The following is a 55,520-nucleotide window of genomic DNA, read 5'->3' as shown; positions in this document are numbered from 1 at the left end:
GGTCTATTGCTCTGTCGGCACCCATCCGCACAATGCGGCGGAAGAGCTCGACGTCACCACTGACGAGCTGGTGCGGCTTTCCGGCCATTCCAAGGTGGTGGCGATCGGCGAAGCCGGGCTCGACTATTACTATGACAAGGCGCCGCGCGATGCGCAGGCACAAGGTTTTCGCACCCATATCGCGGCCGCGCGCCGGACCGGCCTGCCGCTGGTCATCCATTCGCGCGATGCCGACGACGACATGGCGGCGATCCTCGAGGACGAAACAGGGAAGGGCGCCTTCCCCTTCATCCTGCACTGTTTTTCGTCCGGACGCAGGCTGGCTGAAGTCGGCGTGGCGCTGGGCGGCTATGTCTCCTTCTCCGGCATCCTGACCTTCAAGAACTCTGCCGAGCTGCGCGCCATCGCCGCCGATGTCCCGCGCGACCGGCTGCTGGTCGAAACCGACGCGCCCTACCTTGCGCCGGTCCCGCATCGCGGCAAACGCAACGAACCGGCCTATGTGGCGAACACGGCCAGGGTGCTCGCCGAGACCATCGGCGTCAGCGAGGCCGAGATCGCGGATATCACCACCGGGAACTTCTTCAGGCTGTTCACCAAGATGCCGCGTCCCGAAACGGCTTCGGGCTGAGGCATGAGCGACCGGCTGCGCTTTACCGTTCTTGGCTGCGGCTCATCGCCCGGCACGCCGCGCATCACCGGCGATTGGGGCAATTGCGACCCCAAGAACCCGAAGAACCGGCGCATGCGCACGGCCGCGCTGGTCGAGCGGATTGCCGCCAACGGCGCGCGTACCACGGTCGTCATCGACACCGGGCCGGATTTCCGCGAGCAGATGCTGCTGGCCTCCGTCAAGCGCATCGATGCGGTCGTCTACACGCATCCGCATGCCGACCACATCCACGGCATCGACGATCTGCGCGGCTATGTGCTCGAGCAACGCCATCGCATCGACATCCATGCCGACGAACCGACCATGCTGCGGCTGCGCCAGGCGTTCGGTTACTGTTTCGAGACGCCGCCAGGCAGTTCCTATCCGCCGATCGTCGAGTCGCATCTTATCGACCACGCCAGGCCGGTCGTGATCGAAGGCGAGGGGGGCACCCTCACCCTCGAGCCGCTGCCGCAGTTCCATGGCGACATCATCTCGCTCGGCTTCCGCATCGGCGGGCTTGGCTATTGCCCTGATATCAGCGGCTTCCCGGACGCCACCGTTGAGCGTTTGCGCGGCCTCGACACGCTGGTCATCGATGCGCTGCAGTACAACACCCATCCCAGTCATCTGTCGCTTGGCCAAGCGCTGGAGTGGATCGAAAAGCTGACGCCGAGGAACGCCGTGCTGACCCATATGCATGTGCCGCTCGACTACGCCGTCGTGATGGCCGAGACGCCGGAGCACGTGGTGCCGGCCTATGACGGTATGGTGATCGAAATTCCTTACGAGTCAGAGCGGTAGCTACAGCTGTTCACTTCGGTGTTCACTCGTTCGGGCTGAACGGAGGGCTAGTTTGTGGTTCAGAATGTTTTTGTTTTGCTCCTCGGCTTCCCTGGTGTCGGTAAGCTGACGATAGCCCGAGAACTTGGCGCGGCGCTTCCAGCCCGTGTGATCGATAATCACTGGATCAACAATCCAATATTGGCACTGTTGGCCGATGACGGGCTCGGCAAATTGCCTGATGCCGTCTGGGAGCAGACGGCAAAGGTTCGCCAGGCGATCCTGGACACGATCGCAACCCTTTGCGCGCCCGCTGCCAACTTCATCTTCACGAACTCCGGGATCCAAGAGGACGCGAGAAGCTTGGCGTCCTATGAGCAGTTGAAAGATGCCTCAGACCGGCGACGCGCGCTCTTCGTGCCTGTGCGCCTGCTCTGCGACGAGGATGAGTTGGTTCGTCGCGTGACATCACCAACTCGACGTGACCGTCTCAAATCGATCGACCCGGAAGCCGCGCGCCGGCGCAGCCGCATGGCGAGTGTCCTTGATCCCAAGCACCCGAACAGTCTGACGGTCGATGTGACGGCGATCAGCGTAGAGGAGGCCACCAAGAAGATCCACGAACATGTCAAAGGCCTCGTTGCCCTTTCCGTGTCGGATACGATAGTTCCATAATCTATCTTATGCGACTTTCTGATGTGGCAGCAGAGGGGTGATTCAAGCCGTCTTCCGACTGATGAACAGTCCGCTTTCTTTGCCAACCTCAAGGACGTCATTTCCGGACGCAAGCGATCGATCTGATCGCAGGCCTCGGCAAGCGGGCGAGGATTGCTGGATTCGACCTTGTCGAGCTTTATCCTCCCGCCGACATCGACGGGCTGTCGGCCATCACCGCGTCGCGGCTTCTCGTCAATGCGATTGGCGCCATTATCCGGCAGACCGGCTGAGATGTGATCGGATGGTCTAGAAAAAGCTGTCTAGAAACGCCGACGCCTCGTCTGAAACACCAACGATCTTGTTGGTCGCCTGGCGGTAGAATTTGAAGTTGAGCTCGGTCTCGGGCCGGCCGTCCTTCCAATCCTTGAAGCGCTTGAGCTCATCGCGGCCCAAACGCCTCGTCGCCAAGGCGGTGCGGCGGACGGCAATGCTGACGCGCGGCGTCTGCCGTTCGAGATCGAGGCGTCTGGCGGTGGGCTCCGATGAAGTCACGACGCCGCGCGCGACAAGCCCCTGCCCGCCTTCGTTCTCGCTGGCGAAGAGGAAGATGACGTCGCCTTGGGCGATGGCCTTGCCGCCATACATGGTTTTCTGGGCGGCGAACACGAAGGTTTCCGCCTGAGGATCGGTTATCTCGACCTTGATGGCATATGCCATGCCTTACGAATCCCGGCTGAGGTCGATCCGGTAGCTCAGCGTGCGCCGGGCGCCGGGCTCGATCAGCATGAGGCCCGGTTTGTCGGTGAGCTCGCCGTCGAAATCGACGGGACTGGCGATGCCGTGCCAGGGCTCGATGCACAGGAAGGGCGCGCCGCCAGGCTTGGACCAGATGCCCAGCGCGTTCATTCCCTGCCATGACATCTCGATCGCCGGCCCGTGCCCGGCGGCGTAGCGCACGCTCTGGCTCACCGGCTTGTCGAGGATGACGGCATCGTCGTCGAACAGTCTTTCGGAAAGCGGCAGCGTCCTGCCCTCGACGGGCGTCGGTTGCGGCTCCGGCAGCAGCAGGCCGTCCTTCAGGCGGCGGATCGGCGCCGGCTCGTTGTCGGCGAAGGTCAGCCGATAGGCTTCCTTCGGCAGCTCCGGCAACAGCGGCCAGTTGAACGCCGGATGCGCGCCGATCGAGGCCGGCAGCGGTTGGTCGCCGGTGTTGGCGATCTCGAAGGTCACGCCGAGTTGCCGTGGTTTCAGCTCGTAGCTGATGGCGAGGCGAAAGGCGAAGGGATAGTGCGTCCGGGTCTCGGCGTCATCCGTTAGGACCAATGTGCAGGAGGTCGGCCCCTGCTCCGCCCAGGCAAAGCGCCGGTCGCGAGCAAAGCCGTGCTGCGTCATCGGGTAGGTTTGGCCGCTATGCCGCAGCTGATCGCCTTTAAGCCGGCCGACGATTGGGAACAGGACGGGCGAATGACGACGCCAGGCGGGACCGGCCTGCCACAGAAGCTCGGTGCCGTCGCCATCGCGCAGCGACACCAGTTCGGCCCCCTGCCCGACGATGGTCGCCGAAATACCGTCAGCGTGAAGCGTCAGCTGGTCCATTGTGTCCTCGCGGCTGGCTGGTTTGGCCGGCAGGCTAGCAAAAGGCCGCGCGTGAACTCAAGCGCGGCAGGCAGATCGCCCCTTGGTCGCGGACGCTTGGTGCGCAGTCGACAGAAAAGTGGCCGGAGGTTTCCCTCCGGCCATGGCGAGGTCGGTCGTGTTGCCTGCTGCGGTCCGGCTTATTCGCGCTCGCCGGTGAAATTCAGCAGCAGCTGGAAGATGTTGATGAAGTTCAGATAGAGCGAGAAGGCGCCGAAGACGGCAAGCTTCTGCTGCGATTCCGCATCGAAGTTCTCGGCATACTGCTCCTTGATCGTCTGCGTGTCCCAGGCGGTGAGACCGATGAAGACGGCGATGCCGATCACCGAGATGGCGAACTGCAGCGCGGTCGAGCCGAGGAACAGGTTGACGAGGCTGGCGATGACCACGCCGATCAGGCCCATGATCAGGAAGGACGAGAACTGCGTCAGGTCGCGCCTGGTGGTGTAGCCGTAAAGGCTGGTGGCGCCGAACATCGTGGCGGCGATGAAGAAGGTGCGTGCGATGCTGGTCGAGGTGAAGACCAGGAACACCGAGGCGAGCGACAGGCCCATGACCGCGCAGAAGGCCCAGAACATCGCCTGCGCGCTCGCGGCCGACATGGTCTGCATCCTGAACGAGAACAGCATGACGAATGCGAGCGGCGCCAGCATCACCACCCATTTCAGCGGGCTGGAAAAGATTGGCACATAGAGCGCCGGAGTCGAGGCCACGAAGAAGGCAACGAGGCCGGTGACGACGAGACCGAGGCCCATATAGTTGTAGACGCGCAGCATGTGCGTGCGCAGGCCCTCGTCATAGACGGCTCCGGCCTGGACGCCGGTTCCCATTCGGTATCCCAGATTGGGGCTGTTCATTCGGTTTCTCCTTGGTTCTCGGTAGAGGGTTTGTTTTCAGTAGAGAGTTCTGGCGAGTTTCTCGGCGGCACGGTCGAGGCTGCCGGCGTCGCCGCGTCCGACCACCGCATAGGCAACCTCGCCGATCTGGAAATACGCGGTTGAAATGTCGTCGGAGGGCGCGATCGTCGGCTTCACCACATCGAAGCTGCCCGGCCTGATGGCGAACAACGAGACAAAACCGAGGTCCTTGGTCTCGACCGCTACCTCGACGCTCGGCCCGAATTGCGAGGGATAGACCTGGACATCGCGGATCTTCCAGTCGTCGGGCAGCGACGGCATGACGATCGCGGTCGCCGCGCGAATCTCGTCGGGATCGTAGCCCGGCGCCTCTTGCTGCGAAGGCATCATCTCGCGCACCAAGGTCGTCCTGTGCGCCCGGACCGCATCCTCGACATAGGCCGGCGGCTGCGTCGAGGCGACCACCTTGGTCACGGCGATCGGCCCGAAGGCGCCGTTGGCGAACCAGCCCGCCGCGACCAGCACGGCCGCGGCCGCCGCACGCTGCAGCACGGCAAGGATGCGTCCCCTGGCAAGGCCTCTTTCCAGCCGGCGCGCCGCTTCTGTCGTGGCCGGACGCGCTCTGCCGACGGGGCCGGCAAGCGCGACGCGCAGTTCGTCGCGGGTCCTCAGATCGGACATCACGCGCGCCGCCACTTCCGGGCGCGCGGCGAGGTGCGCCTCGACCTCGATGCGGCGGGCGACATCCAGTTGATCGTCGACATAGGCGTCGAGGTCGGCATCGGTCACGGGGTCGACAATAGCGGTCATTGATCGTCTCCCACGACCCTGAGATGAGGCCTGGCCTTCGGCGCCGCGCCCTCTTCCATCTCGCGCAGCGCGGCGCGCGCGCGGCCGATGCGCGACATCAGCGTTCCGAGCGGCACGCCGATGACTTCGGTGGCCTGCTGGTAGGAAAGCCCCTCGATAGCAACGAGATGGAGCGCGGAGCGCTGTTCCTCCGGCAGCGAAAGAAACGCTTCCCGGACCTGCGAGAGGCGCACCGAATGGTCCTGCGGTGCCGGCATGCTCTGGTCGGCAACGAGGCCCGCCTGTTCGATGCGCGCCGCCTCGGAGCGGCGCGAGCGCACGCGGTCAATGAAGACGTTGTGCACGATCGCCAGCAGCCAGGCGCGCAGATTGCCGCTTGATCGAAAGGTCGCGCGCCGCTCATAGGCGCGCACCAGCGCGTCATGGACGAGATCCTCGGCGTCGGCGCCGTCGCGCGTCAGCGAGCGCGCATAGCGCCGCAGCGAGCCCAACTGCCCGATGATATCGAAGCGTGCCATCGACCGTTTCATGCCCTGTTTACGGAGCATGTAGGGGTTTTAATCCCCTGCCCGGCATTTCTTTTCGCGTCGCCGCCACAGCGGAAACCGCTGGCGCGACAGGATCGATTTGCGTATCACTCCGCCGCCATTGGAGTCACTTTTCGATGTTCGAGAGCCTGCAGCCCGCGCCCGCCGACAAGATCCTTGCCTTGATCGGCCTCTATCGCAACGACCCACGGCCCGGCAAAGTCGACCTCGGCGTCGGCGTCTACAAGGACATCGACGGCAGGACGCCGGTGATGCGCGCCGTGCGCGAGGCCGAGAAGCGGCTGCTGGCGAGCCAGGACACCAAGACCTATCTCGGCCTTGCCGGCGACACCGGCTTCAACGCCGCCATGATCAAGCTCGCCTTCGGCGAGAAGGCCGACCATGCGCGCATTCGCGCGGCACAGGCGCCGGGTGGATCGGGCGCGCTCAGGCTGGTGGCCGAACTCGTGCAGCGCACGCGCCCCGGCGCGACGGTTTGGCTGTCCGATCCGACCTGGCCGAACCATCTGCCGGTGATGCGCGCCGCCGGTCTGCAGGTTCGCGACTATCCCTATTTCGATGCCGCATCGGGCGCAGTCCGCTTCGACGAGATGCTGGCGGCGCTGAAAATTGCCAACAGTGGCGATGTCGTGCTGCTGCATGGCTGCTGCCACAACCCGACCGGCGCCAACCTCGATGTCGCGCAGTGGGCCAAGGTCGCCGATGTCCTGCTGGATCGCGGCTTGCTGCCTTTCGTCGACATCGCCTATCAGGGTTTTGGCGAGGGCCTCGATGCCGACGCCGCCGGTCTGCGGCTGCTTGCCGGCAAGGTGCCGGAAATGGTCGTCGCCTCGAGCTGCTCGAAGAATTTCGCCGTCTACCGCGACCGCGTGGGCGCGGCGATGATCATGGCCAAGGACGGCGGGCAGGCGGATGTGGCGATGAGCCAGATGCTGGCGGCAGCGCGCGCGCTTTATTCGATGCCGCCGGATCACGGCGCGGCGGCGGTGCGCATGGTGCTTGAAGATGCCGGGTTGAGGAAGGACTGGGAGACGGAGCTCGAAGAGATGCGGCTGCGTATGCTTCGGCTGCGCGTCGCTTTTGCCGAGGCGTTGCGCCGGCAGTCCAACTCCGACCGCTTCGATTTCGTCGCCAGCCATCGCGGCATGTTTTCGAGGCTTGGGTTGACCGAGGCGCAGGTCGAACGCCTGCGTGCCGAGCACGCCGTCTATATGGTCGGCGACAGCCGCATCAACGTGGCCGGCCTACCGGAGGACGGGATGGACGATCTCGCCAAGGCGATCGTCTCGGTGCTCGACTGAGGCTGTGGACAACTCGTTTCGGTGTCCGGCCAGGATTGGTCGGACGCTGGCCGCGGGATAGGGTCAATTCATGAAGCCCTCCAAGGACATTTCCCGGCTGATCGAGATCATGGCGGCGCTGCGGGCGCCGAAGACCGGCTGCCCTTGGGATATCGAGCAGAATTTCGCAACCATCGCGCCCTACACGATCGAGGAAGCCTATGAAGTGGCCGATGCGATCGCGCGCGGCGATCTCGGCGATCTGCGCGATGAGCTCGGCGACCTGCTGCTGCAGGTCGTCTATCACGCGCAGATGGCTGAGGAGATCGGCGAGTTCGCTTTCGGCGATGTCGTCGAGGCCATCACCACCAAGATGATCCGCCGCCATCCGCACGTCTTCGGCGACGAGAGGGCGCGCAGCGCCGGCATGGCCAAGGGCATGTGGGAGAAGATCAAGGCGGTTGAAAAAGCCGAGAAGCGCGATGCCCGCATCGCCCGTGGTCTCGATCCGGAAGATCACGGCAAGGGCTTTCTCGACAGCGTTCCGGTCGCGCTCCCTGCCCTGACGCGTGCACTCAAGCTGCAGGAGAAGGCGGCGCGCGTCGGCTTCGACTGGAGCGAGGCAGCTCCCATCCTCGACAAGATAGAGGAAGAGATCGGGGAATTGCGCGAGGCGCTCGCCACCGGTGACGCGGCTCCCATCAAGGACGAGTTCGGCGACATGCTGTTTGCCGTTGTCAATCTCGGCCGCCACCTCAAGCTCGATTCGGAAGCTGCGCTCAGCGGCACCAACGAAAAGTTCCGTTCGCGATTCCACTATGTCGAGCAGGCTCTGGAGGCCTCGGGCAAGTCGTTGGAGAAGGCAACGCTCGACGAGATGGAAGCGCTCTGGCAGCAGGCCAAAAGCACCAAATAAACAGCCGGTTAGCTGCCGCTCTTGCGATGCAGGCGGTTCTCTATCTCTTGTCTGGCGCTGTGCGTGGCTGTCAGCGAGAGCGTGACGCTGCCGTCTTCATTGTCGGTGCGCGAAACGACATCGCCGTTGCGGTAGAGCCAGTCGACCTGGCCCAACTGGGCAGGGCTCAACGTCACCGTCATCGTTTCCAGCTCGCCCGACACGCGCGTCTCGATGAGCGCTTTCAGCGCGTCGATCCCTTCGCCGGTGACCGCCGATATCGCGATCGGCGGCGCCTTGCCGCTGGCGCTCTCGGCAAGCAGGCGCTCGCGATTGCCTTCGTCAAGCAGGTCGATCTTGTTCCAGACCTCGATCACGCGGTTCGCATCGGCGGCATCGACGCCGAGATCGCCGAGGATGCGTTCGACGTCCTCGGCCTGGGCGGCGGTGTCCGGATCGGAGATATCGCGCAGATGCAGCACCAGATCCGCCTCGACGACTTCTTCCAGCGTCGCCCGGAAGGCGGCCACCAGATGCGTCGGCAGGTCGGAAATGAAGCCCACCGTGTCCGACAGGATAACCGGCGTGCCGTGCGGCAGCCGCACGCGCCGAAGCGTCGGATCGAGCGTCGCGAACAGCATATCCTCGGCCAGCACCCCGGCCCCGGTCAGCCGGTTGAACAGCGTCGACTTGCCGGCATTGGTGTAGCCGACGATCGCCACGACCGGGAACGGCACCTTCTTGCGCTTGGCGCGGTGCAGGTCGCGCGTGCGCCGAACCGTCTCCAGCTCGTGTTTCAGCTTGGTGATCTTGTCCTGCAGGATGCGCCTGTCGGATTCGATCTGGGTTTCGCCCGGACCGCCGAGGAAGCCGGCGCCGCCGCGCTGCCGCTCGAGGTGGGTCCAGCTCCGCACCAGACGACCCTTCTGGTAGTTGAGATGCGCAAGCTCGACCTGCAGCGTGCCTTCCTTGGTGCGCGCCCGTTCGCCGAATATCTCGAGGATGAGCCCGGTGCGGTCGAGCACCTTGGCATTCAGTTCCTTTTCGAGATTGCGCTGCTGCACCGGCGTCAGCGGATGGTCGACGATGACCAGCTCCGCCTTGCGCTCCTTCACGATTTCAGCAAATTCAGCAACCTTGCCGCTGCCGAGCAGTGTGGCCGGCCGCGGATCGGCAACCGTCACCACCGCAGTGTGAACCGGGTTGAGATCGATGGCGCTGGCAAGTCCGACCGCTTCGTCGTGGCGTGCATCTGCCGAACGGCTCAGGCGCGGACGGCTCGACTCGTCGTCGCCGCGGGGCTGGCGGGTAAGCACCGGCACAATGACAACTGCGCGGGTCGGATCCTTGGATTCCGGCCCGAGTTGATGTCCTTGTTTTCCGCGAACGCTGCGGTCCGCGTCCTTATCACGTGCCAATCAGGCGCCCTGGCTTTCCTCGCCATCGAACATCTGAACCGGCTGGCTCGGCATGATCGTGGAAATAGCGTGCTTGTAGACGAGCTGGGAGTGCCCGTCGCGCCGCAACAACACACAAAAATTGTCGAACGAAGTGACGACGCCGGTCAGCTTCACGCCGTTGATGAGGAAGATGGTAAGTGGATTTTTGCTCTTGCGAACTGAATTCAGGAACAGGTCCTGAAGGTTTTGCGATCGTTCCGCCATTTTTCTTGTCTTTCGCCGATCCCCTTCGGTTTACGGGCCAATGCGCCAAATTACGAGGCACCTGTCAAGCGCGCAAACCCCCTCTTGCCGACACAATGGCAAGCAGAATGAGATAGTTGAGGTTACTTCCAGTTGTGCGGTTATCAGGCTGGACTTTTTTCCGCAACGTGAAAAAAGGCCTGCCGCAACGAAAGTGTCATGGAACCGGGATGGCCATTTGCGATCGGCGCCCCGTCGATTTCGACCACCGGCATGGCGATTGTGGTCGCCGAACTGATGAATGCTTCCCTTGCCGCCTTGGCTTCGGCGACCGAAAACCCGCGTTCCTCGATCTTGAGGCCAAGCTTGGCGGCGACATCGAAAAGCGTCGTGCGGGTGATGCCGCGCAGGATGCCGTGCTCGGCCGGCCGGGTCACGAGGACGCCGTCCCGGGTGACGATCCAGGCGTTGGACGAGCCGCCTTCCTTGACGTTGCCGTCGGTGTCGACGAACCACGCTTCCTGGGCGCCGGCTTCCTTGGCCTTCTGCTTGGCGAGCACATTGGGCAAGAGGCCGGTGCTCTTGATGTCGACGCGGTCCCAGCGATTCTCCGGGACGGTGATGACCTTGATACCGGTCTCCACCCGCTTCGCGCTCGCGGCCGGATCGGCTTTCCTGGCGGTTATGACCAGGGAAGGCCTTGTGCCCGCGGGCGGAAACACGAACTCGCGGCTGGCGACGCCGCGCGTCACCTGCACATAGACAAGGCCGTCGACCACGCCGTTGCGATTGACCACCTCGCGCAACAGCATCGGCATGACGCCTTCCGAGACCGGCCAGGCGATCGACAGTTCCTTCAGCGAGCGCTTGAGCCTGGCAAGATGGCGCGGCATGTCGACGATATGGCCGCGGGCCACCTCGCAAACCTCATAGACGCCGTCCGCGAACTGGTAGCCGCGATCCTCGATATGGATGCTGGCTTGAGCATGGACGACATAGCGCCCGTTGACATAGGCAATGCGCGGCATGGGCATCCTCAGGGAAATGTCCGGCTTTCTTAGGCGATTCCGCCCCTGCCGTAATGAACAATCGCGTGGGCCAAGCGCTCGCTACACACCCAGCGACTTCAGCTTGCGGTGGAGTGCCGATCGTTCCATGCCGATGAACTCGGCGGTCTTCGAGATGTTGCCGCCGAAGCGGTTGATCTGGGCGATCAGGTAGTCCTTCTCGAATTGCTCGCGGGCCTCGCGCAGCGGCAGGGCCATGATGTGCTGGTCCGACTGGTTGGGCGTGCGCGGCATGACGTCGCCGATCTCGGACGGCAGAAGGTCGGCGGTGATCGGCGCATCGGCCTCTTCGCCGCGCGCCAGGATCATCAGCCGCTCGACATTGTTGCGCAATTGGCGAACATTGCCCGGCCAGTTGTGCGCCTGCAGCACGGCCAGCGCATCGTCGCCGATGCGGCGCGGCCTTATGCCGGCCTGGCGCGCAATCTGCTTCATGAAGTTGTCGACGAGGTAGGGAATGTCCTCGCGCCGCTCAGCGAGCCCCGGCACCATGACCGGTACAACGGCCAGGCGATGGTAAAGGTCCTCGCGGAAGCGGCCGTCGGCGATCATCGCTTCGAGGTTCTGCGAAGTCGAGGAAATGATGCGGACATCGACCTTGACGCGCTTGGTGCCGCCTACCCGCTCGAATTGCTGCTCGACCAGCACGCGCAGGATCTTGTTTTGCGTTTCGCGCGGCATATCGGCGACTTCGTCGATGTAGAGGATGCCGCGATGCGCCTCCTCCAGCGCGCCGACCTTGCGCTCGGTGCCGTTCGATTCGGTGCCGAACAGCTCGATCTCCATGCGCTCGGGCGTGATGGTGGCCGCGCTCAGCGTGACGAACGGACCGGACTTGCGCGACGACAGCGTGTGGATGGCCCGCGCCGTCAGTTCCTTGCCTGAGCCGGAGGGGCCGATGATCATGACGCGGCTGTTGGTCGGCGCGACGCGCTCGATGGTCTGCCGCAGCTGGCTCATCGCCGACGACATGCCGATCAGGTCGAAGGTCTCGCCGCTGCGCTGCTTGAGGTCGGAGACCTCGCGCCGCAGCTTGGATGTCTCCAGCGCGCGCTCGGCGATCAGGATGAGGCGATCGGCCTTGAACGGCTTCTCGATGAAATCATACGCGCCGCGCCGGATGGCTGACACCGCCGTTTCGATGTTGCCGTGGCCGGAGATCATGACCACCGGCATGTTCGGATGCATGGTCTTGATCTCGTCGAGCAGCGCCAGGCCATCGAGGCGCGAGCCCTGCAGCCAGATATCGAGGAAAATCAGCCGCGGCGCGCGATCGGCAATCGACGCAAGCGCGCTGTCGGCATCATAGGCCGTGCGGGTTTCGTGACCCTCGTCGCTCAATATACCGGCGACAAGTTCGCGGATGTCTTCCTCGTCATCGACGATGAGAATGTCAGACGCCATTACCGACCTTTTCAGTTTCTCGTTCGTGTTCGCTTCGACCTTCACCGCGTGGCGGCGCGGCTACGATCGTGGCCGGGGGCAGGATGATCGAGATCATCGCGCCCCGGCCGCCATGGAAATCCGCTGGCGCGTCGTGCAATTCGAGACGGCCGCCATGGTCCTCCACGATCTTTTTGACGATAGCGAGGCCAAGCCCGGTGCCCTTCTCGCGCGTCGTCATATAGGGCTCGAGAAGCCTTTGGCGATTCTCGCGCGGCAGCCCCTTGCCGTTATCGATAACGTCGATTCGTATGGCGCCATCTTGCCGTCCCGCCTGAATCCGGATTGTGCCGCCCGAACGGTCCTGCGCATCAAGTCCGTCGATCGCCTCGGCCGCGTTCTTGATGACGTTGCCGAAGGCCTGGGCCATCAGGCGGCTGTCGAAAGTGCCTTTCAACGGCTCACTGCCGAAATCGCGCTGGAAGGCAATGTCCGAGCGGCTGACCTCGACCAGGAAAGACGCCTCGCGCAACGACTCGCGAAGGTCGATCGCCTTCATCTCCGGCTTCGGCATGCGGGCGAAGGCCGAGAATTCGTCGACCATGCGGCCGATGTCCTCGACCTGGCGGATGATGGTATCGGTGCACTGGTCGAAGACCTCGCGGTCCTCGGTGATGACCTTGCCGTAGCGGCGCCTGATGCGCTCGGCCGAAAGCTGGATCGGCGTCAGCGGGTTCTTGATCTCATGCGCGATGCGCCGCGCCACATCGGCCCAGGCCGACGAACGCTGCGCCTGGACGAGATCGGTGATGTCGTCGACCGTCACCACATAGGATTTCTCTTCCTCGCCGTCGTCGCCGGACTCGACCGTCACCTGGACATTGAAGGTGCGCTCCAGACCGGTGCGGAAGAAGGTCACCTGCTCGCGATAGACCGGCTTGCCGGACTGGCGCCCGATCTCGAACACGCGACCGACAAGCGGCAGGACCGTCGAAAGGTTCTGGCCGAGCGTCGCATTCGCCGAAATCGTCAGCATGGTCTCGGCCGAGCGATTGACGATGGTGATGATGCCGTAGGGGTCGACGCCGATGACGCCGGCGGTGACGCCGGCAAGCACCGCCTCGGAGAAACGCCGGCGCTCGTCGATCAGATCCTTGGCCGAGAGCAGCTCGTTGCGTTGCGACTTGAGCTCCAGGATCATATTGTTGAAGGTCTCGCCGAGCGAGGCGACGTCGCCATCGGACTGGCGTACTGGAACGGCAACGTCGAGATTGCCGGTCGCCACCTCGTCGGCGGCGCCGATCAGCTGGCGGATCGGCCGCACGATCCGGTCGGCGACCGCGATGCCGGTCCAGATCGCCGAGAGCGTGATGATCAGCGTGAGCGACAGATAAGGCAACGCGAAGGCGACCTGCGAGGTCCGGCGATTGTCCTGCAGATTGCGGTATTCGTCGGTGTTGCCCCTGACGATCTGCCGCGCCTTGATCACGTCGGGATCGACCAGCCGGATCGTGTACAGATAAAGCCCTTCGATCTCGCGCAGCTTGATGATGGCGCCCATGATGTTGCGGGTGCGCGGTTCTATCAGCACCGGCTTGCCGTCGGCCGCGGTGTCGACGGCGCCCGAGGGCGGCTCGGGCATGGGGAAATCGGCGTCGGTCTTGGCGTTCATGACGAACGAGCCGTCCGGCTTGATCAGGGCCGCGTGCGCCAGTCCGCGCCCGACGGCTTCCTTGTTCAACAGATCGAGGAAACCACCCTTGTCGAGACCGTAAAGCGTGCGCGAGGCATCGAGATCGTATGCCATCGACAATGTCGTGCCCTGCAGGTTGCGCGCGTTCTCCTGCACATAGGCGTCAGCGATCGACAGCGACGAGTTGACGATCGTCTTGGTGCGGATTTCGAACCAGCGGTCGAGGCCGATGTCGAGCGTGATCGAGGCGATGATCGCAACCATGATGGCCGGGATGGCGGCGACCAGAGCGAACATGGCGACGATGCGCACATGCAGCCGCGAGGCAGCCCTGCCGTGGCGCCGCGCCAGCACGATGCGTCGCACCTCGCGCGCGATTAACGCGATGAGGAACAGCACAAAGACGGCATTGGCCGCGATCAGTGCCCAAGTCGCGTCGGCGGTCGGCGCGATCGGCGTTGCGCCGACCAGGATCGCAAACGAGATGGCCGCCGTGATCACCGCGCCGGCAATGGCGACCACGCCGGGCAACGCCAGCAACCGTCGCCCGTCACGCGTGCCGGTTTGGTTGAAAAGCGGTTGGGTCAGGGTCGGAGCCTCAGCTGCCATGTCGCGGTACAGAGTCGGTCATCGCGTCGGATGTATGCAACGCATTGTGGCGATTATGCAACAAGTGTGGCCGGGAAGATAATCTTTCCCAGACAAAATTCACCGACGGGACGAGGTGACGTTACGGCTGCCTGGCCGATTTGTAGACGTTGACGCCGAGCTCGCGGATCTTCTTGCGCAGCGTGTTGCGGTTGAGCCCCAAAAGCTCCGCCGCCTTGATCTGGTTGCCGCGCGTCGCCGTCATCGAAGCCAGCACCAGCGGATACTCGACCTCGGCAAGGATGCGCTGGTAGAGCCCGGCCGGCGGCAATTCGCCGGCGAAGGAGGCGAAGTAGCGCTGCAGGAAATGCTCGACAGCCTGGCCGATCGACAGATCGTCGGGGATGAGCGCGCCGCCATCGGGCACGACCGGCCTTTCACCGGTTTTCAGCTCCGATTCAATGATTTCCGACGAAATCTCGTCCTGCGAGTAGAGGGCGGCCAGCCGGCGCACCAGGTTTTCAAGCTCGCGCACATTGCCCGGCCAGGGATAGCGTTTCATAAGCTCGATGCCGCCCGACGATATGCGCTTGGTCTGCAGGCCCTCGCTGGCGCCTTGCTTGAAGAAATGCCGCACCAGGTCGGGAATGTCCTCGGAACGCTCGCGCAGCGCCGGCAGCCTGAGCGGCACGACATTGAGGCGATAGAACAGGTCCTCGCGGAACAGGCCCTGGTTGATCAGCGTGCGCAGGTCCTTGTTGGTGGCCGCGACAATACGGACGTCAGTCTTGATCGGCGTGCGGCCGCCGACCGTGGTGTATTCGCCCTGCTGCAGGACGCGCAGCAGCCGGGTCTGCGCTTCCATCGGCATGTCGCCGATCTCGTCGAGGAACAGCGTGCCGCCCTCGGCCTGTTCGAACCGGCCGCTGGAGCGGTTCTGTGCCCCGGTGAAGGCGCCCTTCTCGTGGCCGAACAGTTCCGATTCGATCAGGTCGCGCGGGATCGCCGCCATGTTGATGGCCACGAACGGGCCGCCGCGACGGCGGCCATATTCGTGCAGCGCGCGCGCCACCAGCTCCTTGCCGGTGCCGGACTCGCCGCTGATCATGACCGTGAGGTCGGTCTGCATCATGCGCGCCAGCATGCGGTAGATGTCCTGCATGGCGGCGGATCGGCCGACCAGCGGCATTGTCTCCGGCTGGTCTTCCGCGCGGGCATCGAGCTTCGGCCGCTTCGGCTCGGCCAACGCCCGGCTGACGATGTTGAGCAACTCCGTCAGGTCGAACGGCTTCGGCAGATATTCGTAGGCGCCGGTCTCGGAGGCGCGGATAGCGGTCATGAACGTGTTCTGGGCGCTCATGACGATGACCGGCAGCTCGGGCCGTGCCTTTTTGATGCGCGGCAGCATGTCGAAGGCGTTTTCGTCGGGCATCACCACATCGGTGATGACGAGATCGCCCTCGCCCGCAGCCACCCAACGCCACAGCGTCGAGGCATTGGAGGTCACACGCACCTCGTGGCCGACCCGCGACAGCGCCTGGTTGAGCACGGTGCGGATGGCCGCATCGTCATCGGCGACGAGAATATTGCCGCGAGCGGTCATGTGCGGTCTCCTTCAGCTTCATCGCCGGCGCTTGGTGCGGCCTCCTTCCAGGCTGGAAGCAGGATGCGAAATGTCGTCCCGCGCGGCGTCGAATCGCATTCGATGATGCCGCCATGCTCGCCGACGATCTTGGCGACCAGCGCAAGACCAAGTCCGGAGCCGTTCGGCTTGGTGGTGATGAACGGATCGAACAGGATCGGCAGGATGTCCTCGGAAACGCCGGGACCATTGTCATGCACGCAGAATTCCAGCGGCAACGAGACCCGGTCCTGCGTTCCGGGCACCGAGACGCGGATGCCTGGACGGAAGGCCGTCGAGAGCGCGATCTCACCTTGCGGATCGGCGCCGATCGCCTCGGCGGCATTCTTGACCAGGTTGAGGAAGACCTGGATCAGCTGGTCGCGGTTGGCGAAGACCGGAGGCAACGAAGGATCATATTCCTCCAAGATCTTGATCCGTCTTGCGAAACCATTCTTGGCAATCGCCTTCACATGGTCGAGCACGACATGGATGTTGACCGGATAGCGTTCGATCGGCCGCTCGTCGGAGAACACTTCCATGCGGTCGACCAGCGAGACGATGCGGTCGGTCTCGTCGGTGATCAGGCGGGTCAGCGCGCGATCTTCATCGGAGGCGGAAAGCTCGAGCAACTGGGCGGCGCCGCGGATGCCGGAGAGCGGGTTCTTGATCTCATGCGCCAGCATCGCGGCAAGACCGGTGACGGAGCGCGCCGCACCGCGATGCGTCATCTGGCGGTCGATCTTGTCGGCCATCGACCGTTCCTGGAACATGACGACGACCGAGCCCGGAAATTCCGGCACCGGCGCGACATAGAGATCGACCATCTTTTCGATGCCGAGGCGCGGCGACGAGACGTCGACGCGGTATTCGTTGACCGGCGCGCGGCGTTCGCGCACTTGGTCGACCAGCGTCAGCAGCGGGCTGCCGAAAGGCACCAGCTTGGACAGCGTGTTGCGCGCGAGCATATTCGCGCTGGAGCGGAAGAAGTCCTCGGCATCGGCGTTGGCAAATGTGATGAAGCCGTCCGGATCGACCATGATCACCGGGCGGCGGATGGTGTTGAGCACGATGTTGGCGGCATCCGCCATATCGGGCTGCTGTGGCACGTCCGCCTTCATGCCGCGCTCCGCAGGCTGGTCGGTTGCGCGCCATCGGCGAAGACACGGCACAATTCGGCCACGACTTCACTCGGCTCGGATGACGTGAGAATGGCTCTGCGCCGCTCGGCTGAGACATCGGGAGCATGGCGGTCGAGATACCAGCCGAGATGCTTGCGCGCCTGGCGCAGGCCGCTTTCTATGCCGTAGAGCGAGAGCATGTCCTCGTAATGCGACACGACATAGTCGGCGAGCGCCTGCGGCGTGTGCGGAATGCCTTGAGCGGATGCGCCAGTTGCGGCAGCCGCAATGCTGCCCGCGACCCAGGGGGCGCCGTAATGCGCGCGGCCGATCATCACCGCGTCGGCGCCGGACTGTTCGAGGATTGTCGCCGCCTCTTCCGGCGAGCCGACATCGCCATTGGCCACCACCGGGATCGAGACGGCTTGCTTGACGCGGGCGATGGCGCGCCAGTCTGCCTTGCCCTGATAGAACTGGCAGCGCGTGCGGCCATGCACGGTCACCATGCTGACGCCGGCCTGCTCGGCGCGGCGCGCCAGCATCGGCGCGTTGAGCGCGCTTTCGTCCCAGCCGAGGCGCATCTTGACGGTCACCGGCACCGAAACGGCGCCGACCACCGCCTCGATCAGCGACAGCGCATGGTCGAGGTCGCGCATCAGCGCCGAGCCGGCATAGCCGCCGGTCACCTTCTTCGCTGGGCAGCCCATATTGATGTCGATGATATCGGCGCCCTCGCCCGCCGCGATTCGCGCGCCCTCGGCCATGTGCACGGCCTCGCGGCCGGCAAGCTGCACCATGTGCACCGGCAGGCCGGAATGACGGATGCGAAGATCGCAGCCTGCCCTGCCCTTGGCCAGTTCGCCGCTCGCCACCATTTCCGAAACGACCAACCCCGCGCCATGCGCGTGCGCGCGCTGCCGGAACGGCTCGTCGGTGATGCCCGACATCGGTGCCAGGAAAACCCGATTACGGATTTTCACGCCGCCGACATCAAGAGGCGATGCCAATGTGGTCAGTTCAGCCATGCACAAAAACCAAGCATGTTCGATCGTTGCACATTCTCTAGCCAGAAGTGTGGCATTGCGCAACGCGCAATGACGTCGCATTAAGGCGCATTTTGGAAAAAGCTGGCCTTCGGCCGTCACCCCGACTAGAGCATGATGCCGAAAAGTGTGAGCGGTTTTCGGCCGACATCATGCTCTACTTCTTTGATTTAGAGACGGATTCAGATTTCAGGTCGAATCGACCTGAAATCATCCGGCTCTAGGACCGATCGGAATGAGCGAGGCAAGCGAAAAGCAAGCGGCAGGCCTGAACGGCGGGATCGGGGTGGTGATCGTTGCCGCCGGCCGCGGCGCGCGCGCCGGACAGGCCGACGGTCCGAAGCAATATCAGCGTATCGGCGGCCGTGCCGTCATCGCGCATACCTTGGATATCTTCCTCTCCCATCCGATGATCGGTCCCGTGGTCGTGGCCATCCATGCCGACGACGCCGACCTTTTCCAACGCGCGGCCGAAGCGCATGGCAATCGTCTTGTCGCCGTTATCGGCGGCCCTTCGCGCCAGGCGTCCGTCCGGCTCGGCCTCCTGGCGCTGAGGGACCAGGCACCGGCAAAAGTGCTGGTGCATGACGCCGTGCGACCCTTCGTCGACGCCGGGCTGATCGACCGCACCATCGAAGCCATCGGCGAGGGCCAGGGCGCGTTGCCGGCGCTCCCTGTCGCCGACACGCTGAAGCGAGAATCGGCCGCCGGCATGATCGACGAGACGGTGTCGAGAGCCGGCCTTCATGCCGCGCAGACGCCGCAGGGCTTTCCGTTCTGGCCGCTGCTTGCCGCGCACGAGAAGGCACATCATCTGGGCAAGACGGAATTCACCGACGACGCGGCGATCGCCGAATGGGCACAGATACCGGTCAAGATCGTTCCCGGATCGCCGGACAACGTCAAACTCACCTGGGCAAGGGACATTGCATTGGCCGACCAGCGGCTTTCGAGCGCGCAGCAGCGCTTCCCGGATATTCGTACCGGCAACGGCTATGACGTGCACGCGTTCGAGCCCGGCGACCATGTAACGCTCTGCGGCGTCGCCATTCCATATGATCGCAAACTCTCCGGCCATTCGGACGCCGATGTCGGGCTTCACGCGCTGACGGACGCGCTGCTCGCCACCTGCGGCGCCGGCGACATCGGCACGCATTTCCCACCGTCCGATCCGCAATGGAAGGGTGCTGCCTCGAAGATCTTCGTCGAGCACGCGGCAAGGCTGGTGCGCGAGCGCGGCGGCCGTATCGCCAATGCCGATATCACGCTGATCTGCGAGGCGCCGCGCGTCGGGCCGCATCGCGCGGCAATGACGCAAGCGCTCGCAGCCATGCTCGGCATCGCGCCCGAGCGGATTTCGATCAAGGCGACAACCAACGAGAAGCTCGGCTTTGTCGGGCGCGGCGAAGGTATCGCCGCGATCGCCACCGCCAGCGTCGTCTATCCGGGCGAGGTGCCGGCATGAGCAACGCCGAACTCGCAAATGCCCTGCTCCAGGCCTGCCAGCAGCGCGGCATCATGCTGGCCACGGCCGAAAGCTGCACCGGCGGCCTGATCATCGCGGCGCTCACCGATATCGCCGGGTCTTCCGCCGTGGTCGATCGCGGCTTCGTCACCTATTCCAACGAAGCCAAGATGGAGATGCTCGGCGTCTCCGCCGCCACGCTCGATGCGCACGGCGCGGTCTCGCGCGAGACGGTGCTGGAAATGGCGGCGGGGGCGCTGACGCACTCGCAAGCGGGCCTGTCGCTCGCCGTCACCGGCATTGCCGGCCCTAGCGGCGGCTCGGCCGACAAGCCGGTCGGTCTTGTCTGGTTCGGGATAGCGCTTGCCGGACAACCGGTAACCGCTGAGCGGCAGCTGTTCGGTCACAAAGGCCGCGAATTCATCCGGCACGAGACGGTGCGGCACGCGCTGCAACTCGGCTTGCGGGCGCTGGGCGAACGTTAGGCGGGCTTTACACCGTAAATCACGTTTGCCCGTTTCTCGAAGGCTTCCGAGAACATGCGGAAGGCACGGTCGAACATCGTGCCCATCACGGCGCCGAGGATGCGGCTCTTGAACTCGTAGTCGATGAAGAAATGCACCTCGCAGCCGCTGGTTGCGGGATCGAAGCGCCAGATGTTGCTGAGATATTTGAACGGGCCGTCTATGTATTTGACGTCGATCGCTTTCTCGTCGGGCTTCAACAGCACCTGGGTCGTGAAGGTCTCGCGGATGGCCTTGTAGCCGATGCTCATATCGGCAACCAGGATGGTGCGGCCGTCACGCTCCTTGCGCGAGCGCACGGTGAGCGATTCGCAGAGCGGCAGGAATTGCGGGTAGGCCTCGATGTCCGCCACCAGCGCGAACATCTCGTCGGGCGTATGCGCGACGCGGCGTGTCGCCTCGAATTTCGGCATTGAAGGTCAGCTGGCCTTCGCGAGCTGCGCCTCGCGCGCCGCGCGCAGCCTGGCGAAATCCTCGCCGGCATGGTGCGAGGAGCGCGTCAGCGGGCTCGACGCCATCAGCAGGAAACCCTTGGTCTTGCCGATCGTCTCGTAGGATTTGAACTCGTCCGGCGGGATAAAGCGGATCACCGGATGATGCTTTTTGGAAGGCTGCAGATACTGGCCGATGGTCATGAAATCGACATTGGCCGAACGCAGATCGTCCATCAACTGCAGCACTTCGTTGCGCTCCTCGCCGAGGCCGACCATGATGCCGGATTTGGTGAAGATCGACGGGTCGAGTTCCTTGACCCGCTGCAAAAGCCGGATCGAATGGAAATAACGCGCGCCGGGGCGAACCGTCAGGTAGTTCGACGGCACGGTTTCGAGATTGTGGTTGAAGACATCGGGCTTGGCGGCGACGACGATCTCCAGCGCGCCGTCCTTGCGCAGGAAGTCGGGCGTCAGGATCTCGATCGTCGTCGATGGCGTTGCCGAGCGAATGGCGCGGATGACTTCGGCGAAATGCTGCGCGCCGCCATCGTCAAGATCGTCGCGGTCGACGGATGTGATGACGACATGGCTCAACCCCATCTGCTTGACGGCGTGCGCCACGCGCGCCGGCTCATCCTGGTCGAGCGCGGTCGGGATGCCGGTCGCGACATTGCAGAAGGCGCAGGCGCGCGTGCAGATCTCGCCCATGATCATGAAGGTGGCGTGCTTCTTGTCCCAGCATTCGCCGATGTTGGGGCAACCGGCCTCCTCGCACACCGTCACCAGCTTGTGCGACTTCACGATCTCGCGCGTTTCGGCATAGCCCTTGGAAACCGGCGCTTTGACGCGGATCCAGTCGGGCTTGCGCAGCACCTCCTGGTCGGGCCGGTGCGCCTTTTCGGGATGCCGCGGGCGCGGCCGGTTGGCGATCGTGTCCACGACTGTGACCATTTCAAACCCTTCGCGGCCGCGATTTCGCCAGCCGCCTGTCTTGCGTCATCTAGGACTTTTCGGGACAAAGAAAAAGGCCGCGGCAGCGCATGCCGCCACGGCCATTTTCGCATAACGGCGGCTTCGGGTCAGCGACGCACGAGCCGTCCGACGAAGATCAGCAGGCAGGCGCCGATGAAGCCGGTGATCAGATAGGCGACCCAGCCGACGCCGAACGACTGGATGTTGAGAGCCTGCAGGATCGCGTTCAGCACTATCGCACCGACGATCCCCATGATGATGTTCATGAAGATACCGGTGTTGCTCTTCATGACCATCTCGGCCAGCCAGCCCGCCAAGCCGCCGATGATGATGGCTGCGATCCAGCCGACACCATTCATATGCATGTGCCAATTCCTCCTCGATCAGGTGAAAATGCATCCGGATACGAACCGCCTTGCCGTCAGCTTTCTCCGGCTGCCGCGTGTGAGTCTCGCCCGACAACGTTAGCACGGATTGGCCATCGATCACCGATTGGTGACTTATCACCGATTGGTGACTCATCATGCGTTCAAAACGCGGCCATAGGCGTCGAGCACGCTCTCCTTCATCATCTCCGACAGTGTCGGATGCGGGAAGATCGTATGCATCAGCTCTTCCTCGGTGGTCTCCAGGTTCATCGCCACGACAAAACCCTGGATGAGCTCGGTCACCTCGGCGCCGACCATGTGCGCGCCGAGAAGCTGGCCGGTCTTCTTGTCGAAGATGGTCTTGACGAAGCCCTGGTCCTCGCCGAGCGCGATGGCCTTGCCGTTGGCGCTGAACGGGAAGCGGCCGACGCGGATATCCTTGCCTTCGGCCTTGGCCTTCGCCTCGGTCAGGCCGACGGAAGCGACCTGCGGGCTGCAATAGGTGCAGCCGGGGATCTTCAACTTGTCGATGGGGTGCACGCCGGGGAAATTGGCTATCTTCTCGACGCAGACAACGCCTTCATGCTCGGCCTTGTGGGCGAGCATAGGCGGGCCGGCGACGTCGCCGATCGCGTAGATGCCGGGCACATTGGTCTTGCCGTAGCCGTCGACGACCACGCAGCCGCGGTCCGTCTTCACGCCAAGCGCTTCGAGGCCGAGATTCTCGATGTTGCCCTGCACGCCGACGGCCGAGATCATGCGGTCGGCGGTGATCTTCTCGACCTTGCCGTCCTTCATCTCGACATGCGCGGTGACCGAATTGGCGCCCTTTTCAACCTTGGTCACCTTGGCCTCGAGGAGTATCTTCATGCCTTGCTTCTCGAATTGTTTTTGCGCGAATTTCGAGACCTCGGCGTCCTCGACCGGCATCACCGCCGGCAGCAGCTCGACCACCGTCACATCGGCGCCCATGGTGCGATAGAAGGAGGCGAATTCGATGCCGATGGCGCCCGAGCCCATCACCAGCAGCGATTTCGGCATTTCCTTCGGCACCATGGCCTCGAAATAGGTCCAGATCAGCTTGCCGTCCGGCTCGATGCCGGGCAGTGCGCGCGGCCTGGCGCCCGTCGCCAGGATGATGTGCTTGGCCGTGTAGGTGCCCTCGCCCTTGACGCCTTTCGGCACCGGCGGCTGCGGCTCCATCGCCTTCTTCGCGGTCTTCGAAACGACGACCTCGCCCGGTTTGTCACCGGCAGGAGCCTTGGAAAGCTTCGCCTCGCCCCAGATGACGTCGACCTTGTTCTTCTTCATCAGGAAGCCGACGCCGGTGTTCAGCCGTAGCGAGACTTTTCGCGAGCGGTCGACCACGGCAGCGGTGTCGGGGATGATTTTACCCGACTCAAGCTTCAGCCCATAATCCTTCAGACGATCCGAATAATGCATGATCTCGGCCGAGCGCAGCAGCGCCTTGGTCGGAATGCAGCCCCAATTCAGGCAGATGCCGCCAAGATGCTCGCGCTCGACGATCGCCGTCTTGAAGCCGAGCTGGGCGGAACGCACCGCCGTGACATAGCCGCCGGGGCCTGAGCCGATGATGATGACGTCGTAGGATTCAGCCACGGGTTTTCTCCCTGATCTTTCTGAGGGTTAGAGCGAGAGCATGACGCGCACGAGCGGCGCCAGAGCCTTGCCGATGTTTCGCGTGTTCTCGGCATCGAGATGGACGCCGTCGAGCGGCGTGGTGGTAGCGATAGTGCCGGCGTCGAAGAAGCCGCAGCCGGCCTCGTCGGCCAGCGCCGAATATTGGACCGCAAGTCGCTTGGAGGCGTCGTCACCGCCAGCGAACATTTCCTTGAACTCGGCATTGTCAGTGCGTGTCACGACAGGCGGCGCGACGATGAGGATCTGCGGCGCCGGCCATTCGAACGGATAGTCATGGCCGCGCACGATATCGATCAGCCGCTGCACGCCTTGCTTGGCTGCGACCGGATTGCCGTGAATCCAGGGCTTCATGTCGTTGGAGCCGAGCATGATGATGACGAGATCGAGCGGCGCATGACTGGTCAGGATCGTCGGCAGGACGCGGGCACCATTGCGATCGGCACCAGCCAGATGGTCGTCGAATGCCGTGGTGCGGCCGTTGAGGCCTTCGGCGATGACTTCGACGTCGCCCCCGAGCTCGCCCCCGAGAACGCTCGGCCAGCGGTCCTCGAGCGCATGGCGGCCGAGACTGGCGGCGTCATAGCCCCAGGTCAGCGAGTCGCCATAGCAGAGAATTGTCTTCATGCGGTTGCCCCACCCTTGCCGAAAGCTGGCTGCGAGCGCCTGCCGCGCAGGAGTGCGAAGAGCTCGCCGTCAGGATTGAAAATGATCAGGGCGAAAAGGCTGGTGAAGAATTTCCGCACCGCCTTTTCCCTTCTTACACCAGCATGCCCATCGGGTTTTCGATCAGGCGCTTGAAGGCGCCGAGCAGTTCCGCGCCGAGCGCGCCGTCGACGGCGCGGTGATCGGTCGACAAGGTCACCGACATCACGGTGGCTATTCCGATCTCGCCCTTCTTGACCACCGCCCGCTCCTCGCCGGCGCCGACAGCCAGGATCGTCGCATGCGGCGGGTTGATGACGGCGGCAAAGTCCTTGACGCCGAACATACCCAGATTGGATATCGCCGTCGTGCCGCCCTGATATTCTTCCGGCTTCAGCTTGCGGCTCCTGGCGCGGCTTGCCAGATCCTTCATCTCGTTGGAGATGACCGACAGCGTCTTTTCATCGGCATGGCGGATGATCGGCGTGATCAGGCCGCCGGGGATCGAGACGGCGACGCCGACATCGGCGTGCTTGTGCTTGACCATGGCGCTCTCGGTCCAGGAGGCGTTGGCGTCCGGCACCGCCATCAGCGCCATGGCCATCGCCTTGATGACCATGTCGTTGACCGAGAGCTTGTAGGCCGGCGCCTCGCCCTTGTCGGTCTTCCGCATCGGGGCTGCGGCATTGAGCTGCGTGCGCAGCGCAAGCAGCGCGTCGAGCTCGCAGTCCAGCGTCAAATAGAAATGCGGGATGGTGGACTTCGCCTCGACCAGGCGACGCGCGATGGTCTTGCGCATGTTGTCGTGCGGCACCAGCTCGTAGGAGCCTTCGGCGAACAGCTTCAGCACCTGGTCGTCCGACACCGGCTTGGCTGCGGCCGGAGCGGACGGGGCGGCCGCGGGCGCCTTCGCAGCCGGAGCGCCGCCGGAAGCGATCGCCGCCTCGACATCGACCTTCACAACGCGGCCATGCGGGCCGGAACCGGTCAGCGCCGTCACGTCGACGCCGGCATCCTTGGCGATGCGGCGGGCCAGCGGCGATGCGAAGACGCGATCGCCTGCGGCGTGGCCGTTGGCGACGGGAGCAGGCTCGGCCTTCGCCGGCGCGGACGCCGCTGCGGCTGCTGCCGGCTTGGGGGCTTCCTTGGGCGGCTCGGCCTTCGGGGCATCCGCTTTCGGCGCTTCGGCCTTGGGCGCGGCGCCGCCGCCGCTCTTGGCAGCGGCCGCGGCATCCTCGCCTTCACCGGCCAGGATGGCGATCAGCGCGTTGACCTTGACGCCCTCGGTGCCGGCCGGAACCACCAGCTTGGCGACCGTGCCTTCATCGACCGCCTCGACTTCCATCGTCGCCTTGTCGGTCTCGATCTCGGCGATCACGTCACCCGGCGAAACCTTATCGCCTTCCTTGACCAGCCATTTTGATAGATTGCCCTCTTCCATGGTCGGGGAGAGCGCCGGCATGGTGATGTTGATTGGCATGATGTCCTCCCGACCGGCTCAGCGATAAGTGACGGCTTTGACGGCCTCGACGACTTCGCCGACGTTGGGCAGCGCCAGCTTCTCGAGGTTCGCCGCATAAGGCATGGGCACGTCCTTGCCGGCAATGGTGATCACCGGCGCATCGAGGTAATCGAAGGCGCGCTGCGAGACCTGGTTGGCGATGTGATCGCCGACCGAGTTCTGCGGAAAACCTTCTTCCACCACCACGAGACGGTTGGTCTTCTTCACAGAGGCGATGATCGTGTCGAAGTCGAGCGGACGGATGGTTCTGAGATCGATGATCTCGGCGTCGATGCCCATGCCGCGCAACTCGGCTTCCGCCTTGAGCGCATAGGTCATGCCGATGCCGAAGGAGACCAGGGTGACGTCCTTGCCCTGCTTGTGGATACGCGCCTTGCCGATCGGCAGCACGAAGTCGTCGAGCTTCGGCACATCGAAGGAATGGCCGTAGAGGATCTCGTTCTCCAGGAAGATGACCGGGTTCGGATCGCGGATCGCGGCCTTGAGCAGGCCCTTGGCGTCGGCAGCCGTATAGGGCATCACCACCTTCAGGCCGGGGATATGGCTGTACCAGGCGGCATAGCACTGCGAGTGCTGGGCGGCGACGCGGGCAGCCGCACCGTTGGGCCCGCGGAACACGATCGGCGCGCCCATCTGGCCGCCGGACATATAGAGCGTCTTGGCGGCCGAGTTGATGATCTGGTCGATCGCCTGCATGGCGAAGTTGAAGGTCATGAACTCGACGATCGGCTTCAGCCCCGCCATCGCGGCGCCGACGCCGACGCCGGCAAAGCCATGCTCGGTGATCGGCGTGTCGACGACGCGCCTCGGCCCGAATTCCTGCAGCAGGCCCTGCGTGATCTTGTAGGCGCCTTGGTACTCGGCAACTTCCTCGCCCATGACGAAGACATCGCCGTCGCGGCGCATCTCCTCGGCCATGGCGTCACGGAGCGCTTCGCGCACCGTGGTGGAAACCATCTCGGTGCCGGCGGGTATATCCGGATCGGCGGCGATTTCCGCCTTCGGCGCGGCGGCGACAGGAGCGGCAGCGTCGCCCTTGGCCGCAGCGGGGGCTGGCGCCGGCGTGGCTTTTTCAGCCTTGGCGGGTTCTTCACCGACACCTTCGCCGGCCTTGTCGACGTCCTCGCCGTCGACGGCAAGCACGGCAATCACCGCGTTGACCTTGACGCCTTCACTGCCGGCGGGAACCACGATCTTGGCCAGCGTGCCTTCGTCGACGGCTTCGACCTCCATCGTCGCCTTGTCGGTCTCGATCTCGGCGATGACGTCACCGGCGACGACCTTGTCGCCTTCGTTCTTCAGCCATTTGGAAAGATTGCCCTCTTCCATCGTCGGCGACAGCGCGGGCATGAGAATTTCGATCGGCATGTCCTTGCCCTCTCCTTAGAGTACGATGTCGGTCCAGAGCTCGGACGGATCCGGCTCGGCGTCGTTCTGGGCGAATTCGGCGGCGTCGGCGACGATGTCGCGGACTTCTTTGTCGATGGCCTTGAGCTCGTCCTCGCTTGCCCACTTCTTGTCGAGCAGCCGCACCCGGACCTGCTCGATCGGGTCACGCTCGGAGCGCATCTTCTGCACTTCCTCCTTGGAGCGGTATTTCGCCGGATCGGACATCGAATGGCCGCGATAGCGATAGGTCTGCATCTCGAGGATGAGCGGACCGTTGCCGGCACGGCACCATTCTGTGGCCAGATCGGCCGCCGACTTCACCGCGCGGACGTCCATGCCGTCGACCTGGATGCCGGGGATCTTGAAGGAAGCGCCGCGATGCGAGAAGTCGGTCTCGGCCGACGAGCGCGACACGGACGTGCCCATGGCGTAGCGGTTGTTCTCGATGATGTAGATCACCGGCAGCTTCCACAGCGAGGCCATGTTGAAGCTTTCATAGACCTGGCCCTGGTTGGCGGCGCCGTCGCCGAAATAGGTCAGCGAGACATTCTTGTTGTCGCGGTAGCGGTTGGCGAAGGCAAGACCGGTGCCGAGCGACACCTGCGCGCCGACAATGCCGTGGCCGCCATAGAAATGCTTCTCCTTGGAGAACATGTGCATCGAGCCGCCCTTGCCCTTCGACAGGCCGCCACGGCGGCCAGTCAACTCGGCCATGACGCCGCGCGGCGACAGCTCCATCGCCAGCATGTGGCCATGGTCGCGATAGGCGGTGATCATCTGGTCGCCTTCGACCAGCGCCATCTTCATGCCGGTGACCACGGCCTCCTGGCCGATATAGAGGTGGCAGAAGCCGCCGATGAAGCCCATGCCGTAAAGCTGGCCCGCCTTCTCCTCGAAGCGGCGGATCAAAAGCATGTGCCGGTAGGCGGAAAGCTCTTCTTCTTTGGTGAAATCCGCCGGTTTGGGCGCTGACAGATTGGGCTGTTTGTCGGATCTGGATTTTGCGGGCGCTTTTTTGGCGGCGGTGGCCATGCGTCACTCCCTGTTGGCGTCTCTTCGCGGACATTCAGGGAGATCGATCGTCTCCCCACCGATTGCGGAAAGCTAACATGCAAGGATGTATTGCGCCATGCTGAAAAACGCATGGCTGGCATGCATCTAAGCGATTAGAATCATTGAAAATAAGATCGATTAACCGAAATTCAGTTATTTCGCCGAGACAGGCAACATGATGGTGATTTCGTCGGGATGGGACAGATTGAGCGCCTTTCGGGCCTGCTCGTCAAGCATATCCTTCTCCAGCGTACCCTCATGCATCAGCTGGACACGGCGCTCGAAGTCGATCCGGCGCGCCTTCACGGCGTCAAGCTGGGCCTGCAATTCAACCGCCTGGGCCTGCAGCCGATATTTGGAATAGATGCCGAATTCGCCGTGATAGGCATGGAAGCCGAAATAGGCCAGGAAGAGCACGCAAAGCGAAGGGATGATCAGCCTGCCGGTGTTTCTCTGCTTGTGCTGACGTGTCCACATGACCCGAACCCTCGCGGCCGCGAACGCAAGCGGCCATGAATCGTATTTCGCCCGATTGTGCTTAATGGACGGTTACGGACCGTGGACTTTGGCGAAGTGGAATGACCGGCGGGCAAGTTGCCTCGACGTGTTTGCGGTCGCGTGGCCCGCATTCGTGAAAAAGGTTGACGTCGTTCTGAAATGATGCATGCATACGCTATGCAATTATTGGACGCCAACAAGCTCGGCGCTCTCGGCGTCGTGATTCGCGACAGGACGGAAGCATCCTTGAGGGAGCTTTCGCCGAGCGCGGCGGCGGTGCTGTCGATGCTGCACTTCAAGCGGGGACTGACGACGACGCAACTCGCTGAAATTGTCGGTGTCAGTCAACCGACTGCTGTACGTTTGATCGACGGGTTGGAGCGGCAGGCGCTGATTGTGCGTGGCAAACCGGAGGGTCGTGTCACGCCGCTGATGCTAACGGAGAGAGGCCACGCCCTAGTCAAGGAGATGCAGGCTCTCCGGCTCACCGCGCTTGACGGATTGCTGTCGGCACTGAGACCGGATGAGCGGCCGCGCTTTGTTTCCATGCTGGATAGGATTCTTGCGGGCGCGACGACTTCCCGGGCCTTCGCGAGAACAACCTGTCGCCTCTGCGAGCATGATCTTTGCGGAGCCGAGGTTTGTCCGATCGGCTGTCGCGCCGCTGAGATCGAGAAACAGGAGAGCGAGCGATGATCATTTCTTACGCTGGGCATTCGCCGGCGATCGATACAGATGCGTGGGTCGCCCCGGACGCCACCGTATGTGGCGATGTCACCGTTGGCGCTGGCAGCCGGGTCATGCATGGCGCCCGCATCGTGGCGGAGGCGGGCGGCTCGATCCGCATTGGCCGCTACTGCATCGTGCTGGAGAATGCGGTGATCCGCGCCACAGCGCGTCACCCTTGCACGATTGGGAACTATTGCATTGTAGGTCCCAATAGCCACGTGGTCGGCGCAGAAGTCGGCGATGAGGTTTTTATCGCTACGGGCGCCGCGGTATTCCATGGCGCACACATAGGCCGCGGATCGGAAGTCCGCATCAACGGCACCGTTCACCTACGCACCCGCCTCGAGCCGGGCGCCGTCGTACCGATCGGCTGGATCGCCGTCGGCGACCCGGCGCAAGTCCTGCCCCCCGACCGGCATGAGGCAATCTGGTCTCACCAGAAACCGCTCGATTTCCCGGGCTACGTCTACGGGGTCGACCGAAACGAGCCGGACGTGATGCTGAAAATCACAGGAGGCCTCTCGGCGGCGCTCGGCGTGCATCGCACGGAAAGCGCTTGAGGAGCGCGGTGCTCCCAGGCGCGTCGCGCGAGGCCCTGCGACGCGCTCTAAAGTCTTGTTTTGATGTCGTTCTCTCAAAACCGCTGAGTACTTTTGAGCGACATGCATTAGCGGCTCAGCGAACGAGCGCGCTTACATTCCCTGGAAATTGCCGGGATCAGCCCTTGACCACCGACTTGCCTGCGTAGCGCGCCTGCTTGCCGAGCTCTTCCTCGATGCGGATGAGCTGGTTGTATTTGGCCATGCGGTCCGAACGCGACAGGGAGCCGGTCTTGATCTGCCCGCAATTGGTGGCGACGGCGAGGTCGGCGATGGTCGAATCCTCGGTCTCGCCCGAGCGGTGCGACATGACGGCGGTGTAGCCGGCCTTGTGCGCGGTCTCGACGGCGTCAAGCGTCTCGGTCAGCGAGCCGATCTGGTTGACCTTGACCAGGATCGAATTGGCGACGCCCATGCGGATACCGTCGCGCAGCCGCGCCGTATTGGTGACGAAGAGGTCGTCGCCGACGAGCTGGGTCTTCTTGCCGATCAGGTCGGTCAGGATCTTCCAGCCTTCCCAATCGTCCTCGGCAAGGCCGTCCTCGATGGTGATGATCGGATAGTCGGCAGCGAGCTTGGCAAGATACTTGGCCTGCGCCTTCGGATCGCGGGTCTTCTTCTCGCCCTCATAGACGTAATTGCCGTCCTTGAAGAACTCGGTCGCCGCGCAATCGAGACCTAGGGCCACGTCCTCACCCGGCTTGAAGCCGGCCTTCTCGATCGATTCCATGATGAAATCGAGCGCCGAAGGCGCGCTCTTCAGGTTGGGAGCGAAGCCGCCCTCGTCGCCGACATTGGTGTTGTGGCCGGCATCCTTGAGCTTCTTGCGCAGCGTGTGGAAAATCTCCGAGCCCCAGCGCACGCCGTCGCGCAGCGTCGGCGCGCCGATCGGCAGGATCATGAACTCCTGGAAGTCGATCGGGTTGTCGGCATGCGCGCCGCCGTTGATGATGTTCATCATCGGCACCGGCAGGATGTGCGCCTTGGTGCCGCCGACATAGCGGTAGAGCGGCAGGCCGGCGGCCTCGGCCGCGGCCTTGGCGACCGCCAGCGATACGCCGAGGATGGCGTTGGCGCCGAGGCGGCTCTTGTTCGGCGTGCCGTCGAGCTCGATCATCGTCTGGTCGATATGGATCTGGTTCTCGGCTTCCATGCCACCGATCGCCTCGAACAGCTCGCCGTTAACCGCTTCGACAGCGCGCTGCACGCCCTTGCCGAGATAGCGCGGCCCGCCGTCCCGCATTTCGACCGCCTCATGCGCGCCGGTCGATGCGCCCGACGGCACAGCGGCGCGGCCCATGGAGCCGTCCTCCAGCACCACGTCGACCTCGACGGTCGGATTGCCACGGCTGTCCAGGATTTCACGCCCGACAATGTCGATGATGGCGGTCATTTGCGATGTCCCCGATTGATCGATTGAAGCGTCGCGCCCCTCTTAGCCAAAGCAGAGCAAAAGGCAATCGGCGGGCCCGCATTTATTGCCGCGGGCGTGATTCACGAAGCGCAATTTTCTGTCATCATAAGTCATGCGCGCTGTGTGACCATCTCATCTAAGGTCGCGTTCGCGCGGGGCGAAACAGGAGGAGTTTCGCCATGTCCCAGTTGAGCGGTATCGTGAGTTTGTTCCTGATCGCCGCAGCGTTCCTGACGTCATGCGACGATCAGAAACCCCAGCAGAGCTCGGTGGAGCTATCGACTCTCAACGCGGCGGAGTAGTTAAACGTCAAAGGCCCCCGGCTTTATATCGGGGGCCTTTCGATTCCCAGCTTGCCGATCGTGCAATCAATGCCAATAGGGCTTCACATGGTAATACTGGAATGAAGCATCGCGGGCGGCTTCGCCGTCAGCGCCGGTCAATTCCTCGATCGAATATGCCGGTGCCGCCTGGAGCTGCTCCTTGGTGAACGGCACGACATAGCCGCCTTGATCCTCGTCATAATCGAGCGTCGCCCACGGAATCGCGTGGTACTTCTCGCCCATGCCGAGGAAGCCGCCGAAACCGATCACGGCGAACATGATGCCGTTCGACATCTTGTCGAGCATCACGTCCTCGATGCTGCCGATGCTCTTGCCTTCGGTGTTATAGACCGACGTGCCGATGACGCGCGAGGCGGCAATGGCTTCGGTATGCCCGGACGGAGTAGTCATGATGGTGCTCCTCTCGTTGAATGCATGCACCGACAATGAGAGGAGCGCGCTAAGGTTCCCGACGATTTGCTCAGCTGTCGGTGAGGCAGCCCCCGCTCACCACAAGCCGGCCCAGGATCGAGGTCCGCCGCTGGAATCAGTGGCCCTTGGCGATCCGATCAAAGGCCATGAGCTTCTCCAGCAACGCCGGCATGTCCTTGAGAGGCACCATGTTGGGGCCATCCGAAGACGTCGAATTGTCCGGGTCCTGATGGGTTTCGATGAAGACGCCGGCGACACCGACGGCAACGGCCGCGCGCGAGAGCGTCGCGACGAAGCGCCGTTCGCCGCCGGACGAGCCGCCCTGCCCGCCCGGCTGCTGCACGGAATGGGTGGCGTCGAAGATCACCGGGGCGCCGATCTCGGCCATGACCGGCAGAGCGCGCATGTCCGAGACCAGCGTGTTGTAGCCGAACGAGACGCCGCGCTCGGTGGTGAGCACATTCGGGTTGCCGGAGCCGGTGATCTTGGCGACGACATTCTTCATGTCCCAGGGCGCGAGGAACTGCCCCTTCTTCACGTTGATGACCTTGCCGGTCCTGGCGGCGGCGACCAGCATGTCAGTCTGGCGCGACAGGAAGGCGGGAATCTGCAGGACATCGACATGGGGTGCTACGATCGCGCATTGCTCCTCGTTGTGGACGTCAGTCAGCACAGGAAGGCCAAACTCCTTGCGCAGATCGTCGAAGATCGGCATCGCCGCATCGAGTCCCGCGCCGCGCGTCGCCGACAGAGAGGTGCGGTTGGCCTTGTCGTAGCTGGTCTTGTAGACGAGTCCGATACCCAGACGTTCCGTCAGCTCCTTCAGCGCGCCGGCCATGTCGAAAGCGTGCTGGCGCGATTCAAGCTGGCACGGGCCGGCGATTAGCGACAGCGGCGCATTGTTGGCGAAGACGACCTTGCCGACGGTTACCGATGCGTTGGGCGCCTGGGGCTTGCTCATGGGATCTCCCGGAAGATGAAGGCGGCGCCCTGTCCGGGCGCCGGCGGAACGACGATGTCATTGCCGTTCATGTCGTGATCGATGGCCCCGGCCGCAAGCGCGTGCGCCGCTGTAGCTTTGTCGCGGATCGAGAAAACAACCGCCTGAAACCGTAAATGCGGTGAGGGTTCGGCCGCCAGGCCGAAGCGCTGCGCGTAGGTTTCGGGCGTGACGATGCTCAGGACCCCATTTGGCAGCCGCACCGCGTCACCGTCTGCCTCTGAGCCGGCGGCGATCGAGATCAATGCGATCTGCGCGGCAGGCACATCGCTCACGGCGATCACCTCGACGATGCCGGACACGCCATTGGCATGGGCCTGCAGCGCCGTGCGATCGATCTTCGGCGGGTTCACGCGCTCGCAGGCGAAGAGGAAGGCGTCCGTCGCTCCCTTGCCGGCCGCGAAGGCCAGCTTGAAGGACGCCGTGTCGCTCTTTCCGTTCGCATCGGTGAACGCGCGTGAGAAACGCAGCGTATCGCCGGCTGACAGACCGGCTTCGACAAAACGCATATGGTCGGCATCGGCATTGCCGGTTCCAAGCACGACGGCGGAAAAACCTTCCTCGCCCAGCCGCTCGCGATAAAGGCGATCGCGCGCTATGAAAACATTGCCGGCCGCAATCGCTTGTCTTGCCGCCTGTTCATTTCCCACCGCCAGCGGCTCGAGATAGGTGCCGTCGGCAAAAAAGACGCAGGCGTTCTCCGAGCCGAACGGGTGGATGCCCGTGGGGGCGACGACGAAGCCGAGCGAGGCCAGACGCGACCGCGCGGCATCGAGGTTCCGTGTCGGCAACACGAGATGGTCGAGCGGATGGGCGGAGTTTCTGGTCATGCCGGCGCGGTGTGCCTCATTCCGGCCGGCTGTTCAAGAGCGGCGGCCCGACGGACCGTGCTCTGCCGCTTCAGGCAGCGGCCACAACATCGGCCGAATAGCGCAGTTCGCGCAGCGGCTTCACCTTGCTGGTCGTATCCGCATAAATCGGATGCGCCTTGTAAGCGGCAAGCGCCGCCTCGTCCTCGAACTCGGCATAGACGACGACATCGATCGCATTGGAGAACTGATCGACCTTGGTGTTGAGCGTCACCTCGAAATGCTTCGAGTGCGGAATCTTGCCGAGCGCCAGCAGGCCCGAGCGCACAGTCTCGACATCTTCCTTGCGCCGCACGCTGAAGAAAACGATGTGCCGGATCAAGCCAGCCTCCCTGGTCTTCGCTTCAGCGGCGTTTTTGTGGGAGCAATGCCCAGGCGTCAACCGGCAACGATGTCGCGCCCGCGATGCGAAACCGGCGAGACCTTACCCGGTAACGTAGCGCACGATGCGCGAGACTTCCCGCACGGTCACGTCGAGGTAGTGGCCGCGATTGTAGAGGCCGTCCCAAAACAGGAAGAAGGTGATGGAGGCGATGACGATCACATAACGCATGGCTAAAACTATCCCATGCGGACGGCCGGAACCAGAGCGGCCGGGGCAGCGATTTTGGCAGTTCACTGCTTTTTGCCTGAAGCGCTTTCCCGTCAGCGGCGGCGCGGGCGGCCGCCCAGGCAGCCGCGTCGACGCTGCACGGCGTCAAAGCGTGATGCGGTATTTGGCGAAACCCGCCTCGCCCTCGCCTGCCGGCTCGATCTTCAACGACTTGACCTCGGCAATGAAATCCTTGGCCCTCGGGCCGGTCTCGAAGACGACGCTGGCGCCGGGCAGAGGCGCGAACGACCAGTTGCCGTCCGCCGACGGATTGATGGTGCCCTCGCTGACGACAAAGCGCACGATCACGTCGCGGTTGGTGTCGGGCGCCTCATAGATGATCTTCGAGGCGTTGATATCGGGAAAATTGCCGCCGCCGCCGGCACGGTAGTTGTTGGTGGCAACGACGAATTTCGCTGCCGGATCAATCGGTTTTCCGTCGAATTTCAGGTCGGCGATGCGGTTGGAGCCTGTGTTCGCGATGCCGCCCTTGGCATCGTATTTCGGCGGCTGCGACAGGTCGATCCTGTAGGTGACGCCATCGATGACGTCGAAATTGTAGGACGGGAAATCGGTGTTGATGAGCGGCTGATCCGCCTTGCCCGGCTCGATATGGTTGAAGATGCCGGCCGACATCTCCAGCCATTCCTTCACCTCGGCGCCGGTGATTTCGACGGCGCGCACCGTGTTCGGATAGAGATAGAGATCGGCGACGTTCTTGATGGCGATATCGCCCACTGGAACGTCGGTATAATAGTCGGCGCCGTTGCGGCCGCCGGCCTTGAAGGGTGCTGCCGCCGATAGCAGCGGCACGTCCTTCCACCCAGTGCTCTTCAATATGTCCTTGAGATACCAGGTCTGCGCCTGGTTGACGATCTGCACCGATGGATCATCGGCCACCAGAGCGAAATAGGAATAGAGCGGCGCCGAGGTCTTGCCGACGGGGCGGCGGACATAGGCAAGGGTTGCCTCGTGGTCCTGCTCGAGCGCGGCGATGATGCGCTTGTCGTCGCCAACCGTCGCCTTGTTCTTGTTGTCGACGCGCTCATAGATCGGCCGCGCCTCGGAGGTGGCCGAGACGACCCGCCATGTCGAGCCGTCACGCTCCAGAAGCAGGTCGATCAGACCCATATGCGATCCCCAGAAGCCACCCATGACCGCCGGCTTGGCCTGCAGCGTGCCCTTTTCGGTGTCGACGCCTGCGAGCGCCTGGAAATCCTTCTTGCCGGGGAAGACCAAGTGCTGGTGGCCGGTGAAGACCGCGTCGATGCCCTCGACGCCGGCGACGAAGAAGGAGGCATTCTCCATCTTGTCGCCCTGCTTGATGTCGATGCCGGAATGCGAGAGCGCGATGACGATGTCGGCGCCTTCTTCCCTGATCTGCGGCACCCAGGCCTTGGCCGCCTCGACGATGTCGCGCGTCTGGACGTTGCCTTCGAGGTTCTTCAGGTCCCAGACCATGATCTGGGGCGGCACGAAGCCGATGACGCCGATCCTGATCGGTTGCTCGGCACCCGACCCATCCTTGATCTTCCTGTCGAGGATCACATAAGGCTTGAGGTAGAGCTTGTCGTCGCGCGGGCTCGTGGCAAGCGTGGTGCCGCGGATCAGGTTCGCGCAGACGAAGGGAAAGTTGGCGCCGGCCAGCACCTTGTCGAGAAAGGACAGGCCGTAATTGAATTCATGGTTGCCGAGCGTCGAGCATTCATAGCCGAGGAGGTTCATGCCCTTCATGACCGGGTGCAGGTCGCCATCTTTCATGCCCTCCTCATAGGCGACATAGTCACCCATCGGGCTGCCCTGCAGCAGGTCGCCATTGTCGATCAGCATCGAATTCGTGGCTTCCTTGCGCACCGCGTCGATCAGCGAGGCGGTGCGCGACAGGCCCATCGTGTCGTTCGCTTTGTCGGCGTAATAATCGTAAGGCAACAGGTTCACATGGATGTCGGTCGTCTCCATGATCCTGAGATGCGCCTGGTTGGCTGCGGCGCGGGCGGAGAACGGATGCAGCATGATCAGTGCGCTGCCGGCAGCGACGCCGGCCAGGAATTCGCGACGGGAGATGGGCAGTCGTGACATTTTCTTCTCCTCTTCGACAACGCGACAACCCCTTGCCCCAGGCACGGAGCATGGCGCTGAAGGCGCGTTGAGTCCACGTGCGCGGAAAGCCGTTCAATCACGACAAGGTGACGGGTCGATGAAGCAGGCTGCAGCGGGGCGATCAGCTTTTGTCGTCATCGCCCTGCGTGATCAGGCGCGCACTGCGCTGGCCCGTAAAGTATATCCATAGCCAGCTAAGCGAGACCGCCAGGCGGTTGCGGAAATCGATCAGGAAATAGATGTGCGCTATGCCCCAGAGCCACCAGGCGAGCCAGCCGGTGAGCTTGATCCAGCCGAAATCGATGGCGGCGGCGCGCTTGCCGATCGTCGCCAGATCGCCGTCATGACGGTATTGGAAAGGACGCTTCGCCATGTCGCCGGCGAGCCGCGCCTTGATCGTCGCGGCAACATGCTTGCCCTCCTGCTTGGCGGAGGGCGCCACACCCGGCACCGGCCTTCCATCCGGCCGCAGCACATGCGCGGTGTCGCCGATGACGAAAATGTCTGGACTGCCCGGCACGGTGAGGTCTGGTTCGACGAATACCCTGCCCGCTCGGTCGGCCGGCGCTCCCAGCCATTCGGCCGCCGGCGAAGCGGCAACGCCGGCCGCCCAGATGATCGTTCTTGCCGGCAGGCGCGTGTCGCCGAAGACCACCCCTTCGGCATCGAGCTTGGTGACGGGGCGCCCGAGCTCGATGGTGACGCCCAGCCGTTCCAGCGCCTTGCGGGCATAGTCGGAAAGCTGCGGCGCGAAATTGGCCAGGATCCGGTCGCCGGCTTCGATCAGCACGACGCGCGCCTGGCTTGGGTCGATGTTGCGGAACTCGCCGCGCAATGTGTCATGCGCGAGCTCGACAATGGTACCGGCGAGCTCGACACCGGTCGGCCCGCCGCCGACGATGACCAGCGTCAGCAGCGCCTGGCGCCTGGCCGGATCGGTTTCGCGCTCGGCCTGCTCGAAAGCGAGCAGGATACGGCGCCGGATCGTCGTGGCATCCTCAAGCGTCTTCAGACCCGGTGCGAACGGCTCCCATTCGTCATGGCCGAAATAGGCGTGGCGCGCGCCGGTGGCGAGCACCAGCGTGTCATAGGGGATCGAGCTGCCGTCCTCGATCAGCACGCGCTTGCCGGCGCGGTCGACGCCGGTGACATTGCCGAGAAGCGTCGTCACGTCCTTGCGCCTGCGCAGAAGATGGCGAATCGGCCAGGCGACTTCCGAGGTCGCCAGCGACGTCGTCGCCACCTGGTAAAGCAGCGGTTGGAAGAGATGGTGGTTGCGCTTGTCGATCATGGTGATGCGCACCGGAGCTCCCGCCAGCGCGCGCGTGAGTTCGAGGCCGCCGAAGCCGGCGCCGACGACAACGACTTTATGCTCGGTTTCGCTCATTTCATTCCACCTCGCCAAAGTGCAATCCTACTGATGATGTAAGTATTTTTGTGCACTGCAACAATATTGCGCATGGCAACGGTCATGCCCGGGAGTCGTCGTGCGGCGTCGTGAATGCACATGCGGTCGCACAGGCGCGAGTATAGCGTGAAACAAAACGACGGGAGCCAAGCATGGCTGACAAACACGACGACGAAGGCCCGGCCCAATACGCCTCACCGCCCTGCTTCATGCACGAACTCGACCCGGAATACCGGGAGCCGCTCTCCGACTGGACGGATGTTCGGCGATGGCGCAAGGCCGAGCGTGAGCGACTCATCACCGGGCGCCTCGCCGTTTCAGCCGATGCGCGCGCCGCCATGTCGGCACGCATCGCGAAAGGCCTCGACGCGCTGATCGGCGACATAGCCGGCCGGATGGTCAGCCTCTACTGGCCATTTCGCGGCGAGCCGGATCTGCGTGGCTGGATGGCCTCGATCAACGATCGCGGTGGGCGCACCGCGCTGCCCGTCGTCATCGAGAAGGGGCAGCCGCTGGTGTTTCGCGCCTACAAACAGGGCGACCGGCTGGAAAAGGGCGTGTGGAACATTCCGATCCCGGCCGAGGGCGACCCGGTGCTGCCCGACATCGTGATCTCGCCGATCGTCGGCATCGATCCAGGTAACTATCGGCTGGGTTATGGCGGCGGCTTTTACGATCGCACGCTTGCCGCAATGCCGTTCAGGCCGCTGGTCATCGGCGTCGGCTACGAATTGCAGCGCATTCCGACCATCTACCCGCAGCCGCACGATATCCCAATGACTACTGTGGTGACCGAAGCCGCAGCGGTTTAAGCCATCTCAGGCCGCAGCCCGACCGCCGTACGATCGACGATCTCGCGCAGCGCAAAGGACGAGTTGATCTTGGTCACGTGCGGCATGGCCGACAGCCATTCCTTGTGGATACGCTCATAGTCGACGAGATCCTTCGCCGCGATGCGCAGGATGTAGTCGTATTCGCCCGACATCAGATGGCAGGAGAGCACGTTCGGGCAGCGCTTGATCGCCGCCTCGAAATCCGACAGCGTCTTTTCGAATTGCCCCGACAGCGATATGTGCACGATCGCCGTCATCTGGTGGCCGAGCGCGGAATTGGACAGCCGCGCGTGGTAGCCGCGGATGGTTCCGGACTTCTCCAGATTGTCGAGCCGGCGCGAACAGGCCGATTGGGAAAGGCCGACCTTCTCCGCGAGCGCCGCATTGGGGATCCGGCCATCCTTCTGCAAAGTCTCCAGAATGGCGATATCAATCCTGTCGAGCCGCATTTTTCGTGGTTCCTGCGAATTTCAAGTCGTTTTGCGCAACGATTATCGAAGAGCGACCATTGCCGCAAGTGCATTCGCAAACACATACGGAACGATTCGTGGTTGACTGCGGTTACTGCGTGTCCACCCTCCGCATATTTTCGACCCGGTGACATGCACGAGCGACAGTGAGAGCGCCCCTTGAAGGGCGCGGACAGGGAGAAGAAAGATGCGTGTCGGCTGCCCCAAGGAAATCAAGAACCACGAATATCGCGTCGGCCTGACGCCGGGCTCGGTCCGCGAATATGTCGCGCATGGCCATGAAGTGCTGGTCGAGACCGGTGCTGGCGCCGGCATCGGCGCCGACGACAACGCCTATCGCGCCGCCGGCGCCACCATCGCCAAGACGGCCGCCGACGTGTTCGCCAAGTCGGACATGATCGTCAAGGTCAAGGAGCCGCAGCCCAACGAATGGGTGCAGCTGCGCGACGGCCAGATTCTCTACACCTATCTCCATTTGGCTCCGGATCCGGAGCAGACCAAGGGTCTTCTTGGCTCGGGCGTCACCGCGATTGCCTATGAGACCGTGACCGACGACCGCGGCGGCCTGCCGCTGCTCGCGCCGATGTCGGAAGTCGCCGGCCGCCTGTCGATCCAGGCCGGCGCGACTGCGCTGCAGAAGGCCAATGGCGGCCGCGGCGTGCTGCTCGGCGGTGTGCCCGGCGTGCTGCCCGGCAAGGTCACCGTGCTCGGCGGCGGCGTCGTCGGCCTGCATGCAGCCAAGATGGCTGTCGGCCTCGGCGCCGACGTCACCATCATCGACCGCTCGATCCCGCGTCTTCGCCAGCTCGACGACATCTTCGGCGGCCGCGTCCATACACGCTACTCGACCGTCGAAGCGCTGGAGGAAGAATGCTTCTCGGCCGATGTCGTCATCGGCGCCGTGCTGATCCCGGGCGCCGCCGCGCCCAAGCTCGTCACCCGCGAAATGCTTTCCGGCATGAAGAAGGGCTCGGTGCTGGTCGACGTCGCGATCGATCAGGGCGGTTGCTTCGAGACCTCGCATGCCACGACGCACGCCGATCCGACCTATGAGGTCGACGGCGTGATCCACTATTGCGTCGCAAACATGCCTGGCGCCGTGCCGGTCACTTCGGCGCACGCGCTCAACAACGCGACGCTGCACTATGGCCTGCAGCTCGCCGACAAGGGCCTCAAGGCGCTGGTCGACGACCACCATTTGCGCAACGGCCTCAATGTCCACAAGGGCAAGATCACCAACCGCGCCGTCGCCGAGGCGCTCGGCTACGAAATGGTCGAACCGAAGGCGGTCCTTGCCGCCTGATAATCCGCAACGATTTCCTTCAGTCGCCCGCCGGGTCATTCCGGCGGGCTTTTTCTTGCGCGGAAACTGCGCTTCCGTCGAAAATTTTGGCAACAAAAAAGCGGAGCAAAAAGCCCCGCTTCCTCGACTGTCACGATCTGCCGCCGGTCCATCCGCGGTCGACACATCGCAACCACTGCTTTTTAGCGCAGCAGTACGACGAGAATACGACGGTCTTGAAAACGCGCCTCTTTTCGCTCTTCCGCCATTATGCGGTCTTGTGTGAAATGCTTCACATTCGCTCGACGAGAAAGATGTCTAGAGACGGACCGTTACTGGCGGCCTGAGTTGCTTGCCGGGTCGGACAAGTCCGGCCCGAACGGCACTGGCCCGACAGCTTCTGTCAGACCCTCCAACGGCCCGCCCGACCATCGGCGGGCTTCTTTTTTGGCTCATGCCCGCTCGATGCGGCATTGATAGCAATTGTTGCGGGCCGAGCGGACATGGATGTAGGCGATGTCGTCGCGCCCAAACAGCGTCCGCGCGCGGGCGGCAATCTCGCCGGTCGGCGTGACGGCGCCGCTGCCATAAACGATGCGATCGTCCCTGCCGTAACCCCTGACGATATAGTCGCTGCTTTCGAGCATCTCCGGCAGCGCATCCCCTTCGGCTGCGCGCTCGCATTCCTCGGCATGTAGGAAGATCGGGCCGGTTTCGGCATAGGGCTGCAGTTCCGGAAACGGCCGGTAGGCAACGATCAGATAGCCGTCACCTTCGGCGACATTCCTGAGGCAATGCCTGCATGGCACGCCGTCGCCGTCGGAAATGCGGTGCTCCGGGGTGCGGCCGTAGGCATCGGGCCCACCCCGCTGCAAGGCGCGCACGGCTTCGGTCGGCAAGGCTTTGAACTGGATGCTCATGGCAGATCTCCGGTGTCGATCTCCGGAAATTATGCCGTGGCGACAATGCCTCCCACCCGATTCCTGACTGGCGGAACCGTTTCTCACCAGTCCTGGAATTGCTCTAGTCTCGCATGACGCTGGCCGAGCGCTCGGCGAAGGTCAGCGGATGCACGACCTCTCTCTTCTGCGCCACCGGCGTGAAGCCCAGCTTCTGATAAAGCGGCAGAGCTGCCGGATGGTCGAGCGTGCAGGTCTGCACGGTGACGCGCCTTGGCCCATGCGCCCAGGCCGCCGAGATCGCGGCGCCAAGGAACCAGCGGCCGATGCCTTGACCATGCGCATGCTCCATCATGCCGAAATAGGCGAGCTCCACCTCGTCCGGCAGATGCGGCTTGAGGTCGAAGAAGCCGGCGGGCGCGCCGTCGAGATAGAGCACGCGGATGTCTCGGTCCTCGCGGTGCAAGCTGGCGGCAAGCTCCTCGTCGCTGAGCCTCAGCACATTGACCCAATGCCATTTGCGCCCGACGCGATCCATCAGATAGCGGTAGAAATGAAGCGGGATATCTTTCGTCTTCAGCAGCGCGATCTGGCGATTGTAAGGGATCGGCGGCGAAACCGCCGGAGCCGCGTGCATCTCCAGGAATGTGACCGTCACTTCGATATCCTGCGGCGCGCCGTTTTCCATCATTCTTTCCCCGTCACCACCGGTGTGTCGCTGAGACCGCCCCACTCGGTCCAGGACCCGTCGTAAAGCCGGTTGTCGGTGTGGCCGAGCGTCTCGAGCGCCAGCGTGATCGCCGCCGCCGTGATGCCCGAGCCGCACGACGTCACGACCGGTTTCGACAGGTCGATGCCCGCATCCTCGATCGCCTTGCGCAAGCGGTCCTTGGGCAGCAGCTCGCCATTCTCGGCAAGCGCCGTGATCGGAACGTTATGCGCGCCAGGCATATGGCCCGAACGGACGCCCGCACGCGGCTCCGGATCGGTTCCGGCAAAGCGGCCGGCCGAACGCGCGTCGGCGATCTGGCTCTCATGGCTGCCGACGATCCTGCGCATCTCGTCGAGTCCGACAACCCGGCTGGCATCGAAATCGGCATAAAAGACACTCGGCGCGATCTTTGTCGGCTCGGCCGTCACTGGTCGCCCCTCGGCCTTCCAGCGGTCAAATCCGCCATTGAGAATGTAGACCTGGAAGACGCCCATGACGCGGAACATCCACCAGGCGCGCGGCGCCGAGAACAGGCCGGGCCCGTCATAGACGACGATAGTGTCGTCAGCCGAAACGCCCATGGCGCCGACATATTGGGCGAAATGCTGCGGCGATGCCAATGTGTGCGGCAGTTTCGAATCCGGATCGGACACCGCATCCTGGTCGAGGAAGCGAGCACCCGGAATATGAGCGGCATCGTATTCGGCACGGGCGTCGCGCTTTTGCGCCGGCAGATACCACGAAGCGTCGACAATGGTGAGACCCGGCTCGCCAAGTCGCTTTTCCAGCCAATCGGCGTCGACGATGAAGGGACTGTCCTGCGCCATTTTATTCTCCTGCCCCGCCTAGCTTTAACGTCAGTTCGCCGGCATCGGTCCGAATCGGATGCGGAAGCGCCGGTTCTCGCGGCCTTTCTTCTCGATCTTGCCGATATGAATCTCGCCGACCTCGCCGGTAGACCTCACATGCGTTCCGCCGCATGGCTGGCTGTCGATCGAGCCGCTCTCGCCGATGCAGACCAGGCGGATCTTGCCGGTGCCGACCGGCGGGCGAACGTTCTTCGATTTGACCAGGCCGGGATTGGCGGCGAGTTCCTCGTCGGTGATCAGCCGGGTGAAGATCGGATGGTCGGCGCGCACCAGCTCCATCAGCCTCGCCGTCACATCCTCCTTCGTGAAGCCGGCGTCGGGAATGTCGAAGTCGACGCGGCTGTCGTCTTCTGCGACCGCTGCCCCGGTGATTGGGAAAGGGCAAACGACAGTCAGCAGGTGACAGGCGGAGTGCATGCGCATCAGGAGGTGCCGCCGCTCCCAGTCGATCAGGAGCTTCAGCTTTTCGCCGACCGCGGGCAGCGCCTGCTCCGGTGCCGGCACATGAACGATCTCGTCCTTGGTCTCGCCGGTGATGGTGGCGGCGATCGCAATGCGGTCGCCATCGGCGCGCTCTAATATCCCGGTGTCGCCCGGCTGCCCGCCGGACGTTGCATAAAAGACTGTACGATCGAGAAGGATGCCGCCACGATCGTTGATCGCGACGACCACGGCCTCCGCCGTCTTCTGATAGGCGTCGTCGCGAAACTGCGCTTCGGTTTTGTACGCCATCATGCCACCTTTTCGAACGGCACCGAAATATCGGCTTTTTCTTCCATCCAGCCCGGCACCGGAAGGTTCTTGCCGCGCAGGAACTCCGGATTGAAGAGCTTGGCCTGGTAGCGCGTGCCGTAGTCGGCCAGGATCGTCACGATGGTGTGGCCGGGTCCGAGCTCGCGCGCCAGCCGGACGGCACCGGCGATGTTGATGCCGGTCGAGCCGCCGACGCAGAGCCCCTCTTCCTGGATCAGGTCGAAGATGATGGGCAACGCTTCCTCGTCCGGGACCTGGTAGGAGAAATCCGGCGTGAAGTCTTCCAGATTGGCGGTGATGCGGCCCTGGCCGATACCTTCGGTGATCGAGCTGCCGTCGGATTTCAACTCGCCGCTGGTGTAGAAACTGTAGAGCGCGGCTCCAAGCGGGTCGGCGAGCGCGATCTTGACGTCCTTGCTCTTGCCCTTGAGCCCGAGTGCGACACCCGCAAGCGTGCCGCCGGAGCCCACTGCCGAGACGAAGCCATCGATCTTGCCGCCGGTCTGAGCCCATATCTCCTGGGCAGTCGTGCGGACATGGCCGTCGCGGTTGGCGACATTGTCGAACTGGTTGGCCCAGATCGCGCCGTTCGGCTCCGAGCGCGCCAGTTGCTCGGCAAGGCGGCCGGACAGTTTTATGTAATTGTTGGCGTTCTTGTAGGGCACCGCCGGCACTTCGATGAGCTCCGCGCCCAAGATCTTGATCGTGTCCTTCTTCTCCTGGCTCTGCGTGTCGGGAATGACGATGACGGTGCGGTAGCCGAGCGCCTTGGCCACCAGCGTCAAACCGATGCCGGTATTGCCGGCAGTGCCTTCGACGATCAGCCCCCCGGGCTTGAGCAGGCCGCGCTGCTCGGCATCGCGGATGATGAACAGGCCGGCCCGATCCTTTACCGATTGCCCCGGATTCATGAACTCGGCCTTGCCGAGGATCTCACAGCCGGTCGCTTCCGAAGCCTTGTTGAGCCGGATCAGGGGCGTGTTGCCGATCGCTTCGATCACAGAACGGGGCATGCGGGATTCCTTTATGTGTGCGGCGAGACCCTAAAAACCGGACGCCCCGGTTTCAAGGTAAGATTTTGTCTGGTCCAGTCGCATTCTGGACGCTGCAATGCTTGCGATCATTTCAACGCCAAGCGCAGAAGCGCTCTTTTCATTCGATTTCTTCGCCGCTACAGCAAGCCCGAACATTCGCAGGACATCGCATGACACTCTACCTGGCCAATCCGAAGGACGGTGTCGCCTGGATCACGGGCGGCAGCAGCGGGCTTGGTCGCGCGTTGGCCAAGGATCTTGCCAATCAAGGCTATGCCGTCGCGGTGACCTCTCTGCCGGAAGATCCGGCCGACACGCTGGTCGTCGAAACGGCGCAAATGTCCGGACATGTGAAATCTTTTCCCTGCGACGTCACCGACGAGCAGGGCATGGCGCGCACGGCCGCCGCGATCGAGGAGCAGATGGGGCCCATCGTGCTTGCGGTCTTCAACGCCGGCAACTACATCGCCACCCCTGGCGAGAATCTGGTTGTGCGCGATTTCCACCGCTCCTTCGCCGTAAACTATTTCGGCATCGTCAACGGCGTGGTGCCTGTCGTCGAGTATATGCGCGTGCGCGGACGCGGCCATATCGTTCTGGTGGGATCGGTCACTGCTTACTCCGGCTGGCCGACCACGGCGGCCTATGGCGGCACCAAGGCCGCGATCAACATCCTGGCGGAGTCGCTGAAATACGATTTCGACAAGATGAACATCCGCATCCAGGTCATCAACCCAGGCTTCGTCGACACGCCGCTGACGGAAAAGAACAAGCTGCCGATGCCGGGCCTCATGCCTGTGCATCGCGCGTCGCGCCGCATGGCTCGCGGCATCCGGAAGGGCGGCTTCGAAGTGACGTTCCCGCACCACATAAGCTTGCCGTTGAAGGTGCTCGGCCTGCTTCCGCGACCGATCGGCCGCTTCGTCATCGGGCTCACCACCCACTGGTGGGGGCGGCCATTGCATTTCGATCGCAGGCTGCCCGGCGATAAAAACCCATCCCGCGACAAGGCGGCATAAGCCGGCGAAACGGCGATTGCCTGCAGGCGGGTACGGCCATAGGTTGAGAATCATAGCTTGGAGACTGTAATGGGGCGGCGGATCGTGCTGGCGGTGCTTGGCCTTGCAGTCGTCCTGATTGCCGTTTTCTTCCTCGGCCCACGCGTGCCGGTCGACACCACAATCCGGTTCAATCCGTCGGCGATCGGCGACGATCCGCAGGCCTATCTGGCGCGTGAAGAGGCCGCCGTGCCCAACATCCGCGACGGGCTCGACAAAGAGATCATCTGGGCGAACCCGATGGTCCATGCCAAGACGCCCTTGGCCATCGTCTATATTCATGGGTTTTCCGCCTCGAAGGGCGAGGTCCGCCCCTTGCCGGACGACATTGCGGATGAACTGGAAGGCAACCTCTTCTACACGCGCCTGACCGGCCACGGCCAGGACGGCGCGGCCATGGCGCAAGGCAGCGTCAATGCCTGGGTCAACGACTATGAGGAGGCTTTGGCCATCGGCCGTGCCATCGGTGACAAGGTGATCGTCATCGGGACCTCGACCGGCGGTTCGCTGGCGGCATGGGCCGCAACCCGGCCTGGTGCATCGGACGGCGTCGCCGCTATCGCATTCATATCGCCGAATTTCGGCGTCAAGGCCTCCGGCGCCGAGGTTCTCACCATGCCCTGGGGCGGACAAATCGCTGAGCTTGTCGGCGGCAAGGAACGCAGTTTTCCCGCGCGCAACGCACTGCACGAGAAATTCTGGACCACCAAATACCCCATGAAGGCGGTGCTGCCGATGGCGGCGCTCACCAATCTCGCCTATGAGGCGCCGGTCGAGAAGGCGAAAATCCCCGCCCTCTTCATCTTCTCGGATGCCGACAAGGTGGTGCGGCCGGACCGCACGCGCGAGATCGCCGGGCGCTGGGGCGGTCCGCACGAGCTGGTGCCGGTCGACGACACCGGCGATCCAGACAATCACGTCATCGCCGGCGATGTGCTGTCGCCACAGACCACAGCCTTTCTCACCCAGCGTATCGTGGTGTGGGTGAAGGCGCTGATGCAGCAGCAGTCGGGCCAGTGAAGTCAGCCCAATGGAATGAAAAACGGCCGAAGCATCATCGCTCCGGCCGTTCCTGTTCGCGTGGTTCTGCTAGAGCATGATGCCGAAAAGTGTGGAGCGGTTTTCGGACGACATCATGCTCTATGTCTTTGATTTAGAGCCGGATTCAGATTTCAGGTCGACTCGACCTGAAATCATCCGGCTCTTGGCTCAGGCAGCCCGGTTCGCCGGACGCTTGCCGCCGAAGCGGCGCTTGTTGTTACCTTTGAAGCGCTTGAAGCCATCGGGCTTGCTCGAGCCGTTCGGCTTGGCCGCGGCCGGGCGTTCGCCCTGCGGCTTCGGAGCGCGCTCGCCATGAGGCTTGCCGCCGAAGCGCTTGTTGTCGCCACCGTTGCCCGGGCGGCGGCCATCGCGACGGGCACCGTGATGCTCGCGGTCATTGGCCGGTTCGAAATGACGCTCGGCCTTTTCCCTGGGGTCGCGCTGCGGATCCGGGCTGCCGAGATGGTCGGCGACGACCGGCAGCTTCATGCGGATGATGCGCTCGACCTGCCGCAGCTTGGCGTTTTCCGAAGGATCGCACAGCGTGATCGCAATACCGTCCCTGCCGTTGCGGCCGGTGCGGCCGATACGATGGACATAGCTCTCCGCTTCGTCGGGCAAGTCGAAATTCACGACGTGGCTGATGCCGGGCACGTCGATGCCGCGCGCCGCGATATCGGTCGCGACCAGGATGCGAACCGAGCCGTCGCGGAAATCGTTGAGCGCCTTCTGGCGCGCGTTCTGCGACTTGTTGCCGTGGATGACGGCCGCCTCGAAACCGTCACGGGCAAGGTCCTTGGTGACGCGGTCGGCACCATGCTTGGTGCGCGAGAACACGATCACCGAGCGCATCGCCTCGTCGGCCAGCATCTTTGACAGCACCTGGCGCTTCTGCTTGGTGCGGGCGAGCACCAAGCTCTGCACGATCTCGACCGCAGCGGTGCTTTGCGGCGAGACTTCGATGCGGACGGGGTTCTTCAGCAAGCCCTTGGCAAGCTCTGCGATCTCATCGGGCATGGTGGCCGAGAACAGTGCCGTCTGCCGGTCCGGCGCGGTCGCCTTGGCAATACGCTTGACATCGTTGATGAAGCCCATGTCGAGCATGCGGTCGCCCTCATCGAGCACCAGCCATTTGGTGTCGGCAAGGATGAGGTCGCCCTCGCGCACCAGGTCGGTCAGGCGGCCGGGCGTGGCGATCAGAATGTCGACGCCGGGCGCAACCTTCTTGACCTGACTGAAGCGCGAGACGCCGCCCAGCACCAGCGCGGTCGAGACATGCGCGCCCTTGGCGAGGATCTTGATGGTGTCCTCGATCTGCACGGCGAGCTCGCGCGTCGGCGCCAGGATGAGCGCCCGCGTCGTCTTCGGCCGGCGCTTGGTGCCGAGCCCGATGATCTTCGAGAGAATCGGCAGCGCGAAGGCCGCCGTCTTGCCCGAGCCGGTCTGGGCGATACCGAAAATATCGCGCCCTTCCATCTGCGGTGGGATCGCCTGCGTCTGGATAGGCTTCGGATCGGTGAACCCGGCGGCATGGGTCGCCTTGAGCAGCGCGCCGGAAATTCCCAGTGCTGCGAAACCGTTCAGTTCCGCTGTGTTTTCGTTGGTCAAAATAATCTTCTTTCACGCGGCCTTGTGGCCGCAAACATCAATGGCGGCAGGGCGCAACCTGCCGTCGGATAAATTGTCATGAAACGACAAGGCGGCGGACGGTTCCGTCCGCGCGGCTGCGCTGTCGTGCCCGCAAGCATCATGCCTCGGGGCTTTTTCGCCAGCTTGCCGATCGACCAGGGCCGATTTGCCGGAAAGAGGGAAAACAGACGCAACCAGTCTCATTCGTCGAGAAGGCCGGATTCGTTCCCGGCCCAAGCGCCTATACCGCTGCATATGGCTGAGTTCGTCCCGAAATGCAAGGGGCGTCATGTTGCGGTGCAACAAAAAGCCAGAACGAGGAAGCCTAGATGTCATCAAATGTCGTCCGGCCACGCCCTCGCCCTAGCCAGCACGTTGGTTAAGCCCATATCCGCCTATTCTCCATCAAAATCGACCAAGACGGAGTTATCGTCAGCTATCGCGCGGATACTAATAATTTGTAGGACGTATTCCTCAAGAAGAAGGAATTCTTCTTTCGATACTAAAGAGTTTATATTTACTTTTGCGAGTATATCTTGGGACGACGAAGGAGCATCTGAGACCAGTGTGATCCATGTATATCTGAATCGGAGATTGCCCGTCGAATATCCACGGATAGCTTCGAATACTGAGGCATAGTCTCCTTGGCTTATTTCGTCATTCATTGCCGCTCTGGCCCACTCGGAGTCAATGCCCATTGGTGGTCGTGTGGGTTGGTATGGACAACGGGCCTTTCATGATCTGTATCTTAACCGGTCCCCATCGGCGTCAAATTCTGTCGCTTGCGGTCCTTTTTCTCGGGGAAGCGGCTGTGCTCCCTTCCGTTGCTGGATCCGGCGCGGGCCCGATGAGTTAGCTCCCAATCATCAGGAGACAGCCTGCCAACGGAGCCTAGGCTGGCCGGTTAACGCAACACAAATTGCTCGATCCCACCACGCTTGCGCTCTCCTGCGGGTGCCATTACCACAAAATGCAGCCTGCTCTGGAGATCGGCCATGAAGGATGTACTCAGGGAACTCGAGCGCCGCCGCGAGATTGCCCGCATGGGCGGCGGCAAGGACCGCATCGAGGCGCAGCACAAGAAGGGCAAGCTTACCGCGCGCGAGCGTATCGAGATATTCCTCGACGAGGGCTCGTTCGAGGAGTTCGACATGTATGTCGAGCACCGCTCGACCGATTTCGGCATGGAGAAGACCAAGATTGCCGGCGACGGCGTCGTCACCGGCTGGGGCACCGTCAATGGGCGCCCGGTCTATATCTTCGCCAAGGATTTCACCGTGTTCGGCGGCTCGCTGTCGGAAGCGCATGCCGAGAAGGTCATCAAGGTCCAGGAGATGGCGCTGCGCAATCGCGCGCCGATCATCGGCCTCTATGACGCCGGCGGCGCACGTATCCAAGAAGGCGTGGCGGCGCTTGGCGGCTACGCGGAGATCTTCCAGCGCAATGTGCTCGCATCCGGCGTCATCCCGCAAATTTCGTTGATCATGGGTCCCTGCGCCGGCGGCGACGTCTACTCGCCCGCCATGACCGATTTCATCTTCATGGTGCGCGATACATCCTACATGTTCGTCACCGGACCGGACGTGGTGAAGACGGTGACCAACGAGACGGTGACCGCGGAAAGCCTCGGCGGCGCAAGCGTGCACACCACCAAATCCTCAATCGCCGACGGCGCCTATGACAATGATGTCGAGGCGCTGCTGCAGATGCGCCGGCTGGTCGATCTTCTGCCAGCGTCGAACACGGCCGAAATCCCGGAAATCGAGTGCTACCAGTCGGTGACGGACCACGACCTGTCGCTCGACCGGCTGATCCCCGATAATGCCAATAAGCCCTACGACATCAAGGAGCTGATCCTGAAGGTCGCCGACGAAGGCGATTTCTTCGAGATTCAGCAGAGTTTCGCCAGGAACATCGTCACCGGCTTCGGCCGCGTCGAGGGCCGCACCGTCGGTTTCGTCGCCAACCAGCCGATGGTGCTGGCCGGCGTGCTCGATTCCGACGCCAGCCGCAAGGCGGCGCGCTTCGTGCGCTTCTGCGATTGTTTTTCCATTCCAATCGTCACTTTCGTCGACGTGCCGGGCTTCCTGCCGGGCACCGCGCAGGAATATGGCGGGCTGATCAAGCATGGCGCCAAGCTGCTTTTCGCCTATGCCGAGGCGACCGTGCCGAAGATCACCGTCATCACCCGCAAGGCTTATGGCGGCGCCTATGACGTGATGGCCTCGAAGCATCTGCGCGGCGATATGAACTATGCCTGGCCGACGGCGCAGATCGCGGTGATGGGCGCCAGGGGCGCGGTCGAGATCATCTATCGCAAGGATATCGGCGATCCGGAGAAAATCGCCGCCCATACAAAGACTTACGAGGACCGCTTCCTGTCGCCCTTCGTCGCCGCCGAACGCGGCTATGTCGACGAGGTGATCATGCCGCATTCGACCAGGCGCCGCGTAGCGCGAGCGCTGCGCATGCTGCGCAACAAGGACATGCAGAACCCTTGGAAGAAGCACGACAACATTCCGTTGTGAAAAGCTGCACCGATAAGAAATGCGCATAACCCTTGCAGCCCAGAGCCTTATTCCAGCGATGGGGTATGGCGGCACACAGCGCCAGGTCGAATGGCTGATCACCGAACTGGTCAGGCTCGGCCACCATGTGGTCCTGATCGCCGCGCCGGGGTCGTCGCATCCGCTCTGCGAGGTCAGGCATGCGATCAGCGATGCCGAATGCCGGGCGGCGATCCCACGCGACACCCAGATCGTCAATCTCCACGCCTGGAAGGTCGAGGTACCCTTTCCGACGCTCAACACCGAGCACGGCCATCTTCCGGATTATCCGCGGCCACAGCCCAACTGGAATTTCCTCAGCGCCCGCCATGCCGAGCTGCATGGCCGCAAGACCTTCGTCTATAACGGCTTTCCGGTGGACGCCTATCAGCTAGCGCCGTCGAAGAACGACCATCTGTTTTTCATGGCGGCCATCGCCCGGGCCGGAAAGGGCTTGAACCGGGCGGTGGACTTGGCAAAGAAATTCGACTTCACCCTCGATATCGCCGGCGGCTCGCGCTGGAAGCTGCTCGGCCGCAGCAAGACGCGTCGCGAGGGCGTGTTCTTCAAGAGCCTTTCCGCCCGCTACCGGTTTCACGGCATGGTCGACGGCCAGGACAAATTGCGCCTGTTGGGCGAATCGAAGGCATTCCTCAACCCGATCTCCTGGGAGGAGCCGTTCGGCATGGCGCAGGTCGAGGCCATGCTATGCGGCACGCCCGTGCTCACCACGCCGCGCGGCGCGCTCGTGGAAACCGTCGATGCGGATACCGGACGCTTCTTCGAGTCCGACGAGGAGTTCGGGCGCGCCCTTGGCGAGATCGGAGACCTGTCCGCGCAGCGATGCCGGCAGTCTGCCGCGGACAGGTTCCCGATCGAGAAAACGGCGAAAGCCTATCTGGAGCTCTATCACCGCGTCCTTGATGGCGAAGCGCTTCCGTGACAAATCACCGTCATGCTCGCCATTGGCAGCGGCTGTTCCGGATCGAAAAGGTAGCGCTTGTTGCGTCCCATCCTCGTCTTCTGCTTGCCGGCGATCGGTGACTTCATCCGCTGCCATTCGGCAATCCGGATACTTGCCGAGAAATTTCCCGGGCATCCGATCGACGTCGCCACCTCGCCGCTCGCCGCGCCGCTGGCGCGGCTGATGCCGCATATCCGCAAAACCTGGATCGTTGAGAAGCACTGGAAGCCCGGGCTGAAAGAGCGCGCGGGTCTGGCACGCGAAATCCGCAAGGAGAACTACCAAGCGGCCTATATGCTCACCAGCAGCACCAAGGCTTCGCTGGTGCCGTGGCTCGCCGGAATTCCGGAACGCATCGGCTATCCGCGCGAGTTCCAGTTCGGCATCATCAACCGCCTGCCCGCCGGCTGGCCGAAGAGCTTCGTGGCGTTCGGCCCGCGCAAGACAAGGTTGTTCGAGCAAGTCTGCGCGATCGCGATGCTGGGCGAGAAACCTGGCGATGACATGCGCCTGCCTGCTCCGCAAATGGCGGTCTCAGCCGAGGAACTTGCCGATTGGCGCGCCCGGCATGGAATCGATCCGGCGAGGCCGGCGCTGGCGCTCTACACCTCGGCTTTCACCAATTTCCGTTCATGGCCGGCGGAGCGTTTTATCTCGGTTGCGCAGGATCACGCCAGGCGCGGCTGGTCGGTCTGGCTCATCGGCGGCCCGCGCGAGCGCGAGGCCGCGGCTCAGATCCGGGCTGCGCTCCCCGAGGCGGTGGATTTCACATCGACGCCGCAACTGACCGACGCCATATGCCAGATCGCCGCCTCGACTGCGTTTCTCGGGGTCGATGGCGGGCTCTGCCACGCGGCCGCGGCCTTGGGCGGACCATGCGTGCTTATCTTCGGATCGAACCGCTCCTATGAGACCGGACCGGTGAACGACCAGGTGCGCTATCTCGAGCCGCCGATTTCGACACCGAGTTGGGTCCAGGACACACGCGGTGTCAGCGAGGAACGCGTTCTTGCCGCTTTGGCCGACGCCGTGAGGCAGCCGCGCTCGAGGTAGGTTGCCTGACCTATTCCCCGGCACCCGCGCCCATGCGGGGTCGGGCGCGCCGCTTCATAGGACAGCGCTCTGCGCCAGCTCGCGAAGAACCGGCACCATGGCCAGAGGCAGGTCTTCTGCGATCAAACCCGGCCCGAACCGGCTGCCGGCTTCGGCATGGACCCAGACCGCGGCGCAAGCCGCTTCGAAGGCCGGCATGCCTTGCGCCAGGAGCCCGGCAATGATGCCCGCCAGCACGTCGCCCGAACCGGCGGTGGCGAGCCATGGCGCGCCGTTGCTGTTGATCGCGGCGCGGCCGTCCGGCGCGGCGATCACGCTGTCGGCGCCCTTATAGACGATCACGGCGTTGGCGCGCAGCGCGGCTTCGCGCGCCTTGGCCAGCTTCGACGACGTCTTGTTGCCGGCAATGTCGGCAAACAACCTGCCGAACTCACCCTCATGCGGCGTCATGATCAACGCCGGCGCATCCGGTCTGGCCGCTGCCTCGAACAGCGTCGAGGCCGCATTGCGGAAAGACGTGATGCCGTCGGCGTCGAGCACGAGGCCCTCGACACCGCCGTCCTGCCGGTTTTTGGCGAGCACGGCGAGCGCGAAATCGCGCGCCTTGTCACCGATGCCGAAGCCGGGGCCGAGGACGAAGGCGGACGGCCGGCGATCGCCGATAAGATCATGCACATCCTCGATCGCGTCGACCTTGCGCAGCATGATCGAGGTCAGATGCGCCGCGTTGACCTGCATGGCGTTCGCCGGCGAGAGCACGGTGACGGCCCCTGCTCCGCTTCTGGCGGCCGCAAGCGCCGACAGCCGCGCCGCGCCCGTCGCGGATGGTCCGCCCGAAAAGACGCTGGTATGGCCGCGCTTGTATTTGTGCGTGTCGAGGGCGGGCGCGGGAAAGCTGGCGATCCAGAGCCCGGGGCGGTTCTCAAAGGCCCGCGGCGCGACCTCGTCGATGATCTCGTCACGAATGCCGATGTCGGCCACCACGATCTCGCCACATCGCTCGCGGCCAGGCAGAAGCAGATGCCCAGGCTTCTTTCGTGCGAAGGTCACCGTGAGAGCCGCGCGAAATGCCGAGCCGAGGACTTCGCCGCTTTCGCCTGAAACGCCCGAAGGCAGGTCGATCGCGACAACCGGCAGGTTCATGCCCGTCGCGGTGTCGACCGCGCCTTTGGCGTCGCCGGCGAGAGACTTCGACAGGCCCGCACCATAGATGGCGTCGACAACCAGCGATCCAGCTTCCGCGGTGAAGGCTGAAAGCGGGTGCCGCTCCAGAGCACAATCAGCCGCCGCGAGCGCGGCGTCGCTGCCTGCCTTCGGTTCGCCCGACGCCCACAGGGCCACATCGACGCCGGCCTCTGCCAGCAGCCGCGCCACGACGTAGCCGTCGCCGCCATTGTTGCCCGGGCCGCACAGCACATGCACCTTCTTCGCGCCAGGATAGCGCGCCAGCACGACGGCAGCGACCGCCTCGCCGGCGCGTAGCATCAAGCGATAGCCGTCGAGCGGTCCGGCCGCGATTGTCAGCCTGTCGGCCTCGGCCATTTCGGCCGGCGATAGAAGTTCATTGCGCATGGGATTGCCGATCTCCATGCGATCAAGCATTGTCCAGTTTTCGGTTCGAAGCAAACCAGTGACCGCACATTGTCTTGCAAATGCGGTCGCATCCAGGAGGGGTTCAGCCTGCAAATTGCGCTGTCTGCCCATTTTTTGCGCAGACGCGAGGAGGAGCGATGTATACCGTTTGGGCGTCCATGACGCATCCGATGCAGCCGATGACGCGAATTTGCATCCGGACGCGGCATGGGCGCGAAAACGCCCCTCACCGTCTGCGCTCCTCAGGATTGGCACGCTTCGTGCTTGATGAAGGCGCAAGCGGGGCACACAACCCGTCTTCTTGGCAGTGGAGGCCACTTTTTACATGAAAAAGATCGAAGCGATCATCAAGCCATTCAAGCTGGACGAAGTGAAGGAAGCGCTTCAGGAGGCCGGACTGCAAGGCATCACCGTCACCGAAGCCAAGGGTTTCGGCCGCCAGAAGGGCCATACCGAGCTTTATCGCGGCGCCGAATATGTCGTCGATTTCCTGCCCAAGGTGAAGATCGAGGT

At 63.4% G+C, this 55,520-nt stretch carries 56 protein-coding genes and 1 pseudogene (1 of these 57 running past the window's edge); 19 read left to right on the top strand and 38 right to left on the bottom strand.

Features of this window, described 5'->3' with window-relative positions; genetic code table 11:
• The 4 genes and pseudogenes from FJ425_RS00275 to FJ425_RS00260 all read left to right on the top strand — a co-directional run.
• A protein-coding gene (locus tag FJ425_RS00275) for a TatD family hydrolase (protein ID WP_140636689.1) crosses the window boundary here: on the top strand, positions 1-631 show its 3' portion. It extends 164 nt beyond the left edge of the window; 631 of the gene's 795 nt are visible here — the last part of the coding sequence; its start codon lies beyond the left edge, outside the window; its stop codon occupies positions 629-631.
• 3 nt (positions 632-634) lie between these two features.
• Entirely contained in the window at positions 635-1,456 is an 822-nt protein-coding gene (locus tag FJ425_RS00270) for an MBL fold metallo-hydrolase (RefSeq protein WP_140636691.1), read from the top strand.
• A 54-nt stretch (positions 1,457-1,510) separates the two neighbouring features.
• On the top strand, positions 1,511-2,110 hold the full coding sequence (locus tag FJ425_RS00265) for a chloramphenicol phosphotransferase (RefSeq protein WP_140720888.1): 600 nt from the start codon (positions 1,511-1,513) through the stop codon (positions 2,108-2,110).
• A 107-nt stretch (positions 2,111-2,217) separates the two neighbouring features.
• Positions 2,218-2,382, top strand: a pseudogene (locus tag FJ425_RS00260) (arginase family protein); the annotation flags it as partial.
• A gap of 16 nt (positions 2,383-2,398) precedes the next feature.
• On the opposite strand, the gene FJ425_RS00255 reads toward FJ425_RS00260, so the two are convergent.
• The 5 genes from FJ425_RS00255 to FJ425_RS00235 all read right to left on the bottom strand — a co-directional run bounded on the left by FJ425_RS00255 (position 2,399) and on the right by FJ425_RS00235 (position 5,912).
• A complete protein-coding gene (locus tag FJ425_RS00255; protein ID WP_140720885.1) occupies positions 2,399-2,809 on the bottom strand; it encodes a hypothetical protein in 411 nt (136 codons plus the stop codon).
• A 3-nt stretch (positions 2,810-2,812) separates the two neighbouring features.
• Positions 2,813-3,688, bottom strand: a complete 876-nt coding sequence (locus FJ425_RS00250) for an aldose 1-epimerase family protein (RefSeq protein ID WP_140720882.1) — start codon at positions 3,686-3,688, stop codon at positions 2,813-2,815.
• A 179-nt stretch (positions 3,689-3,867) separates the two neighbouring features.
• Positions 3,868-4,584 carry a Bax inhibitor-1/YccA family protein gene (locus FJ425_RS00245; RefSeq protein ID WP_140720880.1) on the bottom strand — a complete coding sequence of 239 codons (717 nt, stop codon included), beginning with the start codon at positions 4,582-4,584 and terminating at the stop codon, positions 3,868-3,870.
• Between the two features lie 36 nt (positions 4,585-4,620).
• Complete coding sequence (locus FJ425_RS00240; protein ID WP_140720877.1) at positions 4,621-5,394, bottom strand: anti-sigma factor; 774 nt, start codon at positions 5,392-5,394, stop codon at positions 4,621-4,623.
• Complete coding sequence (locus FJ425_RS00235) at positions 5,391-5,912, bottom strand: sigma-70 family RNA polymerase sigma factor (protein ID WP_246677837.1); 522 nt, start codon at positions 5,910-5,912, stop codon at positions 5,391-5,393. The genes FJ425_RS00240 and FJ425_RS00235 overlap by 4 nt, the downstream gene beginning before the upstream one ends.
• Positions 5,913-6,058: 146 nt before the next feature.
• Here FJ425_RS00235 and FJ425_RS00230 point away from each other — a divergent pair, with 146 nt between their 5' ends.
• Together FJ425_RS00230 and mazG are read left to right on the top strand one after the other, a co-directional pair.
• Positions 6,059-7,243, top strand: coding sequence for an amino acid aminotransferase (locus FJ425_RS00230; protein WP_140720871.1), 1,185 nt, complete (start codon positions 6,059-6,061; stop codon positions 7,241-7,243).
• Between the two features lie 70 nt (positions 7,244-7,313).
• A complete protein-coding gene (gene mazG, locus FJ425_RS00225) occupies positions 7,314-8,138 on the top strand; it encodes a nucleoside triphosphate pyrophosphohydrolase (RefSeq protein ID WP_140720868.1) in 825 nt (274 codons plus the stop codon).
• 8 nt (positions 8,139-8,146) lie between these two features.
• On the opposite strand, the gene hflX is transcribed toward mazG, so the two are convergent.
• The 8 genes from hflX to dusB form a co-directional block, all read right to left on the bottom strand.
• Entirely contained in the window at positions 8,147-9,535 is a 1,389-nt protein-coding gene (gene hflX, locus FJ425_RS00220; protein ID WP_140720865.1) for a GTPase HflX, read from the bottom strand.
• Complete coding sequence (hfq, locus tag FJ425_RS00215; protein ID WP_006202172.1) at positions 9,536-9,781, bottom strand: RNA chaperone Hfq; 246 nt, start codon at positions 9,779-9,781, stop codon at positions 9,536-9,538.
• Between the two features lie 143 nt (positions 9,782-9,924).
• Positions 9,925-10,788 (bottom strand): D-amino-acid transaminase, encoded by an 864-nt coding sequence (locus FJ425_RS00210; protein WP_140720863.1) that lies wholly within the window; start codon positions 10,786-10,788, stop codon positions 9,925-9,927.
• A gap of 81 nt (positions 10,789-10,869) precedes the next feature.
• Positions 10,870-12,231: a sigma-54 dependent transcriptional regulator gene (locus FJ425_RS00205; protein ID WP_140542913.1), complete on the bottom strand. Its 1,362-nt coding sequence runs from the start codon at positions 12,229-12,231 to the stop codon at positions 10,870-10,872.
• A complete protein-coding gene (locus tag FJ425_RS00200; RefSeq protein WP_140700284.1) occupies positions 12,221-14,512 on the bottom strand; it encodes a PAS domain-containing sensor histidine kinase in 2,292 nt (763 codons plus the stop codon). The genes FJ425_RS00205 and FJ425_RS00200 overlap by 11 nt, the downstream gene beginning before the upstream one ends.
• A gap of 121 nt (positions 14,513-14,633) precedes the next feature.
• Positions 14,634-16,094: a nitrogen regulation protein NR(I) gene (ntrC, locus tag FJ425_RS00195; protein ID WP_140542911.1), complete on the bottom strand. Its 1,461-nt coding sequence runs from the start codon at positions 16,092-16,094 to the stop codon at positions 14,634-14,636.
• The gene (locus FJ425_RS00190; RefSeq protein ID WP_140636713.1) at positions 16,091-17,233 is read right to left on the bottom strand and encodes a nitrogen regulation protein NR(II); all 1,143 of its coding nucleotides are present in this window, start codon (positions 17,231-17,233) and stop codon (positions 16,091-16,093) included. Before FJ425_RS00190 ends, ntrC begins: the two co-directional genes overlap by 4 nt.
• A complete protein-coding gene (gene dusB / locus FJ425_RS00185) occupies positions 17,230-18,258 on the bottom strand; it encodes a tRNA dihydrouridine synthase DusB (RefSeq protein WP_140720860.1) in 1,029 nt (342 codons plus the stop codon). The genes FJ425_RS00190 and dusB overlap by 4 nt, the downstream gene beginning before the upstream one ends.
• Before the next feature lie 253 nt (positions 18,259-18,511).
• Between dusB and FJ425_RS00180 the strand changes: the two genes are divergently transcribed.
• Together FJ425_RS00180 and FJ425_RS00175 are read left to right on the top strand one after the other, a co-directional pair.
• Positions 18,512-19,741: a bifunctional 2-C-methyl-D-erythritol 4-phosphate cytidylyltransferase/2-C-methyl-D-erythritol 2,4-cyclodiphosphate synthase gene (locus FJ425_RS00180; RefSeq protein ID WP_140720857.1), complete on the top strand. Its 1,230-nt coding sequence runs from the start codon at positions 18,512-18,514 to the stop codon at positions 19,739-19,741.
• Positions 19,738-20,226 (top strand): CinA family protein, encoded by a 489-nt coding sequence (locus tag FJ425_RS00175; protein ID WP_140720854.1) that lies wholly within the window; start codon positions 19,738-19,740, stop codon positions 20,224-20,226. The genes FJ425_RS00180 and FJ425_RS00175 overlap by 4 nt, the downstream gene beginning before the upstream one ends.
• On the opposite strand, the gene FJ425_RS00170 is transcribed toward FJ425_RS00175, so the two are convergent.
• From FJ425_RS00170 to FJ425_RS00130, 9 genes are all read right to left on the bottom strand, one after another.
• Positions 20,223-20,678 carry a type II toxin-antitoxin system RatA family toxin gene (locus FJ425_RS00170; RefSeq protein WP_140542906.1) on the bottom strand — a complete coding sequence of 152 codons (456 nt, stop codon included), beginning with the start codon at positions 20,676-20,678 and terminating at the stop codon, positions 20,223-20,225. The genes FJ425_RS00175 and FJ425_RS00170 overlap by 4 nt on opposite strands.
• Positions 20,679-20,684: 6 nt before the next feature.
• Positions 20,685-21,650, bottom strand: a complete 966-nt coding sequence (gene lipA, locus FJ425_RS00165; RefSeq protein WP_140720851.1) for a lipoyl synthase — start codon at positions 21,648-21,650, stop codon at positions 20,685-20,687.
• A 128-nt stretch (positions 21,651-21,778) separates the two neighbouring features.
• Positions 21,779-22,036, bottom strand: coding sequence for a GlsB/YeaQ/YmgE family stress response membrane protein (locus tag FJ425_RS00160; protein ID WP_140636722.1), 258 nt, complete (start codon positions 22,034-22,036; stop codon positions 21,779-21,781).
• 156 nt (positions 22,037-22,192) lie between these two features.
• Positions 22,193-23,659, bottom strand: a complete 1,467-nt coding sequence (lpdA, locus tag FJ425_RS00155) for a dihydrolipoyl dehydrogenase (protein ID WP_140636724.1) — start codon at positions 23,657-23,659, stop codon at positions 22,193-22,195.
• A gap of 27 nt (positions 23,660-23,686) precedes the next feature.
• Complete coding sequence (locus FJ425_RS00150; RefSeq protein ID WP_140636726.1) at positions 23,687-24,325, bottom strand: SGNH/GDSL hydrolase family protein; 639 nt, start codon at positions 24,323-24,325, stop codon at positions 23,687-23,689.
• A 133-nt stretch (positions 24,326-24,458) separates the two neighbouring features.
• Entirely contained in the window at positions 24,459-25,823 is a 1,365-nt protein-coding gene (locus FJ425_RS00145) for a pyruvate dehydrogenase complex dihydrolipoamide acetyltransferase (protein WP_140720848.1), read from the bottom strand.
• Positions 25,824-25,841: 18 nt separating this feature from the next.
• Positions 25,842-27,233 carry a pyruvate dehydrogenase complex E1 component subunit beta gene (locus FJ425_RS00140; protein ID WP_140720845.1) on the bottom strand — a complete coding sequence of 464 codons (1,392 nt, stop codon included), beginning with the start codon at positions 27,231-27,233 and terminating at the stop codon, positions 25,842-25,844.
• Between the two features lie 15 nt (positions 27,234-27,248).
• Positions 27,249-28,286: a pyruvate dehydrogenase (acetyl-transferring) E1 component subunit alpha gene (gene pdhA, locus FJ425_RS00135; protein ID WP_140720843.1), complete on the bottom strand. Its 1,038-nt coding sequence runs from the start codon at positions 28,284-28,286 to the stop codon at positions 27,249-27,251.
• Between the two features lie 174 nt (positions 28,287-28,460).
• On the bottom strand, positions 28,461-28,784 hold the full coding sequence (locus tag FJ425_RS00130; protein WP_140720840.1) for a septum formation initiator family protein: 324 nt from the start codon (positions 28,782-28,784) through the stop codon (positions 28,461-28,463).
• A 198-nt stretch (positions 28,785-28,982) separates the two neighbouring features.
• Here FJ425_RS00130 and FJ425_RS00125 point away from each other — a divergent pair, with 198 nt between their 5' ends.
• Positions 28,983-29,501: a MarR family transcriptional regulator gene (locus tag FJ425_RS00125; RefSeq protein WP_246677836.1), complete on the top strand. Its 519-nt coding sequence runs from the start codon at positions 28,983-28,985 to the stop codon at positions 29,499-29,501.
• A complete protein-coding gene (locus tag FJ425_RS00120) occupies positions 29,498-30,094 on the top strand; it encodes a gamma carbonic anhydrase family protein (protein WP_140720834.1) in 597 nt (198 codons plus the stop codon). Before FJ425_RS00125 ends, FJ425_RS00120 begins: the two co-directional genes overlap by 4 nt.
• 157 nt (positions 30,095-30,251) lie before the next feature.
• Here FJ425_RS00120 and eno read toward each other — a convergent pair whose 3' ends face one another.
• Positions 30,252-31,526, bottom strand: coding sequence for a phosphopyruvate hydratase (gene eno, locus FJ425_RS00115; protein ID WP_140720831.1), 1,275 nt, complete (start codon positions 31,524-31,526; stop codon positions 30,252-30,254).
• A gap of 200 nt (positions 31,527-31,726) precedes the next feature.
• Here eno and FJ425_RS32285 point away from each other — a divergent pair, with 200 nt between their 5' ends.
• Entirely contained in the window at positions 31,727-31,849 is a 123-nt protein-coding gene (locus tag FJ425_RS32285; RefSeq protein ID WP_263490149.1) for a hypothetical protein, read from the top strand.
• Positions 31,850-31,915: 66 nt separating this feature from the next.
• Here the strand turns inward: FJ425_RS32285 and FJ425_RS00110 are convergent, their stop codons facing one another.
• From FJ425_RS00110 to FJ425_RS00085, 7 genes are all read right to left on the bottom strand, one after another.
• Positions 31,916-32,281: a PRC-barrel domain-containing protein gene (locus FJ425_RS00110; protein ID WP_126082771.1), complete on the bottom strand. Its 366-nt coding sequence runs from the start codon at positions 32,279-32,281 to the stop codon at positions 31,916-31,918.
• Between the two features lie 136 nt (positions 32,282-32,417).
• Positions 32,418-33,263: a 3-deoxy-8-phosphooctulonate synthase gene (gene kdsA / locus FJ425_RS00105; protein WP_140720828.1), complete on the bottom strand. Its 846-nt coding sequence runs from the start codon at positions 33,261-33,263 to the stop codon at positions 32,418-32,420.
• On the bottom strand, positions 33,260-34,132 hold the full coding sequence (locus FJ425_RS00100) for a VOC family protein (protein WP_140720825.1): 873 nt from the start codon (positions 34,130-34,132) through the stop codon (positions 33,260-33,262). Before FJ425_RS00100 ends, kdsA begins: the two co-directional genes overlap by 4 nt.
• Positions 34,133-34,202: 70 nt before the next feature.
• Positions 34,203-34,493: a Dabb family protein gene (locus tag FJ425_RS00095; protein ID WP_095765474.1), complete on the bottom strand. Its 291-nt coding sequence runs from the start codon at positions 34,491-34,493 to the stop codon at positions 34,203-34,205.
• A 102-nt stretch (positions 34,494-34,595) separates the two neighbouring features.
• The gene (locus tag FJ425_RS32280) at positions 34,596-34,724 is read right to left on the bottom strand and encodes a hypothetical protein (protein ID WP_263481783.1); all 129 of its coding nucleotides are present in this window, start codon (positions 34,722-34,724) and stop codon (positions 34,596-34,598) included.
• A 144-nt stretch (positions 34,725-34,868) separates the two neighbouring features.
• On the bottom strand, positions 34,869-36,842 hold the full coding sequence (locus tag FJ425_RS00090; protein ID WP_140720822.1) for a bifunctional 2',3'-cyclic-nucleotide 2'-phosphodiesterase/3'-nucleotidase: 1,974 nt from the start codon (positions 36,840-36,842) through the stop codon (positions 34,869-34,871).
• A gap of 142 nt (positions 36,843-36,984) precedes the next feature.
• Positions 36,985-38,250 (bottom strand): NAD(P)/FAD-dependent oxidoreductase, encoded by a 1,266-nt coding sequence (locus FJ425_RS00085; RefSeq protein ID WP_140720819.1) that lies wholly within the window; start codon positions 38,248-38,250, stop codon positions 36,985-36,987.
• A 173-nt stretch (positions 38,251-38,423) separates the two neighbouring features.
• On the opposite strand from FJ425_RS00085, the gene FJ425_RS00080 reads away from it, so the two are divergent.
• Positions 38,424-39,083, top strand: a complete 660-nt coding sequence (locus tag FJ425_RS00080; protein WP_140542889.1) for a 5-formyltetrahydrofolate cyclo-ligase — start codon at positions 38,424-38,426, stop codon at positions 39,081-39,083.
• On the opposite strand, the gene FJ425_RS00075 is transcribed toward FJ425_RS00080, so the two are convergent.
• Entirely contained in the window at positions 39,080-39,553 is a 474-nt protein-coding gene (locus tag FJ425_RS00075) for an Lrp/AsnC family transcriptional regulator (protein WP_040982960.1), read from the bottom strand. The two genes, FJ425_RS00080 and FJ425_RS00075, sit on opposite strands and share 4 nt — an antisense overlap.
• 208 nt (positions 39,554-39,761) lie before the next feature.
• Here FJ425_RS00075 and ald point away from each other — a divergent pair, with 208 nt between their 5' ends.
• Positions 39,762-40,877, top strand: a complete 1,116-nt coding sequence (ald, locus tag FJ425_RS00070; protein WP_140636540.1) for an alanine dehydrogenase — start codon at positions 39,762-39,764, stop codon at positions 40,875-40,877.
• Positions 40,878-41,308: 431 nt separating this feature from the next.
• Here ald and FJ425_RS00065 read toward each other — a convergent pair whose 3' ends face one another.
• The 5 genes from FJ425_RS00065 to FJ425_RS00045 all read right to left on the bottom strand — a co-directional run bounded on the left by FJ425_RS00065 (position 41,309) and on the right by FJ425_RS00045 (position 45,102).
• Positions 41,309-41,776: a DUF1203 domain-containing protein gene (locus FJ425_RS00065; protein WP_140700316.1), complete on the bottom strand. Its 468-nt coding sequence runs from the start codon at positions 41,774-41,776 to the stop codon at positions 41,309-41,311.
• Positions 41,777-41,879: 103 nt separating this feature from the next.
• The gene (locus tag FJ425_RS00060; protein ID WP_140721577.1) at positions 41,880-42,443 is read right to left on the bottom strand and encodes a GNAT family N-acetyltransferase; all 564 of its coding nucleotides are present in this window, start codon (positions 42,441-42,443) and stop codon (positions 41,880-41,882) included.
• Positions 42,443-43,294, bottom strand: a complete 852-nt coding sequence (gene sseA, locus FJ425_RS00055) for a 3-mercaptopyruvate sulfurtransferase (protein ID WP_140720816.1) — start codon at positions 43,292-43,294, stop codon at positions 42,443-42,445. Before sseA ends, FJ425_RS00060 begins: the two co-directional genes overlap by 1 nt.
• A gap of 30 nt (positions 43,295-43,324) precedes the next feature.
• Positions 43,325-44,068: an alanyl-tRNA editing protein gene (locus tag FJ425_RS00050; RefSeq protein ID WP_140721574.1), complete on the bottom strand. Its 744-nt coding sequence runs from the start codon at positions 44,066-44,068 to the stop codon at positions 43,325-43,327.
• Complete coding sequence (locus FJ425_RS00045; protein ID WP_140720813.1) at positions 44,068-45,102, bottom strand: cysteine synthase A; 1,035 nt, start codon at positions 45,100-45,102, stop codon at positions 44,068-44,070. The genes FJ425_RS00050 and FJ425_RS00045 overlap by 1 nt, the downstream gene beginning before the upstream one ends.
• A 191-nt stretch (positions 45,103-45,293) precedes the next feature.
• On the opposite strand from FJ425_RS00045, the gene FJ425_RS00040 reads away from it, so the two are divergent.
• Both FJ425_RS00040 and FJ425_RS00035 read left to right on the top strand, forming a co-directional pair.
• Positions 45,294-46,142: an SDR family NAD(P)-dependent oxidoreductase gene (locus FJ425_RS00040; RefSeq protein WP_140720810.1), complete on the top strand. Its 849-nt coding sequence runs from the start codon at positions 45,294-45,296 to the stop codon at positions 46,140-46,142.
• Between the two features lie 69 nt (positions 46,143-46,211).
• Positions 46,212-47,201 carry an alpha/beta fold hydrolase gene (locus FJ425_RS00035; protein WP_140720807.1) on the top strand — a complete coding sequence of 330 codons (990 nt, stop codon included), beginning with the start codon at positions 46,212-46,214 and terminating at the stop codon, positions 47,199-47,201.
• 189 nt (positions 47,202-47,390) lie between these two features.
• Here FJ425_RS00035 and FJ425_RS00030 read toward each other — a convergent pair whose 3' ends face one another.
• Positions 47,391-48,830 carry a DEAD/DEAH box helicase gene (locus FJ425_RS00030; protein WP_181165068.1) on the bottom strand — a complete coding sequence of 480 codons (1,440 nt, stop codon included), beginning with the start codon at positions 48,828-48,830 and terminating at the stop codon, positions 47,391-47,393.
• 1,016 nt (positions 48,831-49,846) lie between these two features.
• Here FJ425_RS00030 and FJ425_RS00025 point away from each other — a divergent pair.
• From FJ425_RS00025 to waaF, 3 genes are read left to right on the top strand one after another with little or no spacing between them, the layout of a single operon-like run.
• Complete coding sequence (locus tag FJ425_RS00025; RefSeq protein WP_140636526.1) at positions 49,847-51,379, top strand: acyl-CoA carboxylase subunit beta; 1,533 nt, start codon at positions 49,847-49,849, stop codon at positions 51,377-51,379.
• Between the two features lie 19 nt (positions 51,380-51,398).
• Positions 51,399-52,340: a glycosyltransferase gene (locus tag FJ425_RS00020; protein WP_140636524.1), complete on the top strand. Its 942-nt coding sequence runs from the start codon at positions 51,399-51,401 to the stop codon at positions 52,338-52,340.
• Between the two features lie 57 nt (positions 52,341-52,397).
• Positions 52,398-53,414, top strand: coding sequence for a lipopolysaccharide heptosyltransferase II (gene waaF / locus FJ425_RS00015; RefSeq protein ID WP_246673631.1), 1,017 nt, complete (start codon positions 52,398-52,400; stop codon positions 53,412-53,414).
• Between the two features lie 54 nt (positions 53,415-53,468).
• On the opposite strand, the gene FJ425_RS00010 is transcribed toward waaF, so the two are convergent.
• The gene (locus FJ425_RS00010) at positions 53,469-54,986 is read right to left on the bottom strand and encodes an NAD(P)H-hydrate dehydratase (protein ID WP_140721572.1); all 1,518 of its coding nucleotides are present in this window, start codon (positions 54,984-54,986) and stop codon (positions 53,469-53,471) included.
• 346 nt (positions 54,987-55,332) lie between these two features.
• On the opposite strand from FJ425_RS00010, the gene FJ425_RS00005 reads away from it, so the two are divergent.
• Positions 55,333-55,520, top strand: a 188-nt coding sequence (locus FJ425_RS00005) for a P-II family nitrogen regulator (RefSeq protein WP_140720804.1), incomplete at its 3' end; no start/stop codon positions are given.

The sequence above is a fragment of the Mesorhizobium sp. B2-7-2 genome (assembly GCF_006440775.1).
Lineage (GTDB): Bacteria > Pseudomonadota > Alphaproteobacteria > Rhizobiales > Rhizobiaceae > Mesorhizobium.
The sequence above is the reverse complement of the archived record's forward strand: the minus strand, read 5'-3'. Positions and strand labels throughout refer to the sequence as shown.

What these genes read in the sequence shown, in the direction of transcription:
- FJ425_RS00270 (WP_140636691.1), top strand. Translation starts at nt 635, where the DNA reads ATGAGCGACCGGCTGCGCTTTACCGTTCTTGGCTGCGGCTCATCGCCC.
- FJ425_RS00255 (WP_140720885.1), bottom strand. Translation starts at nt 2,809, where the DNA reads ATGGCATATGCCATCAAGGTCGAGATAACCGATCCTCAGGCGGAAACC.
- FJ425_RS00250 (WP_140720882.1), bottom strand. Translation starts at nt 3,688, where the DNA reads ATGGACCAGCTGACGCTTCACGCTGACGGTATTTCGGCGACCATCGTC.
- FJ425_RS00245 (WP_140720880.1), bottom strand. Translation starts at nt 4,584, where the DNA reads ATGAACAGCCCCAATCTGGGATACCGAATGGGAACCGGCGTCCAGGCC.
- FJ425_RS00240 (WP_140720877.1), bottom strand. Translation starts at nt 5,394, where the DNA reads ATGACCGCTATTGTCGACCCCGTGACCGATGCCGACCTCGACGCCTAT.
- FJ425_RS00235 (WP_246677837.1), bottom strand. Translation starts at nt 5,912, where the DNA reads ATGGCACGCTTCGATATCATCGGGCAGTTGGGCTCGCTGCGGCGCTAT.
- FJ425_RS00230 (WP_140720871.1), top strand. Translation starts at nt 6,059, where the DNA reads ATGTTCGAGAGCCTGCAGCCCGCGCCCGCCGACAAGATCCTTGCCTTG.
- mazG (WP_140720868.1), top strand. Translation starts at nt 7,314, where the DNA reads ATGAAGCCCTCCAAGGACATTTCCCGGCTGATCGAGATCATGGCGGCG.
- hfq (WP_006202172.1), bottom strand. Translation starts at nt 9,781, where the DNA reads ATGGCGGAACGATCGCAAAACCTTCAGGACCTGTTCCTGAATTCAGTT.
- FJ425_RS00210 (WP_140720863.1), bottom strand. Translation starts at nt 10,788, where the DNA reads ATGCCGCGCATTGCCTATGTCAACGGGCGCTATGTCGTCCATGCTCAA.
- FJ425_RS00205 (WP_140542913.1), bottom strand. Translation starts at nt 12,231, where the DNA reads ATGGCGTCTGACATTCTCATCGTCGATGACGAGGAAGACATCCGCGAA.
- FJ425_RS00200 (WP_140700284.1), bottom strand. Translation starts at nt 14,512, where the DNA reads ATGGCAGCTGAGGCTCCGACCCTGACCCAACCGCTTTTCAACCAAACC.
- ntrC (WP_140542911.1), bottom strand. Translation starts at nt 16,094, where the DNA reads ATGACCGCTCGCGGCAATATTCTCGTCGCCGATGACGATGCGGCCATC.
- FJ425_RS00190 (WP_140636713.1), bottom strand. Translation starts at nt 17,233, where the DNA reads ATGAAGGCGGACGTGCCACAGCAGCCCGATATGGCGGATGCCGCCAAC.
- dusB (WP_140720860.1), bottom strand. Translation starts at nt 18,258, where the DNA reads ATGGCTGAACTGACCACATTGGCATCGCCTCTTGATGTCGGCGGCGTG.
- FJ425_RS00180 (WP_140720857.1), top strand. Translation starts at nt 18,512, where the DNA reads ATGAGCGAGGCAAGCGAAAAGCAAGCGGCAGGCCTGAACGGCGGGATC.
- FJ425_RS00175 (WP_140720854.1), top strand. Translation starts at nt 19,738, where the DNA reads ATGAGCAACGCCGAACTCGCAAATGCCCTGCTCCAGGCCTGCCAGCAG.
- FJ425_RS00170 (WP_140542906.1), bottom strand. Translation starts at nt 20,678, where the DNA reads ATGCCGAAATTCGAGGCGACACGCCGCGTCGCGCATACGCCCGACGAG.
- lipA (WP_140720851.1), bottom strand. Translation starts at nt 21,650, where the DNA reads ATGGTCACAGTCGTGGACACGATCGCCAACCGGCCGCGCCCGCGGCAT.
- FJ425_RS00160 (WP_140636722.1), bottom strand. Translation starts at nt 22,036, where the DNA reads ATGCATATGAATGGTGTCGGCTGGATCGCAGCCATCATCATCGGCGGC.
- FJ425_RS00150 (WP_140636726.1), bottom strand. Translation starts at nt 24,325, where the DNA reads ATGAAGACAATTCTCTGCTATGGCGACTCGCTGACCTGGGGCTATGAC.
- FJ425_RS00145 (WP_140720848.1), bottom strand. Translation starts at nt 25,823, where the DNA reads ATGCCAATCAACATCACCATGCCGGCGCTCTCCCCGACCATGGAAGAG.
- FJ425_RS00140 (WP_140720845.1), bottom strand. Translation starts at nt 27,233, where the DNA reads ATGCCGATCGAAATTCTCATGCCCGCGCTGTCGCCGACGATGGAAGAG.
- pdhA (WP_140720843.1), bottom strand. Translation starts at nt 28,286, where the DNA reads ATGGCCACCGCCGCCAAAAAAGCGCCCGCAAAATCCAGATCCGACAAA.
- FJ425_RS00130 (WP_140720840.1), bottom strand. Translation starts at nt 28,784, where the DNA reads ATGTGGACACGTCAGCACAAGCAGAGAAACACCGGCAGGCTGATCATC.
- FJ425_RS00125 (WP_246677836.1), top strand. Translation starts at nt 28,983, where the DNA reads ATGCAATTATTGGACGCCAACAAGCTCGGCGCTCTCGGCGTCGTGATT.
- FJ425_RS00120 (WP_140720834.1), top strand. Translation starts at nt 29,498, where the DNA reads ATGATCATTTCTTACGCTGGGCATTCGCCGGCGATCGATACAGATGCG.
- eno (WP_140720831.1), bottom strand. Translation starts at nt 31,526, where the DNA reads ATGACCGCCATCATCGACATTGTCGGGCGTGAAATCCTGGACAGCCGT.
- FJ425_RS32285 (WP_263490149.1), top strand. Translation starts at nt 31,727, where the DNA reads ATGTCCCAGTTGAGCGGTATCGTGAGTTTGTTCCTGATCGCCGCAGCG.
- FJ425_RS00110 (WP_126082771.1), bottom strand. Translation starts at nt 32,281, where the DNA reads ATGACTACTCCGTCCGGGCATACCGAAGCCATTGCCGCCTCGCGCGTC.
- kdsA (WP_140720828.1), bottom strand. Translation starts at nt 33,263, where the DNA reads ATGAGCAAGCCCCAGGCGCCCAACGCATCGGTAACCGTCGGCAAGGTC.
- FJ425_RS00100 (WP_140720825.1), bottom strand. Translation starts at nt 34,132, where the DNA reads ATGACCAGAAACTCCGCCCATCCGCTCGACCATCTCGTGTTGCCGACA.
- FJ425_RS32280 (WP_263481783.1), bottom strand. Translation starts at nt 34,724, where the DNA reads ATGCGTTATGTGATCGTCATCGCCTCCATCACCTTCTTCCTGTTTTGG.
- FJ425_RS00090 (WP_140720822.1), bottom strand. Translation starts at nt 36,842, where the DNA reads ATGTCACGACTGCCCATCTCCCGTCGCGAATTCCTGGCCGGCGTCGCT.
- FJ425_RS00085 (WP_140720819.1), bottom strand. Translation starts at nt 38,250, where the DNA reads ATGAGCGAAACCGAGCATAAAGTCGTTGTCGTCGGCGCCGGCTTCGGC.
- FJ425_RS00080 (WP_140542889.1), top strand. Translation starts at nt 38,424, where the DNA reads ATGGCTGACAAACACGACGACGAAGGCCCGGCCCAATACGCCTCACCG.
- FJ425_RS00075 (WP_040982960.1), bottom strand. Translation starts at nt 39,553, where the DNA reads ATGCGGCTCGACAGGATTGATATCGCCATTCTGGAGACTTTGCAGAAG.
- ald (WP_140636540.1), top strand. Translation starts at nt 39,762, where the DNA reads ATGCGTGTCGGCTGCCCCAAGGAAATCAAGAACCACGAATATCGCGTC.
- FJ425_RS00065 (WP_140700316.1), bottom strand. Translation starts at nt 41,776, where the DNA reads ATGAGCATCCAGTTCAAAGCCTTGCCGACCGAAGCCGTGCGCGCCTTG.
- FJ425_RS00060 (WP_140721577.1), bottom strand. Translation starts at nt 42,443, where the DNA reads ATGGAAAACGGCGCGCCGCAGGATATCGAAGTGACGGTCACATTCCTG.
- sseA (WP_140720816.1), bottom strand. Translation starts at nt 43,294, where the DNA reads ATGGCGCAGGACAGTCCCTTCATCGTCGACGCCGATTGGCTGGAAAAG.
- FJ425_RS00050 (WP_140721574.1), bottom strand. Translation starts at nt 44,068, where the DNA reads ATGGCGTACAAAACCGAAGCGCAGTTTCGCGACGACGCCTATCAGAAG.
- FJ425_RS00045 (WP_140720813.1), bottom strand. Translation starts at nt 45,102, where the DNA reads ATGCCCCGTTCTGTGATCGAAGCGATCGGCAACACGCCCCTGATCCGG.
- FJ425_RS00040 (WP_140720810.1), top strand. Translation starts at nt 45,294, where the DNA reads ATGACACTCTACCTGGCCAATCCGAAGGACGGTGTCGCCTGGATCACG.
- FJ425_RS00035 (WP_140720807.1), top strand. Translation starts at nt 46,212, where the DNA reads ATGGGGCGGCGGATCGTGCTGGCGGTGCTTGGCCTTGCAGTCGTCCTG.
- FJ425_RS00025 (WP_140636526.1), top strand. Translation starts at nt 49,847, where the DNA reads ATGAAGGATGTACTCAGGGAACTCGAGCGCCGCCGCGAGATTGCCCGC.
- FJ425_RS00020 (WP_140636524.1), top strand. Translation starts at nt 51,399, where the DNA reads ATGCGCATAACCCTTGCAGCCCAGAGCCTTATTCCAGCGATGGGGTAT.
- FJ425_RS00010 (WP_140721572.1), bottom strand. Translation starts at nt 54,986, where the DNA reads ATGCGCAATGAACTTCTATCGCCGGCCGAAATGGCCGAGGCCGACAGG.